Here is a 57,671-nt window from a genome sequence, read left to right on the forward strand (position 1 = left end):
AACACCAAGCCATCGGCCGACAAACCCCAGCCAACCGCCTAAACAACCTGCTTGGGACTTACACCTAGCCGACTCCGCGCGCCCGCAGGCGCGCTATCGCGGTGAGTTCGCCGATGTCCGCGAGATCCTTCTCGCGACCGGCGGCGCGCTTCATCGCGAGCAGGTCGTCGATCGACGCCACCAGCACCGCGAACGCCCCGAGGTCAAAACGCTCAGCGTTGCGACGCAGGCGTTCGTAGGGCGGCGCGCCGTCCGGGCTGGCGAGGATGTCGAAGTCGCCGGCGATGGTGACCATCGTCAGCGATTGGATCCGCTTCAACGTGGCGGCGTCCGGCACGAACGGCACGTCGTCTTCGACTCTGCGCAGTCTCGCCTTCAGCTCGATCAGCGCACGTCCCAGCATCGTCAGGTTCGCCTCGTCGCGGGCGAAGCAGATATCGAGGTCCTGCGTGTTGCGCGGTGAGCCGTGCAGTACCGCAGCGACCCCGCCGATCACGACGAAGTCGACCCCATGGGCCGTCAACAGACCGAGGATGAAGGTCGGTCTGAAATCAGAGGAGATCATCGCGAGGCACCCGTCTTGCGGAAGCGATCAGTGCGGCCACGTTTTTATGCGAGACCTCGAACGACCGCAGCCGCTCGGCAGGGGACATGCGCAGCCGCTCAGCGATCTGCGTCTCGTCGACCTGCTCGATCGGCCGGCGCGTCGCACGCAGCTCGACCTGGCAGCCGGCGGCCGCGAGCGCGCGGTCGATCGTCTCGAACGTCGGATTCGAGTCGCCGCGCTCCAAGCGGGCGATCACGGGTTGGGTGGTGCCGAGGCGCTCCGCGAGCTGGGCCTGGGTCAGGCCGGCGCTGCGGCGGGCGTCGCGCACGAGGGTGGACGGGCTCATGGAGAAATGTTCGGCTCTGTCGCTCATCGTGTCTACAGCATATGCCTTAGAAGCAATACCGCTATGGCAGAACGGTACAACCGCCGCGCCGCGCGCGGCTCATCCGCGCCGCCGCAATACACTTCCGGCACACATGTCTGAGCTGGAGACCAAGACCCGTTACGACGCCGCCGAGGCCGAGCCGCGCATCCTGCGCCGCTGGCTGGAATCGGGGCTGTTCCACCCGGAGCCGGAGGGGACCGCGGACGAGAACTACTCGATCGCCGTGCCGCCGCCGAACGTCACCGGGGCGCTGCACATGGGGCACGCGCTCAACGGGTCGATCCAGGACGCGCTGATCCGCCACCAGCGCGCGCGCGGCAAGCGCGCGAAGTGGATCCTCGGCACCGACCACGCCGGGATCGCGACGCAGAAGCAGGTCGAGAGACAGCTCAGAGGGGAGGGCACGACGCGCGAAGCGGTCGGGCGCGAGGCCTTCACCGAGCGCGTCTGGCGGTGGCGCGAGCAGTACGGCAGCACGATCATCGGCCAGTTCCAGCGGCTCGGCGCCTCGCTCGACTACGAGGACGAGCGCTTCACGCTCGACGAGGGCTACGCCGAGGCGGTCCTGAAGGTCTTCGTCGACCTGTACGAGAAGGGCCTGATCTACCGCGACAACTACATGGTCAACTGGGATCCCGGCTCCAGATCGGCGATCTCTGACCTCGAGGTCGAGGACCGCGACGTCGTCGACACGCTCTTCTACGTCGACTACCCGCTCGCCTCCGGCAACGGCTCGATCACGGTCGCGACGGTGCGCCCGGAGACGATGCTGGCCGACACCGCGATCGCGGTCAACCCCGACGACGAGCGCTACGCCCGCCTGATCGGCGAGCACGCGATCCTGCCGCTCGTCGGCCGCCGCCTGCGGATCATCGCCGACGACTACGTCAAGCCGGAGTTCGGCACCGGCGCGCTGAAGATCACGCCCGGCCACGACCCCAACGACTTCGAGATCGGCCGCCGCCACGGGCTCGACGAGCTGACCGTGATCGGCGAGGACGGCCGCATGACGGAGGCCGCCGGCGAGGAGTACGCCGGCCTCACCGTCAAGGAGGCGCAGGTCAAGGTCGTCGAGGCGCTGCGCGAGCAGGGCCTGCTGGTGCGCGAGGAGGAGTACCCGCACGTGGTGCCGTTCTCGCACCGCTCCGGCGAGCGGATCGAGCCGCTGATCTCGCTGCAGTGGTTCATGCGGATGGACGAGCTGGCGCAGCCCGCGATCGACGCGGTCAAGGACGGCCGCGTCAGAATCCACCCTGAGCGCTGGACGCGCGTCTACCTCGACTGGATGGAGAACATCCGCCCGTGGTGCATCTCGCGCCAGCTGTGGTGGGGCCACCAGATCCCGGTCTGGTATCGGGGCGGCGAGACGTACGTCGGCACGACGCCGCCCGAGGGCGACGGCTGGGAGCGCGACCCCGACGTGCTCGACACCTGGTTCTCCTCGGCGCTGTGGCCGTTCGCGACGCTCGGCTGGCCGCAGGAGACGCCGGAGCTGAAGGCGTTCTACCCGACCGACGTGCTCTCGACCGCGCGCGACATCCTGTTCCTGTGGGTCGCCCGCATGATCATGATGGGGATCGAGTTCGCGGGCGAGGTCCCGTTCAGAGACATCTACATCCACTCCGTCATCCAGGCGCCCGACGGCCGCCGCATGAGCAAGTCGCTCGGCACCGGCATCGACCCGCTCGACGAGATCGAGCAACACGGCGCCGACGGCGTTCGCTTCGGCCTGCTGGCGATGTCGTCCTCGCAGGACGTGCGCTACTCGGCCGAGAAGGTCCAGCAGGGCCAGCAGCTCGCGAACAAGCTGTGGAACGCCAGCCGGCTCGTGCTGACGCGCGTGGACCCGGCGACCCGCGCCGCCGCGCGCCCGAGCACGGTCGAGGATCGTTGGATCCTTTCGCGCCTCGCGCACACGCAGGCCGAGGTCGAGGAGCGGATCGAGGCGTTCGACTTCTCGCACGCCGTCCTGGGCCTCTACGACTTCGTCTATGGCGAGCTGTGCGACTGGTACCTGGAGCTGATCAAGCCGCGCCTGTACGAGGCGGAAGGCCAAGCGCGCGAGGACCTCAGCGCGACGCTGCTGCACGTGCTGACCGAGACGCTGCAGCTGGCGCACCCGGTGATCCCGTACGTGACCGAGGAGATCTGGTCGCACGTGCCCGGCAGCGACGGCCTGCTGGCCGCGCGCCGCAGCACGCCGGTCGACGAGGCGGTGCTCGACGCCGAGGCCGAGCGCGCGATCGCCGCGGCGATCGAGGCCGTGCAGGCACTGCGCGGCTGGCGCGACTCCGTCGGCGCCCCCGCCGGCGCGCGGATCCCGGCCCGGATCGACGCCGACGGCTACGCCGAGACGGCCGCGCACGTCGCGCGGCTGGCACGGCTGGAGCTGAGCGACCCGTCCGAATACGGCGACGAGGCGCCAGTCGCGCAGGTCTCGATCCCCGGCGGAGCGGCCTCGATCTTCGCCAGCGACGCGGTCGACCTCGGCGCGGCCGAGAGAAAGCTGGCCGAGCGCCGCAAGACGCTCGAGGCCGAGATCAAGCGCTGCGCGGGCAAGCTCGCCAACGCCGGCTTCGTCGCGAAGGCGCCGGAGGCGGTCGTCGCGGCCGAGCGCGAGAAGCTCGCCGCGCTGCAGGAGGAGCTGGCGGCACTGTGAGCGGTGGGAGTTGGACACTGGAGGACGCCGAGCGCTACCTGCTCGGCTTGGAGCTGTTCGGCATGCGCTTCGGGCTCGACCGGATGCGCCGCCTGATGACGACGCTGGACCAGCCCGAGCGCAGGTTCGACACGGTCCACGTCGTCGGCACCAACGGCAAGTCGTCGACCGTGCGGATGATCGCCGCGATCCTGGAGCGCCATGGCATGCGCGCCGGCGCGTACCTGTCGCCGCACCTCGTCTCGTTCACGGAGCGGATCCGGATCGACGACCGCGACACGGACCAGAAGGCGTTCGCGCGCGCCGTCCAGCGCGCCGCCCACGCCGCTGCGCTCGTCGACCGCTCGGCATCGGACGAGGACACCGTCACGCAGTTCGAGGCGCTGACGGCCGCCGCCTTCAGCGAGCTGGCCGCGCGCGAGGTCGACGTCGCGGTGATCGAGGCCGGCCTCGGCGGCCGCTACGACGCCACCAACGTGCTGCCGAGCCCCGCCGGCTCGAGCCCTCGCGGGGCGCCGAGCGCGACGGCCGCAGCCGCGAGCCCCGCCGGCTCGAGCCCTCGCGTGACGCCGAGCGCGACGGCCGCAGCCGCGAGCAGAGTCCAGGTGCTGACGAACGTCGGCCTGGAGCACACGCGCTGGCTCGGGCCGACCGTGCGCGACATCGCGCGCGAGAAGCTCGCCGTCGTGCGCGACGGCGCGACGCTCGTCGTCGGCAACGACCTGCATCCAGACGCGATGGAGGAGGCGGGCCTGGCCGCCGAGCGCCACGGCGCGCGGCTGATCCAGGCGCCGGCCGAGCCGGGCGTCGAGGTCGCCGCCCCGGGGACCTTCCAGCGGCGCAACTTCGCGCTCGCACGCGCCGCCGCGGCCGCCTATCTGGAGACGCTCGGCCGCGAGCTCGACGTCGCCGCCGTGCGCGCGGCCGCCAGCGCCGTGCTGGTGCCCGGCCGCATGCAGGTGATCGGTCATGAGCCGCTGACGCTCGTCGACGGCGCGCACAACCCGGCCGGAGTCGCCGCGATCGCGGAGTCGCTGCCGCAGCTGACGGCAGGGCGCCAACTCGTCGCGCTCGTGTCGGTGCTCGACGACAAGGACGCCACCGAGATGCTGCGCGCGCTGCTGCCCCACTGCGAGCGGGTCGTCTTCACCAGAAACCACAGCCCGCGTGCGCTACCACCGGCGACGCTCGCGTCGCTGGCCCAGCAGATCGGCGGACCGCCGAGCGAGCTGGTGCAGGATCCCCGGCGCGCGCTCGCGCGAGCGCGCGAGCTTGCCGGCGCCAACGGCGTCGTGCTCGCGACCGGTTCGATCTATCTTGTCGCCGACCTGCTGCGGCCCGCCGGCCAGCGCAACGCCTCGATCCTGTGAGCACACCGGAAGATCGTCCACCGCCGAAGTTCCTGCCGATGATGGGCCTCGTCGCGCTCATCGTCGCGATCGTGATCCTCGTCTTCTTCGGGATCGGCTACCTCTTCGGGCGCCAGTTCCTGTGAGCGGGCCGGCGCGTAGCGTCTGTTGCTTTGCAGGAGGTTCGCGGCAGCCAGCGAATCGTCTGGTTGCGCCACCGTGGCGCCTCCGAATCCGGACCCAGGCTAAACTCAGCCCGCAATCATGACCCCGTTCGCAATCTTCGGCATCGAGAACAGCAGCCTCAACCTGGCCGTCAATCTCGTGCTGCTCTTCCTCATCGTCCTCTGGATCGCGCTCCTCTACTGGACGTTCGCGGATGCGCGACGCCGGATCGAGGATCCGATGCTGATCGGATGCGCGACGGCGGCCTCGCTGTTCCCGCTCGTCGGGACGCTCGTCTACATGATCGTGCGGCCGCCCGAGTTCCTCGACGACGTGCGCGAGCGTGAGCTCGAGATGCAGTCGGCCGAGGCGCGCCTGGCGCAGCTCGGCTACCACCTCTGCCCGCACTGCGACTTCGAGGTGGAGAAGGACTTCCTGCGCTGCCCGAACTGCATGCGCAAGTTGAAGGACCCCTGCCGCAACTGCGGCAAGCCGCTCGACCCGATGTGGAAGGTCTGCCCGTATTGCGAGACCGAGGTCGAAGCGACCGCTTCTGCCGCCGCTCCGCGGCGTACGCGACGCCGGCGCGTCGAAGATGTCGCCGAGCCGACGCAGTAGCGCACGCAGCACCCCTCTCGAACTGAACCTGAAGGAGCCCCGATGAGCCGGACCCTGATCCTGGTCAAGCCGGATGCCTTTGCCCGCGGCCTGACCGGCGAGATCCTCGCCCGCTTCGAGCGCAAGGGCCTCGCGGTCGTCGCGCTGGAGAAGCAGACGCTGACGGTGGAGATCGCCGAGACGCACTACGCGGAGCACAAGGAGCGCCCGTTCTTCGGCGAGCTCGTCGAGTTCATCACGTCGGGCCCGCTCGTCGCCGCCGTGCTGGAGGGCCACGAGGCCGTCAAGGCGGCCCGCCAGGTGATCGGCGCGACGAACCCGATCGAGGCCGCGACCGGCTCGATCCGCGGCGACTTCGCGACCGAGGTCGGCAAGAACCTCGTCCACGGCTCCGACTCCGACGAGTCGGCCGCGCGCGAGGCCGCGATCTTCTTCCCGAACCTGGGCTGATCGCCCTCCTGCTCGCATCGCGCTCGCCGCAGCGGCGGGCGATCCTGACGCAGCTGGGCATTCCGTTCGAGGTCTGCCCGGCTGACGTCGAGGAGCTGAGCGCCGGCGAGCCGGCGCGGGTGGCGGTCGAGAACGCGCGCCGCAAGGCGCTCGCGCTGGCCGGCAGCGACGCCGCCGCCGGCCGCACGATCCTCGGCGTCGACACGATCGTCGTGCTCGACGGCGACGCGATCCACGGCAAGCCCGCCGACGCCGCGGCGGCACGCACGACGCTCGCCGCGCTGGGCGGCCGCGAGCACCTCGTGCTGAGCGGGATCGCGGTATTGGACGCGCCGGTCGCTCGCGCAGCCGTGCCCAGCGCGGCGGCGGACGCCGCCTCCGCCGACGCCCCGCAGCAGCCCCGCACGGCGCTCGCGACGACCCGCGTGCGGTTTCGTCACCTCGACGACGCGACGCTCGACTGGTACGTCGCGACCGGCGAGTGGGAGGGGCGCGCGGGGGGCTACGCGATCCAGGGCCGCGGGGCGGCGCTGGTGGCCGCGATCGACGGCGATTACCTCAACGTCGTCGGGCTTCCCGTCGCGGCGCTGCTGGACCTCCTGCCAGGGATCGTGCAGGAAGTTCCTTGAAGCTGCGATTTGCAGCGTCTTCGCGCCAATGCAGGCTTGCTTGCAGCTCTGAGGGCCAATCTGCGTCCGCTACACTCCGGCCGGGAACGGGGCCTCCGCGCAACGACGCCATCCGGCGTCACACAGGGGCCTCTTCTTACATCCCCCTCATATACGCATGGGCTTCTTCAGCTACTTGACCGGGTTCGGCGGCCGCGACATGGCCGTCGACCTCGGCACGGCCAATACGTTGGTCTACGTCCGCGGTCGCGGGATCGTGCTCTCCGAGCCGTCGGTCGTCGCGGTCGATTCGCGCTCCGGCGAGGTCCATGCGGTCGGGATCGAGGCGAAACGGATGCTCGGCCGGACGCCCGGCACGATCTCCGCGATCCGCCCGCTGAAGGACGGCGTGATCGCCGACTTCGAGGTGACGGAGGAGATGCTGCGGCATTTCATCCAGAAGGTGCACCAGAACCGGTGGGCGCACCCAAGGGTCGTCGTCTGCGTGCCCTCGGGCGTGACAGGTGTCGAGAAGCGGGCGGTCGAGGAAGCGTGCCTGTCGGCCGGCGCACGCCAGGCGTACCTGATCGAGGAGCCGATGGCGGCCGCGATCGGCGCGGGTCTGCCGGTCGGCGAGCCGACCGGCTCGATGGTCGTCGACATCGGCGGCGGCACCTCCGAGGTCGCCGTCATCTCGCTCGGCGGGATCGTCGTCTCGCAGTCGATCCGCGTCGGCGGCGACGAGCTGGACGAGGCGATCATCAACTACGTCAAGCGTGAGTACAAGCTCCTGATCGGCCAGCAGACGGCCGAGGAGGTCAAGCTCGAGATCGGCTCCGCCTTCGAGATGGAGGAGGAGGTGCAGGCTGAGATCCGCGGGCGCGACATGGTCTCCGGGCTGCCCAAGACGGTCGTGCTGACGAGCGAGGAGATCCGCGCGGCGCTCGAGGAGCCGATCTCGCAGATCATCGACGCGGTCAAGGAGACGCTCGACCGCACGCCGCCGGAGCTGGCGTCCGACATCATGGATCGTGGCATCATGCTGGCAGGCGGCGGTGCGTTGCTGCAGGGCCTCGACGAGCGGCTGCGTCACGAGACGCAGATGCCCGCGCACCTGGCCGAATCTCCCCTGACGTGCGTGGCGGTCGGATCGGGCCGCTCGCTCGAGGAGTTCGAGGCCATCCACCGGTCCCATAAGAATTCGAAGAACAACCGGCGCCGGCGCTACTAGCGAGCGGCCGCGCAGGAGCACTACCCCCTTGGAGCCACGCGACCCGTGTATGACAGACAAGTTCGCCGCCGACGAGTCACGCTCATCGTGCTCGTCGTGGTCTCCCTGGTTCTGCTGACCGCCTATTTCGGTGAGGACGAGGGAAGCCCGCTCCACTCGGTGCAGCGTGGGGTGATGGCGGTGCTGTCACCGATACAGGAGGGCGCCAGCCGCGCGCTCAAGCCCGCCCGTGACCTGTTCGGCTGGTTCGGCGACACGCTCGACGCCAAGAAGGAGCGCGACCAGCTCAGAGCGCAGCGCGACGACCTGCTCAGAAACCAGATCGACTACCAGGTCGCGGTCGAGCAGAACGCGCAGCTGCAGAGACTGCTCGCGATGCGCAGAAGCTACGGTCTCGACGAATACACGCCCGTGACCGCGCGGATCATCGCGCGCTCCCTCACCAACCTCTACCGCGACACGATCCAGGTCGACGCGGGCACCGGCGCAGGCGTGCGCGTCGGCGACGCCGTCATCTCCGGCGACGGCCTCGTCGGACAGGTCACGACGGCCGCCGGCAACGCGGCGATCGTGACGCTCATCACCGACCAGAGATCGATCGTCAGCGGCAAGGTGCTGGGCGCCGGCGACCTCGGGCTCGTGAAGCCGTCGCTCGGCGACCCGCTCGACCTGCTGATGGAGCAGCTCGACCGCAGAGCGCGCGTCAGAGTCGGCGACAACGTCGTGACGGCCGGTTCGATCTCCTCCAGACTCGAATCGCCCTATCCGCCGAACATCCCGATCGGGCGCGTGACGAGAGCCGACCCCGAGGAGCTGGACTCCTCCAACCGGATTCACCTGGCGCCGTTCGCCGACCTGCGCCACCTCGACTTCGTCGACGTGCTGACCGGCAACGGACCGGACGGCGGGGAGCGGGCACAGGCCCCATGAGCGCGGCCGAGACCAACTGGCAGCTGCCGCTGCGCCTGGCCGCCCTGGGCTTCCTGTCGGTGATCGTCCAGATCGCCGCGATCTCGCAGATCACGGTCTTCGGCGTCAGCATCGACCTGGCGCCGCTCGTCGTCGCGTCCGTCGGGCTGCTGGCCGGCTCGCTGCCGGGCGCTGTCTTCGGCTTCGGCGTCGGCCTCTTCGTCGACCTCGCGCTCGTGCAGACGCTCGGCGTCACGTCGCTGCTGTACATCGCGATCGGCTACGGCGCCGGCCGCCTGCGCGAGTTGCGCGATCCCGCGCACGGGCTCGTGCCGGTCTTCGTCGGCGCCGCCGCGACGGCGATCTCGACGATCGGCTTCGCGCTGATGCAGTTCCTGCTCGGCACGCAGGCGCCGGTCAGCTGGCTGCTGCTGCGCCTGGTCGTCGTGACGATCCTGCTGGGCGCGCTGTTCGCGCTGCCCGTCTACGCGCTCGTCAGACGGATCGTCCAGGGCTCGCTGCCCGACGACCCGCGCCGTCGCCGCCGCCGCGCGTACACGACCGGCGGCCTCTCGCCGCTCTCCCGACCGTCCCAGAGCCGCTGATGTGCTTCGCACTGGAAGTTCCACGCCAGCCAGCTGAGTCACGACACGCATGCGGGAACTTCCGGATGATGGACGTCTGATGGAATCGCCTGAGGACCGCCGTACGCAACTGTCGCCGCAGCTCGCGATGCGGGTCGCGATCCTCGGCGGCGTCGCGCTCGCGATCTTCGCGATCATCTTCTTCCGGCTCTGGTTCCTGCAGGTGCTGTCGGGCGATCAGTACCTCGCCGAGGCGTCGAGCAACCGGGTGCGCGACGTGACGATCCAGGCGCCGCGCGGCAAGATGCTGGACCGCAACGGCAACGTGCTGGTGGAGAACCGCAACGCGGTCGCGGTGCTGGTGTCGCCCGCGAACCTGCCCGAGGACGAGGCTGCGAGAACGAGGCTGCTCGTCAGACTCAGCAGAGTGCTCGGCAGATCGACCAGGCCCGAGAGATGCGTGCTCGGCAGAAGAACGTTCCGGAGAATGCCGTTGGAGTGCACGATCGACGAGCAGACGGCGGTCACGCCGTATGCCGACGTGGTCGTCGAGCCGGACGCGTCGCGGCCGGTCTACTCCTACCTGGCGGAGCGTTCGGACCAGTTCCCCGGCGTCTCGATCGAGAACGCGTGGCTGCGCGACTATCCGTACAAGACGGTCGGCGCGCACCTCTTCGGGACGGTCGGCCAGATCGACGCGGACGGCCTCAGAGATCCCAACTTCAGAGGCGTGAAGGGCGGCTCGATCGTCGGCAAGTCGGGCCTGGAGTACACCTACGACAAGTACCTGCGCGGGACCAACGGCCGGCAGCGGATCGAGGTCGACGCGCAGGGCCGGCCGAAGAGACGGCTCAGAAACATCGACGCGGTCAAGGGCAGCAACGTGCAACTGTCGATCGACGCCGCGCTGCAGAGAGTGGGCCAGGAAGCGCTGGAGACCGGCATCAGCATGGGGCGGGCGAACGGCAATCCGGCCGATGGCGGCGCGTTCGTGGCGCTCGATCCGCGCAGCGGCGAGGTGCTGGCGATGGGCTCCAACCCGACGTTTGACCCGAACGTCTTCACGAGACCGATCTCCGACAGGGTCTTCAGAGCGAAGTACGGCGAAGAGATGAACGACCCGCTCTTCAACCGCGCGATCCAGGGCGGCTTCGCGATCGGCTCGACGTTCAAGATCGTCACCGCCTCCGCCGGCCTCGACGCGGGCGTGATCACGCCCAACACGTTCTACAACGACACCGGCACGTGGACGAGCGCCGACGGCGGGCAGAGACGCAGAAACGCCGGCGGGGCGGTCTTCGGCTCGGTCGACCTGAGGCAGGCGATCGCGGTCTCCGTCGACACGTTCTTCTACGACCTCGGCGCGAAGCTGAACTCGACCGATCCGCACGGCGGCGAGCTGCAGAGATGGGCGCGCGCGTTCGGCTTCGGCGAGCGCAGCGGGATCGACCTCGGCGGCGAGATGAGAGGCACGGTGCCGGATCCGGCCTGGCGCAGGGGCCGCTGGAAGGCGGAGCTGCAGTGCCGCAGAAGAGAGCACCGCGACAACTGCTACATCGCCGACGGCCGTCCGTGGTCCTCGGGCGACAACGTCTCGCTGGCGATCGGCCAGGGCGACTTCCTCGCCTCGCCGCTGCAGCTCGCGACGGCGTACGCGGCGATCGAGAACGACGGCACGATCGTGCGCCCGCACATCGGGATGGCGATCGTCAGAGACGACGGCAGCCTGCTGCAGCGGATCTCGCCCAAGCCGGTGCGCCACATCGACATCCCGGACATCCAGTCGATACGGAACGGCCTGCTCGACTCCACGACGCTGGCCAACGGCACCTCTGCGGACGTCTTCGCGGGCTTCGGCAAGCCGGTCTACGGCAAGACCGGCACCGCGCAGATGACGGGCAGACCGGACCAGTCGTGGTACGTCGCCTACGTGCCCGATCCGAGACGGCCGATCGTCGTCGCCGCGGTGATCGAGAACGGCGGCTTCGGCGCGCAGGCAGCCGCCCCGGCCGTGCGGCAGATCCTCTCGCAGTGGTTCTACGGGAACCCCGGCAGAGCGGTCGCGGGTAGATCGGCGTCGTATTGAGCGCGACACCGATACGGCGCAGCGTCGAGGGCGCGACGCGCTCCTCCTCACGTCCGCGGCTGCTGTTCGACCCGCTGCTGCTGCTGGCCGCCTTCGGGCTGGTCGCCTGCTCGGTGATCGCGATCGGCGGCTCGACGCGCAACGACATTCCGGGCGCGCCGAACTTCTTCGCTCACCGACAGCTGATGTACGCCGTGATCGGCACGCTGCTGATGTTCGCGATCAGCCGCTTCGACTACTCGCGCCTGCGCGAGTTCAAGATCGGCATCTACGGCCTGATGATCGCGCTCAACATCCTGCCGCTGCTGCTCGCCGCCGCGACCCGCGGAGCGCGCAGCTGGATCGAGCTGCCGTTCTTCAGATTCCAGCCGTCGGAGCTGGGCAAGGTGCTGCTGATCGTGGCGCTGGCCGGCTTCATCGTCGATCGCACGCGCCGGCTCGGCGAGCGGCAGACGACGGCGCGGCTGATGCTGCTCGCGCTCGGGCCGGCGGCGCTGGTGATGGTCCAGCCGGACCTCGGCTCCGCCAGCGTCTACGTCGTGACGGCGCTCGTGATGCTGTTCATCGCGGGCAGCCCGGGCCGGCACATCGCCGGCCTGATAGCGCTGTTCGCGACCGCGCTCGTGCTGGTGCTGGCGGTCGCGCCGGCGGTCGGCGTCGACGTGCTCAAGCCGTACCAGGTCGACCGCCTCACCGGGTTCCTCAACCCGAACGAGAGCAACGCCGAGTCGACCTACCAGCTCAACCAGTCGAAGATCGCGATCGGCTCCGGCGAGAAGACGGGGCGGGGGCTGGAGAGATCCACCCAGACCGGCCTCAACTTCCTGCCCGAGCACCACACCGACTTCATCTTCTCGGTCGTGGGCGAACGCTGGGGCTTCGCCGGCGCGGCGTTGGTGCTGTCGTTGTTCGCCCTCTTGATCTGGCGCACGTTGCGCCTGCTGACGATGGCGAAAAACCTCTTCGGCACCCTCATCGCGGCAGGAATCCTGGCGATGTTGATGTACCAACTCCTGGTGAACGTCGGAATGACCATCGGCATCATGCCGATCACTGGCGTCACATTGCCGCTCATGAGCTACGGCGGCGCCTCCTACTTGACAACATTCATCGCCTTAGGCCTTCTCCAGTCGATCCACATCCAAGCGCGGATCGCACAGGGATCGAAGGGCCGAGGGCTCGTCCTTTCGTAAGGAAAACCACACTGTGAAGAAGCAAGTGCTTGTCAGCGTGGACCGGGGAGAAACCCGCGTCGCGCTGCTCGAAGCGACAGGTGATGTCGCTCCCCAGGCCAGAAGCAGCGGCCGTCGCCGCAAGAAGCCGGCCAACCCGGCCGCCGGCTACCGCGTCGCCGAGCTGTATCTCGAGCGCCGCGGCAACCGCTCGATCGTCGGCAACATCTACAAGGGCAAGGTCGACAACGTGCTCGCCGGCCTGGAGGCCGCGTTCGTCGACATCGGGCTGGAGAAGAACGGCTTCCTGCACGTCGACGAGATCGTGATCCCCGGCGTCGAGACGCCCAGACGCGGGCGCGGCCAGGGCAAGGACGGCCTGAAGATCCACGACCTCCTCAGACCCGGCCAGGAGGTCGTCGTCCAGGTCGTGAAGGATCCGCTCAAGACGAAGGGCGCCCGCCTCTCGATGGAGCTGACGATCCCGGGCCGCTACATGGTCTACACCCCGCAGGGCGAGGGCGTCGGCGTCTCGAGGCGGCTCCCGGACAAGGAGCGCGACCGCCTCCGCAAGGAGGCCGCCAGACTCGACCTGCAGGGCGGCGGCGCGATCATCCGCACGGCCGCCTTCGGCGCCGGGCGCGAGGACTTCGAGCGGGAGATGCAGTACCTCTTCAAGCTCAACGACGTGCTGCGCAACCGCGTCGAGGAGACGCAGGCGCCGGATCTCGTCTTCCAGGAAGCCGACCTCTCGATCCGCGTCGTGCGCGACGTCTTCTCCGACCACTTCGAGCGCGCGGTCGTCGACGACCAGAAGCAGTACCAGCGGCTCGTCTCGTTCTTCACGCGCACCGCGCCGGAGCTGGTCGACCGCGTCGAGCTGTGGGAGGAGGACGAGCCCCTGTTCGAGCGCTTCGGCGTCGAGAGAGAGATCCAGGGGACGCTCACCAGCCGCGTCGACCTGCCCAGCGGCGGCTACCTGATCGTCGACTACACCGAGGCGCTGACGGTCATCGACGTCAACACCGGTTCGTTCATCGGCCGCGGCAGAGGCGCGCGGCTGGAGGACACGATCACGAGAACGAACCTGGAGGCGGCCGAGGAGGCCGTGCGCCAGCTGCGCCTGCGCGACATCGGCGGCATCATCGTGATCGACTTCATCGACATGGCCCGCGCGCGCAACCGCGACGCCGTCCTGAAGACGCTGCGCAGATCGCTGGACGAGGACCGCACGAAGACGTTCGTCGTCGAGATCTCGCCGCTCGGCCTCGTCGAGATGACACGCCAGAACGTCACCGAGGGCGTGCGCGAGATCATGACCCGCCACTGCCCGACCTGCGGCGGCGAGGGCGTGATCCGCTCCGAGGAGACGATCGCGATCGACTTCGAGCGCAGACTGCGCGACCTCGCCAAGGAGCACGAGGCCGAGGCGCTGCTGCTGCAGATAAACCCGCGCGTCGGCGCGGTCTTCACCGGCAACGGCGCGCGGATCCTGCGCCAGCTGGAGGAGGAGACCGGCAAGTGGTTCCACTTCGAGGGCTCCGAGGGGCTCCCGCTGGACCACTTCGCGATCACCTACGAGGGCTCGCGCGAGGACGTCGCCGAGCGCGCGCTGCCGTTCCGCGAGGGCGACGAGGTGCTCGTCTCGATCGTCGAGCCGCACATGTACAACGTCGACGACGCGGTCGCGAAGATCGACGGCTACATCGTCTCCGTCACCGGCGGCGGGCGCCACGTGGGCGAGAAGCGACTCGTGCGGATCGACGAGGTCGGCCGCACCGCGGCGACCGCGACGATGGTCGTCGATGGCGCGCCGAAGGGGGAGACCGACGGCGATTCCTCAGATGACGTAGAATCCTCTGCTCGGCGCCGCGGCCGCAGAGGCGGACGGCGCCGTTCCCGTGCAACGGCGGACTCTTCCGCCGCGACGAGCGAGTGACCAGAGAAACCATGTACGCGATCGTGAAGACCGGCGGTAAGCAATACCGCGTCGAAGAAGGCCAGCATCTGCTGGTCGAGAAGCTTGCCGCCGACGAGGGTGCCACCGTGCCGCTCCAGCCGCTGCTCTACCGCGGCGACGACGAGCTGCTCGACGGTGATGACCTCGCGAAGGTCACGGTCGAGGCCAAGGTCGTCGCGCACGAGCGTGGGCCGAAGCTGCGCGTCGCGAAGTTCAAGCCCAAGCGCGGCTACAAGCGCCGCAACGGTCATCGTCAGGATCTCACCAGAATCGAGATCACGACGATCACGGCCGGCGCTGCCGCCGCCAGAAAGACCGAGGAGGCTGCGTAATGGCGCATAAGAAGGGGCTCGGCTCCTCGCGCAACGGCCGTGACTCGAACGCCAAGCGCCTCGGCGTGAAGGTGTTCGCCGGCGAGACCGTCTACGGCGGCGAGATCATCGTCCGTCAGCGCGGTACGAGATTCAAGCCGGGCAACGGCACCGGCATCGGCAAGGACGACACGATCTTCGCGAAGTCCGCCGGCAAGGTCGACTTCAGAACCGGCCGCTTCGGCCGCGTGATCTCGATCCTCCCGGCCGAGGTCGCTGCCGCACCGACCGAGTAGCACCCACCGCACCAGACTTCTGCTGTGAGAAGACCACGCCCGGCCCCGGCCGGGCGTTCGTCGTTCTGGGGCGTGATGTTCCAACGATGCGAGAACTTCTTTGGACTTGTTCCAATCTAAGAGCGAGTCAGGTATGGTCGCTGGCGTATGGACGCGTTCGCTGTCCGACCACGACGAGAGGAAGCGCATCGATGAGCGATGACCGCAGAGTCCTGACCGATCGCCAGGGCCACCCGATCGCCGACAACCAGAACCAGCGCACGATCGGTTCACGGGGTCCGGCGACGCTCGAGAACTACCACTTCATGGAGAAGCTCGCGCACTTCGACCGCGAGCGGGTTCCGGAGCGGGTCGTGCACGCGCGCGGCGCCACCGCGTTCGGCGAGTTCGAGGCGTACGGCACGGTCGGCGACGAGCCGATCGCGAAGTTCACGCGCGCCAAGCTGTTCCAGCAGAAGGGCAAGAAGACCGACGTGGCGCTGCGCTTCTCGACGGTCGCCGGCGGTCGCGACTCCTCGGAGGCGATCCGCGACCCACGCGGCTTCGCGGTCAAGTTCTACACCGAGGACGGCAACTGGGACCTCGTCGGCAACAACCTCGCGGTCTTCTTCATCCGCGACGCGATCAAGTTCCCCGACTTCATCCACTCGCAGAAGCCGGACCCGGTCACGTTCGAGCGTCAGGTCGCCAATCGCGTCTTCGACTTCTGGTCGCAGTCGCCCGAGGCGCTGCACATGGTCACGCTCGTGCTCGGCCCGCGCGGCGTGCCGACCAGCTACCGCCACATGCAGGGCTTCGGCGTCAACACCTACAAGTGGGTCAACGCCGCCGGCGAGACGAAGCTCGTCAAGTACCACTGGCTGCCGAGACAGCCGGTGCAGTCGTGGACGGAGGCCGACGCCGCCGTCGCGCAGGGCCAGGAGCTCGGCGTCCACACGAGAGATCTCTACGGCGCGATCGCCGCCGGCGACCACCCGCAGTGGGAGCTGAACGTCCAGCTGATGGACGACCACGACCACCCGGAGCTGAACTTCGACCCGCTCGACGACACGAAGGTGTGGCCGGAGAACGAGTTCCCGCTGCTGCCGGTCGGGCTGATGACGCTCAACCGCGCGCCCGAGAACTTCTTCGCCGAGAGCGAGCAGATCGCCTTCGGCACCGGCGTGCTGGTCGACGGCCTCGACTTCTCCGACGACAAGATGCTCGTCGGCCGCACGTTCTCCTACTCCGACACGCAGCGTCACCGCGTCGGCCCCAACTACCAGCAGCTGCCGGTCAACGCAGCCAGAAGCGCCGCGCACGGGGTCAACACGAACCTGCGCGACGGCGCGATGGCCTACCACGTCGACGACTCCGGCAGCGAGCCGTCGATCAACTACGAGCCGTCGCTGCGCGCCGGGCTGCGCGAGGCCGACAAGCCGGCGCATGCGGAGCAGGGCCCGGTCATCGAGGGGCGCCTCACGCGTGCGCGGATCGAGCGCACCAACGACTACCAGCAGCCCGGCGAGCGCTACCTGCTGTCGGAGCAGTGGGAGAAGGACGAGCTGGTCGCCAACCTCGTCGGCAACCTGAAGCAGTGCGATCGTGAGATCCAGGAGCGGATGGTCTGGCACTTCTTCCTCTGCGAGGACGAGCTGGGGCAGCGCGTCGGCGACGCGCTGGGCATCTCCGCCGAGGACGTCAAGCACCTGCAGCCGGTCCCGACGCAGGGCTGGGGTCCGGCCGAGCAGGCGCGCCTGGACAGGCTCGGCAGAAACGGCCCGCGCGACGTGAGCGGCCTGGTGATGACGCACTGCGTGCCGAATCAGCGCGTTGCCCTCGCTGACGAGGCGGAGCCGGTCACGGCCTAGACGCCGGGCGATTGCGAGTTCCACGGCGTCGCGCTGACACCGCGCGGCGCCGGTGGGAACTCGCGGGCGTGGCGCAGCCACTTCTGCCACGATGGAGGGGATGCTCTCCGATCGTGCACGAATCCACGTCCAGGCCGGGCGCGGCGGGGACGGCTGCATGTCGTTCCGCCGCGAAGCGGGGGTCCCGATGGGTGGCCCCGACGGCGGTGACGGCGGCCGCGGCGGCGACGTCATCCTGCTGTGCGACGACTCGCTGCGCGACCTGCAGTTCTTCCGCCGCTCCGCTCGCTTCAAGGCGAGAAAGGGCGGCAACGGCGAGGGCAAGCAGCGCCACGGCGCCGACGGCGAAGATCTGATCATCAGAGTCCCGCCGGGCACGGTCGTCGAGCTGGAGGACGGCACGCGGCACGATCTCGTCGTCCCGGGCCAGCGCGCGATCCTCGCCAAGGGCGGCGGCGGCGCGCGCGGCAACAAGCACTTCGCGACGCCGACGCGGCAGGCGCCGCGCTTCGCCGAGAAGGCCCTGCCCGGCCACGAGGGCTGGGTCGAGCTGCACCTCAAGCTGCTCGCCGACGTCGGCCTCGTCGGGCTGCCGAACGCGGGCAAGTCGTCGCTGCTGAGCCGCATCACGGCAGCGCAGCCGAAGATCGCCGGCTATCCCTTCACGACGCTGACGCCGGTGCTCGGCACGATCCAGAGCGACGACCGTCAGCTCGTGATCGCCGACATCCCGGGCCTGATCGAGGGCGCCAGCGACGGCGCCGGCCTCGGTCACGACTTCCTCGCGCACGTGGAGCGCACGCGCCTGCTCGTGCACGTCCTCGACCTCGCGCCGCTGGACGGCTCCGACCCGTTCGACAACCACGCGACGATCGAGCAGGAGCTGGCCTCGCACGACGCGCGCCTGGCCGGGCTGCCGCGGATCCTCGCGTTGTCGAAGTCCGACCTCGTGACGGAGGAGGACGCCGACGCCGCCGAGGAGCTGTGGCGCGAGCAGCTCGGCCCCGACGTGCCGATCGTGCGCACCTCCAGCGCCACGGGCAACGGCCTCGACGACTTGAAGAAGGCGCTGCTGCAGCACGTCCCGGTGACGCCGCCGGTCGAGATCGCCGACATCGACGACCTTGCGGAGCACCGTGTCTTCAGACCGGCCAGACCGCGCGGCTTCGTCGTCGAGGCGATCGACGAGGGCGTCTTCAAGGTGATCGGCGAGGGCGTCGACCGCCTCGTCGCGCGCTACGACGTCGAGAACGAGGAGGCGATGGCCTTCCTCGAGACGCGGCTGCGCTCGATCGGCGTGATCAGAGCGCTCGACGAAGCCGGCTTCGAGTCCGGCGACGACGTCGAGATCGGCGGGATCGTGTTCGAGCTGGATGCGTCGTGACCGGTAGTCCGCTCGGTTGTCGCAGCGGGGCGGCCGCAGTGGTGCGGCGGTCATGAGCTGGACCCTCCTCGGCGCGCCGCTGGATTCGGCGGGGGCCGGGGAGGGGGAAGAGCGCGCGCCGGCGGCGCTGCGGGCGGCGGGGATCGCGGACGCGGTCGGCGGCGCGCACGACCTCGGCGACGTGACGAGCCTGCTGCGCCCCGCCGAGCGCGATCCCGTCACCGGCGTGATCGCCTACGCGGCGGTGCTGGAGGCGTCGCGCGCGCTGCGCGACGCGGTCGCGGGCGTGCTGCGCGACGGGCGCCGTCCGCTCGTGCTCGGCGGCGACTGCGCGCTGCTGCCCGGCGTCATCGCCGGCTGTCGCGTCGCCGGCGTGGAGCCGGGGCTGTGGATGGTCGACGGGCATCCGGACGCGATGGACGGTGTCACGTCACCGACCGGCGAGGTCGCCGACATGGACTTCGCGATCGTCTGCGGCCGCGGGCCGACCGCGCTGGTCGAGCTGGCGGACCCGCTCCCGCCGCCGCTGCTGGCGCCCGCGCGGGCGGTCGTGCTGGGGCTGCGGCCGTGGGGCATGGATCCCGGCAACGACGACGACCTCGCGCTGATGGACGAGACGGTCTGGTGGCGCGACGCGCCCGCGATCCTCGCCTCCGGGCCGCACGCGGTCGGGCAGGAGGCGGTCGCGCGGCTGGCCTTCCCGGCGACCCATCTCGGCGAGGTCGCCGAGGAGGTCGCGCCCGCCGCGGCCTGGCTGCACCTCGACCTCGACGTGCTCGACGCGTCGGTGATGCCGGCGGTCTCCTACCCGCAGCCGCAGGGCCTGACGTGGGAGGCGTTGGAGCAGCTGCTCGCCCCGCTCGCGGCCTCCCCGGCGCTGTTCGGCGTCTCCGTCAGCGACCTCCAGGCCGACGCCGACCCCGACGGCGTCTTCGCCCGCCGCGTCGTCGCGCTGCTGGGGCGGGTCCTGCCGCGCGCGTAGGCCCTAATCTCCCGGGTCGCATGGGACCTGTCGTGATCAAGCTGGGCTCGAGCATCGTCTGCGACGACGCCGGCCATCCGCGCTCCGACGTGCTGGCGCACGTCTGCGACGAGGCCGCGACGCTGCACGCCGACGGGCGCGACGTCGTGATCGTCACCAGCGGCGCGATCGCCCGCGGGATGGGCGTGCTCGGGCTGCGGATGCGCCCGCGCGCGATTGACGAGCTGCAGGCGGCGAGCGCGGTCGGCCAGGGGCAGCTCTACCAGGTCTACGACGAGCTGCTGACCGTGCGCGGCGTCGCCACCGCGCAGGTGCTGCTGACGTTCTTCGACATCAGCGCGCGCACGCACTACCTCAACGCGCGCCAGACGCTGCAGCGGCTGCTCGACTGGCGCGTCGTGCCGGTCATCAACGAGAACGACACGACGACGACCGACGAGATCTCCTTCGGCGACAACGACTTCCTCGCCGCACAGGTCGCGATCCTGCTGGGCGCCGAGATGCTCGTGCTGCTGACCTCGACCGACGGCCTCTTCACCGCCGATCCGCGCCTCGATCCGAGCGCGAGACTCGTGCCGCTGGTGGAGGACTTCGAGGCGCTCGGCGCGCTCGACATCAGACAGACGACCTCGACGCTCGGCTCGGGCGGGATGCGCTCGAAGGTGGTCGCCGCGGAGATGGCGACCGCTGCCGGCATCCCCGCGGTCGTCGCCAACGGCCGCACCAGCGGCGTCATAGCCGCCGCCGTCGCGGGCGAGCGGGTCGGCACCCGCTTCCCGGCGCGCGAGGCCGCCTACTCCAGCTTCAAGCTGTGGCTGAAGTACGCCAAGCCCGCGCACGGCACGATCACCGTCGACGCCGGCGCCGCCCGCGCCCTGCGCGACGGCGGCACCTCGCTGCTGCCGGTCGGCATCACCGCCGTCGGCGGCGGCTTCGACGCCGGCGACGCGGTCGACGTCGTCCACGGCGACGAGGTCGTCGGCAAGGGCATCAGCAACTACGCCGAGGCTGAGCTGAGACGCGTCCTCGGCCTCAAGTCGCGCCAGGCGCGCGACCTGCTTCCGCGCGCCAGCGAAGAAGCGATTCACCGCGATTACTTCGTGCTCGCCTAGCGCCTGCCGCGTCGCTCACGCGAGCGAGCGGGTGGCGTTTGAGGGCTGCATGCGGCATCATTTCTCACCGTGACGCAGCAGCACGCACACGCCGACCGACTTACGAGCGCGATTTGCGCTCGCGTCGGCGTACGCGTAGCCGGCTGAGCTGAGCCTCCGAGCCAGCTCGCCGCACTCGTCACGTCGCACCCCGCCGCGCGATCGCCGCGTGCGGATCTCGTCTCGCCCTCCCAGCGAACTCAAGGAGCACCGAATGCGTCTCTGCGCCCTCGTCGTACTCATCCCCGTCCTCACGAACTCCGCTCATGAAGGGAGCCCGCGATGCGCGGCGCCGACGCCCTGACGAAGGCGCTCGAACGCGAGGGCGTGCGGACCGTCTTCGGGATTCCCGGCGGGGCGAACCTGCCGCTCTACGACGCGCTCGTCGACTCGCCGATACGGCACGTGCTGATGCGCCACGAGGCCGGCGCGGGGCACGCCGCGCAGGGCTACGCGCGTGCGACCGGGCGCGTCGGGGTGGCGTTCGCGACCTCGGGGCCCGGCGCGACGAACCTGCTGACGCCGATCTGCGACGCCTACATGGACTCGACGCCGACGGTCTTCGTGACCGGCCAGGTGCGCAGCGACCTGCTCGGGACCAACGCCTTCCAGGAGGCGGACGTGATCGGGATGACGGCGCCGATGGTCAAGCACGCGATCGCGGTCGAGTCGGCCGACGAGCTGCAGCAGGCGATCCACGACGCCTTCCACATCGCGCGCAGCGGGCGGCCCGGCCCGGTGCTCGTCGACGTGCCGTCCGACATCGCTCGCGCACCCGCGCGCGACCGCGATCCGCACCCGCCGAACACGCCCGGCTATGCGCCGCGCACGAAGCCCAACGGCCGCCAGGTGAGGCTGGCGGCGCAGGCGATCGCGGCGGCGCAGCGGCCGGTCCTGTACGCCGGCGGCGGCGTCGTCCACGCCGAGGCGGCGGACGAGTTGACCGCGCTCGCGCGCGCGGCCGACCTGCCCGTGACGACGACGCTTATGGCGCTCGGCGCGTTCCCCGCGTCGGACCGCCGCTTCCTCGGCATGCTCGGGATGCACGGCACCAAGACGGCCAACTGGGCGGTCGACGAGTCGGACCTGCTGATCTGCGTCGGCGCCCGCTTCGACGACCGCGTGACCGGTGCGCTGGACCACTTCGCACCGCGCGCAAAGGTGATCCACCTCGACGTCGACCCGAGCGAGATCGGCAAGCTGCGTGCCGTCCACGTGCCGATCGTGGCGGATGCGCGGCTGGGACTGGCGGCGATTCGGGAAGCGTATGAGGGGTTGGCGGCCGAGCCGGGGCGAGTCTCCTCCTGGTGGCGCCGGATCGACGCGTGGCGCGCCGACGAGCCGTTCGACGTGCCCGCTCCGGGCTGGTCCGGTGGGAGCGGGACCGGCGACGGCGTCGATCCGCATGGGCTGCTCGACGCAGTCCAGCGCGCGAGCGGCGGGGAGGCGATCGTCGCGACCGACGTGGGTCAGCACCAGATGTGGGCCGCCAACCGGCTGCGCTTCGAGCGGCCGCGGCGGTGGCTCACGTCGGGCGGGCACGGCACGATGGGCTACGGGCTGCCGGCGGCGTTGGGCGCGCAGGCCGCGGATCCCGCTGCCACGGTGGTCTGCGTCAGCGGCGAGGGATCGCTGCTGATGAACGTGCAGGAGTTGGCGACCGCGGTCGAGGAGCGGCTGCCGGTGAAGATCGTGCTGATGCACAACGGCACGCTCGGGATGGTCCGCCAGCAGCAGGACATGTTCTGGGACGGCCGGCGCCACTCGGTCGACCTCGGCGCCTCGCCCGACTGGACGATGCTCGCCCGCGCGTTCGGGATCGAGGCGCGGCGCGTGACCGAACCGGACGCGGTCGACGTCGCGGTCGCCGCGACGCTCGCCGCCGACGGCCCGGCCCTGCTGGAGGTCCGCATCGCCCCGCAAGCCGACTGCCTGCCGATGTTCCTGCCCGGCGGTCCCGCGCGCGAGATGATCGGCTGACTGAACAGGACAGGTTTGCCGGCCGGCTCTGCGCGCGGCGGCCGGGGTCGCTCGCGCCGAGGTCAGCGCGATCGTCCCCGCGACGCGCAGATGCGGGCGGGAGGCGATCCACGTCCCTCCGCGGACGCGCGAACCGCAACGAAGTGCGTCGGCCGTGGCGCGCGGGGCGGACGGACGGCGCAGGGTTGGCGCGTCGCCAGTCCTGCGGCGGTTGGACGGAGGTCGATACCCTGTTGCGATGGCCATCAGCACGCCCGTCACCTCCGTCGCCGACGTCTGCCTCGCCGCGAAGGCCGCCGCCGGCCCGCTCTCCGCGCTCGGCTCCGACGTCAAGGACCGGGCGCTGCTCGCGATCGCCGACGCGCTGATCGAGCGCACGCCGGAGATCCTCGCGGCGAACGCGAGGGACATCGAGGCCGGTCGTGTCAACGAGATCGGCGACGCGCTGCTGGACCGGCTCGCGCTCGACCCCAAGCGGATCGCGGCGATCGCCCAGGGCGCGCGCGACATCGCCGCGCTGCCGGATCCCGTCGGCGAGACGATCGACGGCCACCGGCTGCCCAACGGCGTCGACGTGCGCCGCGTGCGGGTCCCGTTCGGCGTCGTCGCCGTCGTCTACGAGGCGCGCCCGAACGTCACGATCGACGCGGCCGCGCTGTGCCTCAAGTCCGGCAACGCGATCGTGCTGCGCGGCTCCTCCAGCGCGATCCACTCCAACCGCGTGCTGGCCGAGATCGCCTCGCAGGCGGCGGCCGAGGCGGGCGTGCCCGAGGGCGCGATCTCGCTCGTCTCCGGCGGCGGGCGCGAGGAGCTGGCCGAGCTGGCGACGCAGGACGGCGTCGTCGACCTGATCTTCCCGCGCGGGGGCGAGGGCCTCAAGAACGCGCTCAAAGCCGTCGCGACCGTGCCGGTGATCTACGCCGCGTCGGGCAACTGCCACGTCTTCGTCGACGCCTCGGCGGACCTCGACGCCGCCCAGGCGATCGCGCTCAACGCGAAGGTCCAGCGGCCGTCGGCCTGCAACGCGGCCGAGACGCTGCTCGTGCACGCCGACGTCGCCGCAGACTTCCTCCCGCGCGTGGCGAGCGCACTCGTCGCCGAGGGCGTCGAGCTGCGCGGCGACGAGCGCGCACGCGCGCTCGTCGGCCCCGGCGTCCCGATCGGCCTCGCGACCGAGGAGGACTGGGCGACCGAGTACCTCGCGCTGACGCTCGCGGTCAAGGTCGTCGACTCGCTGGAGGAGGCGATCACGCATGTCGGCCAGTACGGAAGCGGCCACTCGGAGGCGATCGTGACCGAGGTGACCGCCTCCGCGCGCGCCTTCCAGTTGCGCGTCGACGCCGCCTGCGTCTACGTCAACGTCTCGACCCGCTTCACCGACGGCGGCGAGTTCGGGATGGGCGCCGAGATCGGCAACTCGACCCAGAAGCTGCACGCGCGCGGCCCGATCGGCCTGCGCGAGCTGACGACCTTCAAATACCTGATCGAAGGCACCGGTCAGGTGCGCGTCTGACGTCGCGGCGCTGCTGCGAATGCGCGTCGGCATCCTCGGCGGGACCTTCAACCCGCCGCATCTCGCACACCTCGTCTGCGCGCAGGAGGCTCATGCGCAGCTCGGGCTGGACCGTGTCGTGCTGATGCCGGCCGGCGAGCCGCCGCACAAGCAGCTCGCGCCGGGCGACCCCTCGCCGGAGGCGCGCTACGAGCTGTGCCTGGCTGCCGTCGCGGGCGACGATCGCTTCGTCGTCTCGCGCGCGGAGCTGGACCGCGGCGGGCGCTCCTACACCGCCGACACGCTGCGGCTGCTGCGCGAGCAGCGCCCCGACGACGAGCTGACCTTCATCGTCGGCGGCGACATGGCCGCGAGCCTGCCGAGCTGGCGCGAGCCGGAGGCGGTGCTGTCGCTCGCGACGCTCGCGGTCGCCGAGCGCGTCGGCGCCAAGCGCGAGGCGATCGAGCGCGCGCTCGCGCCGCTGGCCGGCGCCGAGCGCGTCGAGTTCTTCGCGATGCCGCGGATCGACGTCTCCTCGTCGATCGTGCGCGCGCGCGTGGCGGCCGGCGCGCCGATCCGCTATCTGGTCCCGGACGCGGTCGCGGAAGCGATCGACCGCGCCGGGCTGTACCGTGACGAACGGGGGGAGGTGACTACATGACAAACAACGAGAACGACGAGATGACGGGCGCCGAGATGGCTGCCGCGATCGCCGGCTTCGCGGATGACAGAAAGGCGATCGACATCGTCGAGCTGGACCTGCGCGGAGTCCTGGGCTACGCCGACTACTTCGTGATCGCGACCGGCAACACCGATCGCCAGGTGAAGGCGATCCACGACGGGATCCACTTCGAGATGAAGGATCGGTTCGGGCTGCTGCCGCGCCGCGTCGAAGGACTGCCGCAGGCGAACTGGGTGCTGATGGACTACCTCGACGTGGTGGTGCACATCTTCACGCCGGAGACGCGCGAGTTCTACCGCCTCGAGCAGCTTTGGGGCGAGGCGCCGTCGCGCCCCGTGCCGTCGGTCGCCGAGGCGCAGTAGGCCGCAGCGGGAAGCATCCACGGAGCGGCGCCTGCGGCTCACGCCGCAGGTAGGCTCGCCGCAGGGAGAGCGAACGATCTGAGGAGCTGCGATGACCGTGCAAGGGAGCCTGGCGAATCTGCTGATCGAGACGGCGGAGCGCCATGGCGACCGCATCGCGGTCAAGCTCGACGACGTCGAGCTGAACTACGCCGTCGTGGCGGAGGGCAGCGCGCGCGTCGCCGGGATGCTCAGAGCGAAGGGCTTCGAGCCCGGCGATCGCGTCGGGCTGATGCTGCCCAACGTCCCGTTCTTCCCGCCGATCTACTACGCGATCCTGCGCGCCGGCGGCGTCGTCGTGCCGATGAACGTGCTGCTGAAGGAGCGCGAGGTGAAGCACTACCTCGAGGACTCCGGCGCCAAGCTGCTGTTCGCCTGGCACGACTTCGCCGGCGAGGCCGCGCCCGGCGCGCAGGCGGCCGGTACGGAGCTGATATCGGTCGGGCTCGACTTCGCGCAGCAGGCGTTCGGCCACGATCCCGTCCACGAGGTTGCCGCCGTCGCCGCCGACGACACCGCGGTGCTGCTCTACACGTCCGGCACGACCGGGCTGCCGAAGGGCGCCGAGCTGTCGCACGCGAACCTGCTCGCGAACGTCGACACGACGCTGCGGACGCTGATCCAGGTCGACGAGAGCGACGTGATCCTCGGCGCGCTGCCGCTGTTTCACTCCTTCGGCCAGACCTGCGCGCTGAACGTCGCGACCGCGGCCGGCGCGACGCTGACGCTGCTGCCGCGCTTCGACCCGGTCAAGGCGCTGGAGATCGTCGAGCGCGACAGCGTCACCGTCTTCGAAGGCGTGCCGACGATGTACAACGCGCTGATCTCGGTCCCCGAGGAGGTGCGCGCGCAGTACGACCTGTCGTCGCTGAGGCTGTGCGTCTCGGGCGGCTCGGCGCTGCCCGGCGAGGTGCTGAAGCAGTTCGACGAGGCGTTCGGCGCGAAGGTGCTGGAGGGCTACGGGCTGAGCGAGACCTCGCCGGTCGCCTCGTTCAACCATCCCGACAGACCGCGCAAGGTCGGCTCGATCGGGACGCCGATCGAGGGCGTCGAGATGAAGGTCTTCGACGACGACGGCAACGAGCTGCCGACCGGCGAGATGGGCGAGATCGTGATCCGCGGCCACAACGTGATGAAGGGCTACTGGCGCAGACCGGACGCGACCGCGGCCGCGATCAGAGCTGGCTGGTTTCACAGCGGCGACCTCGCGAAGGTCGACGAGGACGGCTACTTCTTCATCCTCGACCGCAAGAAGGACATGATCATCCGCGGCGGCTACAACGTCTACCCGCGCGAGATCGAGGAGGTGCTGTACGAGCACCCCGCGGTGGCGGAAGCGGCCGTTGTCGGGGTGCCGGACGGCGAGTGGGGCGAGGAGGTCGGCGCCGCCGTCGCGCTGAAGGCGGGCGAGCAGGTCGACCCCGCCGAGCTGCGCGAGTACGTCAAGGAGCGCGTCGCCGCGTACAAGTACCCGCGCCACGTGTGGCTCGTCGACGCGCTGCCGAAGGGCCCGACGGGCAAGATCCTCAAGCGTGCGATCGAGGCGCCCGACGCTGACCGTGCGGAGGGCTGAGGGCGAGCCGTTGCGAGCGTTCGGGAGGGTTTGCGCGGCGCGTGAAGATGCGTCACACGGCGTGAGCGAGAAGTAGCAGAGCCGTAACGGCACGGTCACGGGATCGTGCCGTCCCGACGCTGGGATGGGCGGCGTTGTTCCCAACCACGTTGGAGGATCCCTCGATGAAGTCCCCCTCGCTGTGGCGGCGCGCTCGCGCCGCCACGCGCGTCGCCGTTCCGGCGCTGCTGGCCGTGACGGCCTTCGGCACCGTCGGCGCGACCGTCGCCTCGGCCGACGAGCATGACGCCGAGATCGCGTACATCCGCGGCCTGATCGGTCAGCTCAGACCGTGGGCGCAGCAGCCCGCCTGCAACCTGCCGCAGCGCACTGCGCTGTGGGAGCACGCCGACCCGGCTGACCAGGGCCAGCCGCGCCCGTTCATCTCCGCGCACCGTGGCGCCGTCACGTTTGCGCCGGAGAACACGCTCGACTCCTACGAGGCGGCGCTCGCCTACGGCGTCGACACGATCGAGGTCGACGTGCGCCTGACGAAGGACAGAGTGCTCGTCGGCCTCCACGACGAGACCGTCGACCGCACGACCGACGGCAGCGGCGCGATCGGGACCTTCACGCTGGCGGAGTTGGAGCGACTCAACGCGGCCGACTACGAGCCGTGGAGAGGTGGGCCGTTCGACGGCACGCACATCGCGACGTTCGAGCAGATCCTCGCGCTCGCGCGCCAGGCCGGCGCCGGGATCGAGGCCGACATCAAGGGCGGCCCGGACCACGGCGAGGTCGCGCGCCTGATCGACCAGTACGGCCTGACGAGCACGTCGATCTTCAACAGCGGCGACGTGAAGGTGTTCCAGAACGCCTCCGGGGCGAGATTCATCTACAACCGCAATGCCTGGGAGACGCCGGCCTTCCTCAACGAGATCGCCAGAGTCTCGCGCGTGTTCGGCTCGACGCTGGCCGAGTTCACGCCCGAGTCGATCGTCGCGATCCACGACGGCTGCGGCATCGCGATGCCGCACGCGTACGACCAGGGCCCCGAGCAGGAGGGCCAGCAGTACCTGCTCGCCCGCGCGATGGGCGCCGACGGGGTGCAGACCAACCAGCCCGACGTGATCGTCGCCGCGACCGGCAACCCGATTCCGACGCAGCTGAAGGTCAAGCGCTCCGGCGGTGCGGCGACGAGAGTCTGCCTCGTCAACCGCAGAAACGGGATGGGCTTCTACGCCAAGCAGGTCGTCTTCACGGCCGCCGACGGCAGCGCGGTCGGCGCTGGCACGACGGTCCAGCACGGCTGCGTGACGCTGGCGTCGGTCGACGCCGCGCGCCAGGACTGGAGCGGCGTGGAGGCGCGCTTCGCGGGTGACGACGCGGTCTCCGCGACGCGCACGCGGATCGGTACCGACGAGCCGGTGCTCGACGCCGCCGTCGCGCCGTTCGGCGAGCAGGGCCTCGGCACGCTCAGCGCGCCGCAGTCGGTCGTCGTCGCCAACCACGGCGGCCGCGCGCTGGAGATCTCGCGCGTGCGCGTGACGGGCGCCGACGGCGCCGTCTCCGAGAGCGCCTTCGCGCTCGCCGGCGACACCTGCACGGACGAGTTCGTGCCGGCCGGCGGCAGCTGCACGGTCTCGGTCCGCTTCGCGCCGCAGACGCTCGGCGCGGCCGCCGGCCGCCTCGTGCTCGACACCGACACGGGCGACGGCACGCACGTCTTCGCGCTCAGCGGCACGGGCGTCGCGCTGCCCGTCGGCGAGCCGGGTCCGGCCGGACCGGCCGGCGAGCGCGGCACCGTGGGTCCCGTCGGACCGGCCGGCGAGACCGGCGAGCAGGGTCCGCAGGGCGATCCCGGCGCGATCCCGTCGGTGAAGCTGATCTGCTCCTTCGCGAACGCCAGAACGGGCGTCACGTGCAAGCTGAGCGTCTCGCTGGAGGACGACGGCGACGAGGACGCCAGAGCGAGAGGGGCGAGAGCGAGAAACGCCAGAGCGAGACGCGCAAGAGCCGCCAAGCGCATCCGCATCGTCGGCAGCGCGCGTCTGCTCGGCCAGAGAGGCCGCGGAAGCGTCGCGAACCGCACGGGCCGCGGCGCGGTGAAGCTGTCGCTGCGCTCCAAGCACACGCTGCCCAAGCGTCAGCGCGTGCGCGTCAACGTCAGAGTCGGCGCGCAGCGCGCGACGTTCGTCGTGCTGCCGGGCCAGAAGCCGCAGCGCACGTCGCTGCTGCCGCTGGGCTGAGCGGGGGCCGACGTGGGCCGGCGGCGCGTGGCATGACGCGCCGCCGGTCCGGGCTCGACGGTTTGCGGCGCGCGCTCCTCGGGGCGCGCGCCGCCTGTCTACGGTCTGACCGCAATCGCCGGCGGCGCGCCGTTGCGGAACAGCGTCGAGAGCAGGATCTCGATCTCGGCTCTGCCCTGGTTCGCGGCGTGGTGGATCGTGCCGGGCGGCTCGACCATCCACTCGCCGGTCTGCACGCGCGTACGCTCGCCGGCCTTGACCTTGCGCACGAGTCTGTCGCCGCGATGGACCTCCACGGGACCGCCTCTGACGACCCAGTAGGTCAGCGTGCCGCGGGCGATCGTCGCGATCTGCGTGCCGGGGTGACGGTGCAGCGCCAGTTCGGCGCCGGGGTCGACCGTCACGCGCGAGAGCGCGAGCGTGCGACCGGGCGCCCCGGCTGGGTTCTCGTCCTCCGCCAGCACCGTTCGCACGACGGGCTGATCCTCTGCCGCGCCCGCACGCAGCGTGGTGGTCGCGTAGGCGGTGGCGCCGGCGGTCAGCACCATCGCGACGACGAGCAGCAGGATGGTGCGCAAACGGACTGACACGGTGGGACGCTCTCCTCGGTGGGGTGGTGAAGCGAAGCTTTCTGCCTTCATCGGCAGATCGGGGCTCGGAGTGGAGCCCGGCCGCCGGGCGCGCTACCGTCCTCGGACGATGGCATCCGCTCGCTCGCATCCGCTCACGCTCATGCTCCCGCTTCGCCGCGCCGGCGCAGCCGTCCTGCTCGCGCTCGTCGCGCTGCTGCTGCGCACCTCGTTCGCGCATGCCGCGGCCGGCGGCGGCTCGTCCAGCTTCGGCGGTGGCGGGGGAGGCGGCGGTGGCGGCGGCTTCGGGGGCGGAGGCGGCTTCGGCGGCGGGACCACCACCGGCGGCGGCAGTCCCGTGCTGCTGCTGGTGATCTTCGCGATCGTCGGCATCGTCGTCGTGATCAGCGTCATCAAGGGCGCGATGGCCGTGCGCAAGTACCGCAAGCGGCGTGAGCAGCACGCGCGCAGAGTCGAGCTGGCGGCGGCCGTCGCCGCCGACGACGACCCGATGTTCGAGCCCGACGCCGTGCGCGCCGCGGCCGAGCAGATGTTCCGCGACGCCCAGACGGCGTGGGACGAACGCGACTACGCGCGGCTGGAGGAGCTGCTCGTGCCAGAGCTCAACGTCGAGTGGAGACGGCGGTTGCAGGACTTCAAGCGCAAGGGCTGGCACAACCGCGTCGAGGTGCTCGAGCTGTCGTCGATCGAGTACCTGGGCCTGACCAACCGCGAGGGCCATCGCGAGGATCGCGTGACGGTGCGGATCTGCGCGCGGCTCAGAGACTACGTCGTGATGCGCAACGGCCAGATCCTCCAGCGCAACGAGGAGAACGACGACACGACCGACCTGACCGAGTTCTGGACGCTCGCCAAGCGCCCCGACGGCTCGGGCTGGATCATCGCCTCGATCGAGAGCGACGCGGAGGGCCGGCACGTGCTCGACGCGGAGCTGGTCGCCTCGCCGATGTACGACGATCAGCGCATGAGCGACGCCTCGCTGCTGGAGGTCGCCGCGCTCGACAAGCTGCCCGAGGGCGTCTCGACCGCCGAGGTCGCCGACCTCGACTACGCCGGTGAGGCGCGCAACGCCGCGCTCGACCTCTCGCTCGTGGACGGGCGCTGGGCGCCCGACGTGCTGGAGGCCGCGGTCCGCCGCGCCGTCGCCGCGTGGGCGGAGGCCGTCGACGGTGCCGACGCCGACCTGCTCGACGTCGCGAGTCCCGCCGCCGCGCAGGCGCTGCTGCACCCGGGCGACACGTCCGGCCGCACGCGCCTGGTGATCCGCGGGCCGCGCGTGGAGCACCTCGAGATCTCGTCGCTGAACCCGGCGGCCGAGCCGCCGACGATGACCGTCGCGGTGGAGGTCAACGGCCGTCGCTACATCGAGGATCGCGACACCGCCGCGGTCCTCGCCGGCAGCAAGCAGTCCGCGACGACCGCGATCGAGCGCTGGACGCTCGCGCTGGCCGGGCCCGACGAGCGCCCGTGGCAGGTCGTCGACGCGGCCGCCGGCAACGTCGCCGCGTAGCCGTATTTGTCATCAGCTTGTCATTTGACGGACAATTGATGGTGACCGGCGCGGCTGTCGGCGTCGTTCGTGTGATAACGGCGTGATCAGCCGATTGCGTCGGTTTGCAGGCAAAGGGCGCATTTCTACCCGCTGAAGAGTTCGTCAAACCTCCTCGTGTCAGTATAAATTTAAAGTCTGATTCACCTTTAACTGGGGCGGATGACTCACCGTAAAGTGCCGCGCCATGCACATCGGAATCTCACGCATCCCAGGGCGCAAGGCAGCGCTTGCCCTGGTCGCGCTCGGAGCGCTGGCGCTGGGCGCGCCGGCAGCGCTCGCGAGCGGCGGCGGCACGCTCACGCTCGGCCCGCAGAAGGACGTCGGCAAGAAGCCCGCGATCGTCAACGGCACGCCGATCTCGATCACCTCCACGCCTTGGCAGGTGTTCGTCCAGGCTGAGGACACGGTCAACAGATTCGTCTACAACTGCGGCGGATCGATCTACGACGCGACGACGATCATCACGGCCGGCCACTGCGTCTACAACGTCAGAACGGGGCTCCCGTTCACCCCGGTCGACATGACCGTCGTGGCCGGGATCTCGAACACCGATCCAGCGACGCCGAGAGGTGCCGACCAGGATCCGCAGGTCGGCGTGGTCTCGGGCATCCGGATCCATCCCGGCTACAGCTACACCGCCGAGAACGGCGGCGTCGCCCCAGACGACATCGCGGTCCTGACGCTCGCGACCCCGCTCGATCTGTCGACTCCGACCGCGAAGGCGATCCCGCTCGCGGCGGCCGGTCCCAACCCGGTCCTGGGCACGTCGGCGAACATCACCGGCTACGGCCTGCAGGCCGCGGGCGGCACGCCCGACGGGAGACTGTACGGCGTCGGCACGACGATCGGAGACCCGCTCGTCTGCGGCGGCGAGGCGAACGCGGTCGTGCTCTGCATCACCAGCCAGGTCGGCTCCGCCTGCGAGGGCGACAGCGGCGGACCGCTCACGATCGGCGCGCTGCTGAGCGGCGTGGCCAGCTTCGTCTCGACCAACGGTCCCACCGGCGAGTGCGGGGTCGGCTCGGTCAACGGCTACACGAACCTCGCCGCGCCGGAGATCCAGGAGTTCGTGCAGGGCAACAACGCGCCGCCGATCGCCCCGCGCGGCGGCGGTGACGTGAGCGCAACCGGCGTCTTCCAGGCCGGCAACTCGATGACGTGCTCGGCCGGCACCTGGAGCGGCGCCCCGACCTACGCGTACGCGTTCGTCGACACGCGCAACGGCCAGGTGCTGCAGGTCGGGCCGAGCCCGACGTACGCGTTCACCGACGGCGACGTCGGCCGCACGGTCGCGTGCGAGGCGAGCGCCACGAACGCCGGCGGCACCGGCATCACGCGCACGCAGGCTTCGCCCGCGATCGCCGCGCGACCGGCTCCGCCGGCGCCGACGCCGCCTGCGCCCACCCCGACGAGACCGACTCCGAGAAGACCGACCCCGAGAGCGCCGGCCGCCAAGCCGTCGCTGAGCGTCGGCGTCACGGCGGCGAGCACGAACGTCGTGCGCGGTCGCACGGTCGCCTACTCGATCCGCGTCGTCAACCGCGGTCGTGCGGCGGCGAAGGGCGTCGTCGTCTGCGACGCGCCCGGTCGCGGCCTCTCGTTCGGCACGCTGCCGAGAGGGGCGAAGAAGTCCCGCGGCCGCGCCTGCTGGTCGCTCGGGACCGTCAAGGCCAGAAGCTCGCGCACGCTGCGCGTGACGCTGCGGGTTGCCGGTTCGACGAAGCCGGGCCTCGTCACCAACGCGGTCTCGCTGCGCTCCAGCAACGGCGGCAACCGCGCCGACACGGTGCGCGTGCGCGTGCGCGCGGCGCAGCAGAGAGGCACCACCCGTCCGCCGGCGGTGACCGGCTGATGGTGTGTCAGGTGACCGTTGCCTGACGCGCCACGGGTGCGGATCGCAGGCATCGCCGCCGCATGTGCGGCGGCGGTGCTGGCGCTCCTTCCAGCCGGGGCGACGGCGGCCACGCCGAACCTCGCGCGGATCCTGTTCGCGACGAAGGCGACCGCGGCGCCCGGCGGTGGCAGACTGCTCGCGCGACTGGAGCCGTTCGCACCGCTCGGCCGCGGCGAGGCGCAGTACGCGGTGACGGCGCGGCGCGTCGTCGGCGGGAGGCTGTTCGTGCGCGTCCTGCTGGCGCGGCGGCCAAACGGGAGCGCCGGTTGGGTTCCCGGCGACGACGTCGCGCTGGAGCACACGAGCTGGCGCGTCGGCATCGACCTGCGCGCCCGGCGCGTCACCGTGGTCGAGGGAAATCGCGTCGTCAACGTCTTCCCAGCGGTCGTCGGGAGGGACTCGAGCCCGACCCCGCGCGGGCAGTTCGCGATCTCGGAGCTGCTGCCGCAGCGGCCCGCGACGGGCTTCTTCGGCGGCTGGGTCTTTCCGCTGACCGCCTTCTCGGACACCTACACCGAGTTCCAGGGTGGTCCGGGACGTGTTGCGATCCACGGCCGCGGCGGCGCATCACTGCTCGATCCACTCGGCACGGCTTCTTCACACGGTTGCATCCGGATCGCGAACACGGACGCGAATTGGCTCGCGAACCACCTCGAGGCGGGTGTGCCCGTGACGATCCGCTGAGCGACGCGCGGTTAGTCTCCGCTCCATGCACAGGGAACCGTCACGGACCTCACCTCGCACGCTTGCCGGCGTGCTGATCGCGAGCGTCGCGCTGGCACTGACCGGCGTCGGCGCGTTCGTCACCTCCAGCGCTGCCGCGGACGTGTCTGCCGCGACCGTCACGCTCGGCCCGGAGACGACGGACCTCGTGAAGAAGCCGGCGATCGTCGGCGGCGCGCCGACGGCGATCTCGCAGGTGCCGTGGCAGGTGTTCGTGCAGGCGGACGACACGGTCAACAGATTCGTCTACAACTGCGGCGGATCGATCTACGACGCGACGACGATCATCACGGCCGGCCACTGCGTCTTCGACCCCAGCACGGCCGCGCAGTTCTCGGCCGCTGACATGACCGTCGTGGCGGGCGTCTCCAACCACGATCCCGCGACGCCCAGCGGTCCCGATCAGGATCCCCAGCCGAAGGCCGTCGCCAGCATCCAGGTTCATCCCGGCTACAGCTACACGCTGGTCAATCACGGCGTCGCGCCCGACGACATCGCGGTGCTGAAGCTGTCCACGGCGCTGACGCTGAACGCGACCGCGCGGCCGATCCCGCTCGTCGCCGCCGGCCTCGGACCCGTCGCGGGGACCGCCGCCGGCATCAGCGGCTTCGGCCGCCAGGTCGCCGGTGGCACGCCCGACGGCCGGCTCTACGGTGTCACCACGACGATCGGCGACCCGCTCGCCTGCGGCGGCGATGCGAACGCGGTCGTGCTGTGCGTCGCCAGTCCTGTCGGATCGGCCTGCGAGGGCGACAGCGGCGGGCCGCTGACGGTCGGCGCTTCGCTGAGCGGTGTCGCCAGCTTCGTGGTGACGACGGGCCCGACGGGCGAGTGCGGGGTCGGCTCGGTCAACGGCTACGCGAACCTCGCCGCTCCCGAGATCCAGGAGTTCGTGAGCGGCAACCCGACGCCGCCGCAGGCGCCACGCGGCGGTCGCGACGTGACGGCGCAGGGGATCTTCCGCGCCGGCGACGCGATGAGCTGCTCGGCCGGGACCTGGAGCGGAAGCCCGGTGCTCGGCTTCGCGTTCCTCGACACGCGCACCGGCCAGGTCCTGCAGGCGGGCGCGAGCCCGACGTACGCGTTCACCGCCGCCGACACCGGCCGCACCGTCGCCTGCCAGGCGAGCGCGACCAACGCGGGCGGGACCGGGATCACGCGCACGCTGCCGTCCCCGCCGATCGCGCCGGCGCCGGCGCCCGCGGTCCCGGACGCCCCCGCGGCGCCGGCAAGGAGATCGGCGGCGCGGCAGCCGTCGCTGCGGCTCAGCATCGCCGCGTCGAGCGCGCGCGTCGTCGCGGGTCGCACGGTCGCCTACACGATCCGCGTCGCCAATCGCGGTTCGGCGGCCGCGCACCGCGTCGTCGTCTGCGACGCCCCGGCGCGCGGACTGTCGTTCGGCAGACTGCCGCGCGGCGTGAGAAAGGCGCGTGGGAGAGCGTGCTGGAGAGTCGGCACCGTCGAAGCAGGCACCACGCGGATGCTGAGACTGACGCTGCGCGTCGCGCGCACGGTGAAGGCGGGCCTGCTCGCGAACGCCGTCACGCTGCAGTCGACCGACGGCGGCAGACGCTCCGCCGCGGTGAACGTGAGAGTACGGCGGGGCGGTAGACGGTGAAGCGCTGCCGGGGCCGCCCAGCCCCGGCAGCGTTCGCTCACCACCCCCCGGCGGTTGGAACCCGAGCTGATCCAGGTCCCCGAGCGCGCGGATTGCCACGCGAGAGTTAGGGTAGCCTAACTCGCGGTTTGCCGCACTCTCGCATGGTCCCTGACGAGGGGATCGAAGGATTGCTGCTCCTCTACGGCAGCAATCCTTCGGTGGTGGAGATCAGACAGGCGAACACCGGCTCAGCCCTTCACGCGCACCGTCACCCGCACCAGTCTCGATCTCGCGCCGCCGCTGCCGGTCGCGCGCGCTCGCACGCGCAGGACGATCTTCGGCCGCTTGCCGGCGCGCACCGCTCTGCGCAACGCGGCTCTCGCGCGTCTGGAGAGTCGCACGGCGATCCGCACGCGGGCGCCCGCTCTGGCGGTCCGCGCGACGCTGCGCAGCTCGAATCTTCTGCGGCCGATCGTCAGCGTGCCGCCGCTCGACACCCGGCAGGCGCGCGTGCAGCGCGCGTACAGCACGACCGCGCCGTGCAGCAGCACGCGCTGCGCGCGCGGGGCGCTGGTGCGCAGGCCGGGTCTGGTCGCGGAGCCGGATCTGCCGCTGCTCCCGCAGCCGGCGCAGCCGCCCGCTCCGCTGCCGCCCGCGCCCGGTCTGCACGTGGCGCAGGGGGCAGCGGGTCTGTCGCCGCTGCCGGCGGACGGCGTCGGGATCGTGCCGGGATCGACCGCCGCGGCCGGTGCACACGGGATCCGCGCGTCGGTCTCGACGAGGCGGTAGACGCTGCCTCTGTCGGTCTTCGAGGCGGCGTAGACGCAGCCGCCCGCGTCCTCGCCGAACGACGACAGGCTCGGCACCGAGACGCCGACGACCGCGTCGGTCGCACCGGCGTTCGACGGCACGGCGCTGCGCAATGCCGGCACGAAGTAGTCGCCGTAGACGAGGCGGCCGAACAGCGACGGCAGCGTCGGGTCGCGCACGACGTAGCCGGGGATGATCGAGTGGAAGCCCTCGTCGGCGAACCGGTCGATGATCGGCAGGATCGTGCCGGGGCGCGTGCACGGTCTGGTCTTGCTGCCCTGCACGAAGCTGCCCTCGCAGTCGGCCCAGCCGAAGTCGCCGCCGCGCGCCGCGCCTGCGGACGCCGGCACCCAGTCGATCTCCTCCGTCGTGCCCTGGCCGACGTCGCCGAGCACGAGGTCGCCGGTCGAGCGGTCGAAGGAGAAGCGGAACGGGTTGCGCAGCCCTCTGGCCCAGATCTCGCCGCGCGCGCCGGCCTGGCCGGCGAACGGGTTGTCGGCGGGCACGGTGTAGGACCCGGCGACGCCGCCGCGTGGATCGATCCGCAGGACCTTGCCGAGCAAGCTGTCGAGGTTCTGCGCGGTCTCGTTGCCTCTGGCGCCGTCGCCGGGCGCGAGGTAGAGGTAGCCGTCGGGGCCGAACTGCAGCTGGCCGCCGTTGTGGTTGCCGGCGACGGGGTGGGGGATCGGCAGCACGAGCCGGCGCGAGGCGGGATCGGCCGCGTCGCCGGTCGGCGCGCGCAGCTCGTCGACCTCGTTGTCGCCGGCTCTGTTCGTGTAATAGACGTAGAACAGCCGGCTGGTCTGGAAGTCGGGCGGGAACGCGATCGACAACAGCCCCTGCTCGTTGTCGAACAGCACCTGGCTGGTGAGGTCGACGAAGACGGTCGCGCTGCCGCCGCGCACGACCTTCACGACGCCGCCCTGCTCGACGACGTAGAGCCGCTCTCCGTCGCCGGGCGCGCCGGCTATGTGGACCGGGTTGTCGAAGACCGGGCCGACGTTCTGCAGTCTGACCTCGGCGCGCGCGCTCGCGGCGCACGCGAGCGACAGCAGTAGCGCCGCCAGCGGCGCAAGGAGCTTCAGGTGGCGTCTCACCAGCCCGATCTAGCCACAGCGGGCGGATGGCAAACGCGGCGCGGACGAAGGTACGGGCGCGCGCGAGGGTGGGCACGCCGCGTGCGGACGCCGGCGACCGGTCAGCCGCCGCACCCCATAAGCTCCGGCGCATGAGCCTGAGCGGAGAGCACACCGTCGAGATCGCGGCGCCGCTGGAGCGTTGCTACGCGATCGCCGCAGACCTCGAGCGAGCGCCGGAGTGGCAGACGTCGCTCGTCTCCGTCGAGGTGCTGGAGCGCGACGGGGAGGGGCGCCCGACGCTGGTCGAGACGGTCTCCGACGCGAAGGTCAAGACGGTCAAGTCGCGGCTGCGCTTCACGTACCACCCGCCGACGCGGATCGACACGATGCAGGAGAAGGGCGACATCAAGGACCTGACCGGTCGGTGGACGTTCGCCGATCTCGGCGACGGCCGCACCCGCGCGACCTATGCGCTGGAGGTCGATCCCGGCCGCATGCTCGGCATGCTGCTGCGCGGTCCGGCGGTTGACCGCGTGCGCGGGATCTTGGTCGATCAGGCGGCGGAGGAACTGAAGACCCGCGCGGAGTCGGCCGCGTGAGCGGCCCGCTCACACGACCGACGAGCCCGCGCGTGCGAAACGCTCCGCGAGCTGCGCGAAGACGTCGCGCAATTCCTCCGGCTCCCGCACCTCGAACTCGACGCCGAGCATCACGATCCGGATCGCGACCCAGTCGAGTTCGTCGGCGCTGGTGAGGTAGTCGCAGCGCTGCTCGTCGACCGGCTCGAAGCTGCCCCAGACGGTCGGGAAGCGGCGTCTCATCTCGGCCGCGGACTGCTTCAGCGTCACGCGCGCCTGCCAGCGCTGCTGCGTCGCGGCGAAGCGCTGCGCGGCGGAGAAGCCCTGCGTCACGTAGGCCGCCGGGTCGCCGCCGGGCAGTTCGCGCGGCGCGAAGCGCGTGCCGGCGGGGGAGGGGCGCTGCAGGCGGTCCAGCCGGAAGCTGCGCCAGTCGCGGCGGTCGCAGTCCCACGCGACGAGATACCAGCGGCGGCCGAGGTTGACGAGGCTGTGCGGCTCGACGCGGCGGCTGCTGTCGGCGCCGTCGCGGCTGCGGTAGGCGAAGCGCAGCCGCTCCCGGTCGCGGCAGGCGGCGGCGAGGATCGTGAGGTGCTCGGGCGAGACCGTCGGCCCGGTCGCCGGCAGCGTCGCGGTCGCCGAGCGCAGCGTGTTGACGCGCCGGCGCAGGTGCGAGGGCAGCACCTGCTCCAGCTTCAGCAGGGCGCGCACGGAGGTCTCCTCGATGCCGGTCACCGACGTGCTCGCGGCGCTGCTGAGGCCGACCGCGACCGCGACGGTCTCGTCGTCGTCCAGCAGCAGCGGCGGCATCGCGGTCCCCGCGCGCAGGCGGTAGCCTCCGGAGGGTCCGGTCAATGCGTCGACCGGATAGCCGAGTTCGCGCAGCCGCTCGACGTCGCGGCGGATCGTGCGACAGGAGACCTCGAGCCGGTCGGCCAGCTCCTGTCCCGCCCAGTCGCGCCGTGCCTGCAGCAGCGCGAGCAGCTTCAGCAGTCGTCCGGAGGTCTCCGTCATGTCCCTCGCACGATGTCAGGTATTGCGGCCAGTAGCTGGCCTAAACCGTCCGTAGGGTGCCTCGCATGCCTTCGAATGCGCAGGACCAAGTGATGGAGGTAGCACCCGTGCCGGCCCGCACGGGAGAGTCGGCGATCAGCGTGAGAGGGCTGGTCAAGGCGTTCGGGGACGTGCGCGCGGTGGACGGCGTCGACCTCGAGGTGGAGCAGGGAACCGTGCTCGGTCTGCTCGGCCCCAACGGGGCCGGCAAGACGACCGTGGTCCGGATGCTGACGACGCTGTTGAAGCCCGACGCGGGCGAGATGCGCGTGGCCGGACTCGACGCGGTCAAGGACGCGGCGACGCTGCGCACCAAGATCGGCCTCGCCGGTCAGTACGCGGCGGTCGACGAGAACCTGACCGGCGCCGAGAACCTGACGATGGTCGGGCGGCTCTACGGGATGACGCGCGGGAAGGCGAAGGAGCGCGCCGCGCAGCTGCTGGAGCGCTTCGACCTGACCGACGCGGCCAAGCGCCCGGCGAGAACGTACTCCGGCGGCATGCGCCGGCGGCTGGACCTCGCGGCCGCGCTCGTCGCGAGACCGCCGGTCGTCTTCCTCGACGAGCCGACGACGGGACTCGATCCGCGCAGCCGGCTGAGCCTGTGGAAGACGATCGAGGAGCTGGTCGCGGACGGCACGACCGTGCTGCTGACGACGCAGTACCTCGACGAGGCCGACCGGCTCGCCGACAAGATCGCCGTGATCGACCGCGGCAAGGTGATCGCCCAGGGCACCTCCGACGAGCTGAAGGACAAGGTCGGCGGCGAGCGCCTGGAGGTCACGCTCGACGACAGAGACCAGGCCGAGGCCGCGGTCGAGGCGCTCGCGTCGCTGTCGGACGAGCGGCCGGTCGTGGAGGCCGGCGTGGTGAAGCTGACGGTGCGCGAGCGGCGCGGCGCGATCGTCCAGGCGGTCGACCGGCTGAAGGCGGCCGGCATCGGCGTCGACGACCTCGGCCTGCGCCGCCCGACGCTCGACGACGTGTTCCTGACATTGACCGGCCACGCGGCCGAGGCGGACGAAGCTGAGGAGAAGAACGCATGAGGCGCCTGGTGTCCGACACGCTCGTGATCGCGGAGCGCAACCTGATCCGGCTCCCGCGCGCGCCCGACCTGCTGCTTGCGTTCACCGTCCAGCCGGTCATGTTCGTGCTGCTGTTCGTCTACGTCTTCGGCGGCGCGATCAGCACGCCCGGCTACGACTACGTCGACTTCCTGATCCCGGGCATCATCGTGCAGAACATCGCGTTCGGCGGCTTCGTGACGGCGCTCGGCCTGTCCGAGGACCTCAACAAGGGCCTGATCGACCGCTTCCGCTCGCTGCCGATGGCGCGCCCGGCGGTGCTCGCCGGCCGCACGCTGGCGGACGTCGTGACGAACTCGCTGTCGGTCGTCGTGCTCGTCGTGACGGGCCTGATCATCGGCTTCTCGTTCCACGCGAGCGTCGGCGACGTGCTGCTCGGCTTCCTGCTGCTGCTGTGCTTCGGCTACGCGTTCTCGTGGCTGTTCGCGCTGCTGGGGCTGGTCGTCTCCTCGCCGGAGGCGGCCAACTCGCTCGGCTTCATCGCGGTCTTCCCGCTGACGTTCATCTCGTCGGCGTTCGTCCCGGTCGACACGATGCCGGACGCGCTGAAGTGGTTCGCGGACGTGAACCCGTTCACGGTCGTGGTCGACGCGATGCGCTCGCTGTGGCTCGGCGCACCGGCCGGCAACAGCGTCTGGGGCGCGTTCGTCTGGTCCGCCGTGATCATCGCGATCTTCGCGCCGCTCGCGGTCGCGAAGTACCGCCGCACTGCCAGCGGTCGGTAGATCGAAACCCGCCGTCACGTCCAGACTCGCTAGTTCGCTTTGTCACAAGTGGACTGGCGGCTGGCCGTGCGGCCAGGGTACGTTCGCACGATGCCCCGATCGGTCGCCTTCACCGCCGCGCTCTGCGCCGCCGCCCTCGCAGCACTGCCCGCGGCCGCTTCCGCGACCGACTACGCCGGCCAGGCGCTGAACATCATCCCGTCCGGCCAATGGGGCGGGATCGGCGCGCCGGACGCGGCCAGCGACCAGGCGCGCATGTACGACGGCCTGACGCCGCTGTTCGACCAGGTCACGCCGAACGACCTGACGACCTACTTCAAGCCGGAGACGTTCGGCACCGCCGGGCAGTGCCCGTGCACGGCCGAGAAGGTCCCGCGCAGAGGCGTGAGCATCGTCCGCGACCGCCAGAACGTGCCGCACATCACCGGGCGCAACCGGCTCGACCTCGACTGGGCGGCCGGCTGGGTGCTCGCACAGGACCGCGCGCTGCTGCTGTCCGCCGGCCGCTACCCGGCCCGCTTCGCGGCGCTCGACGCGCCCGGCGTCGACGCCTTCTCGCTCGTCACCTCGCTGTCGAGCGTCACCGTCACGAGACAGGCCGACCGCCTGATCGACAGAGCGCAGACGGACGCGCTGCTGGCACAGGGCGCCGAGGGCCGCGCGCTGCTGAGAGACATCGACGAATACGTCAAGGGCATCAACGCGCGCTTCGCGTTCGACAGATCGTCGCAGGCGCCGTTCACGCGCGTGGACGTGTACGCGATCAACGCGCTCGCCGGGCAGATCTTCGGGCAGGGCGGCGGCGACGAGACGCGCCGCTCGATGTTGCTCGACGGCCTGCGCAGACAGCTCGGCGAGACCGACGGCACGCGCGTCTGGAACGACCTCGCCGAGCACCTCGACGACGACACGCCGGTGACGATCTCCAAGCGCTTCCCGTACGAGCAGGTGCCGGCGAGAGCGAGCGGCAACGCCGTCGTCGACAACGGCTCGATGACCGCCGCCGGCCTGCGCGCCACGGCGACCGCGGCGAAGGCGCACAGAAACATGTCGAACTTCCTGATCCTCTCCGGCAGACGCTCGACCAACGGCCATCCGCTGTTCGTCGCCGGCCCGCAGATCGGCTACTACTACCCGGGTCTGACGCTGGAGATGGACCTCAGAGCGCCCGGGATCCAGGCGCGCGGCGCGGCGATGCCGGGCGGCGCGGGCAACCTGCTGATCGGCCGCGGGCCGGACTTCGCGTGGTCGCTGACGTCGGCGGGCTCCGACACCAACGACCAGTTCGTCGAGACGCTCTGCGGCGGCTCGCAGACGAAGTACCTGTTCAAGGGCAGATGCCGCGCGATGGGCTCCGTCGACGCCGGCTCGATCCTCGGCAGAGGCAGAGTCGCCTACCGCACGACCGTCCACGGCCCGGTGCTCGGCTACGCGACCGTCGGCGGCAGACGCGTCGCGATCTCCTTCCAGCGCTCCAGCCATGGCAAGGACGTGCTGTGGCAGATCGCCTTCAAGCGCTTCACCGACGGCAAGGTGACGGGCGTCAGATCGTTCTACGACGCTGCCGCGACGTCGCCGTTCACGTTCAACGTCGGCTACGCGGACGACCGCGACATCGCGATGTACTCGACCGGCGCTCTGCCGCTGCGCGACCCGCGCGTCGACCCGCGCCTGCCGACGAAGGGCACGGGCCAGTATGAGTGGAGAGGCTGGCTGAAGCCGATGGACCACCCGCACGTCGCCAACCCGGCGTCGGGTGAATTGATCAACTGGAACAACAAGCCGGCGGCGGGCTTCGGCTCCTCCGACGCGGAGTGGTCGCAGGGCTCGACGCAGCGTGTGACGATGCTGCGCGCCGGGATCGCCAAGAGAAGCAAGCACGACCTGGCAAGCGTGACCTCCGCCATGAACGCGGCGGCGACGCAGGACCTGCGCGTGCAGGGACCGCTGTTGGACGGCCTGCACGCGCTGCTGGTCGGCACGCCCGCGCCGAGCCCGCGCGCGCAGCAGCTGCTCGACCTGCTGCGCGGCTGGCGCGCGAGCGGCTCCAGCCGGCTGGACCGCACGCTCGACGGCCTGATGGACGCCGGCGCGGCGCCGGTGATCATGGACACGCTCTACCCGCGCCTCGCCGACGCGGTCCTGACGCCGGTGCTCGGCGCAGACCTGAACGCGCAGCTCGCGTCGATCGAGGGCACGACGAACGCGCCGTCGAGCGGCTTCACGGGCGGCCGGCTCGCCTACCTCGACAAGGACCTGCGCACGCTCACGGGCACGAGATTCCGCTCCCCGTTCGCGACCCGCTTCTGCGGCAGAGGCGACCTCGCGGCCTGCCGCGCGGCGGTCTGGGCGGCGATCGACCAGACCGGTGCGGTGCTGGCGGCCGCGAGAGGCAGCGAGGACCCGGCGGCATGGACCTCCGACGCGAACGCCGAGCGGATCAGCTTCGCCCCCGGCATCTTCCCGACGACGATCCGCTACACCAACCGCCCGAGCGGGATCCAGCAGGTGATCACGTTCAGAGGGCATCGCAAGGAGCGCCGCTAGCCGGGGGCGCACGACGGCCGGGTCCTGACCGCTCGCGCGCGACTCGAACCGTGCGCGATACTCCTGCGATGGCGTTCGTTCCGCCCGCCCGCCATCTGCTGCGCGCCAAGGACCTTGCCGACGCGCGCTACTTCGAGTCGCTCAGAGTCGAGGATCTGGCGCGCGCCGCGGGGCTGTCGCGGGCGCACTTCAGCGAGCAGTTCCGGCGCGCGTTCGGCGAGTCTCCGCACGCGTACCTGCTGACGCGGCGGCTGGAACGTGCCGCGGCGCTGCTGCGCACGACGGACCGCTCGGTCGCGGACGTCTGTCTGTCGGTCGGGCTGCGCAGCGTCGGCTCGTTCACGACCAGCTTCACGCGCACGTACGGTGTCTCGCCGACCGCCTATCGCGCGAACTTTCCACCCGCCGCCCAGTTCGCGCGCGTGCCCGGCTGCGTCGTGCGCGCCCACGGTCGTCCGCAACGCCGGACGTTTCGAGAAGACAGCAGACCGTTGCAGGGTTAGCGTGACGTTCGACCAGTCGAGCCGCCGCCGCCCGCGCCGCCGCGTCGCTCAGTCGTCCAGCACCGTCAGGTCCAGCTCGCGCAGGCGCGCCGGATCGGCGAGCAGGTCCAGCTGGACGATCCGGCCGCGCGCGACGGTGAAGCCCGCAACGGCCAGCGGTCCCGCGGGGCCCGCGACGACGAAGCCGGCGGTGCCGTTGACGACCACCGGCTTCGCGAGCCGCGCAAGGCGCGCGAACGTCAGCGCGCGCGCCGCGACGGCGGCGGCGCCGTGCACCTCGCGCCCGCCGGCGGCCGGCAGCGCGCCGCGGTCGACGCGCAGCACGACGTCGGGGTCGAGCACCTCCACCAGCGCCTGCATGTCGCCGCCTCGCGCAGCGGCGAGGAACGCGTCGACCAGCTCGCGCTGAGCGGCGAGGTCGACGTCGGGCGCCGGCGCGCCGCCGCTCACGCGCCGCCGGGCGCGGCTGGCGAGCTGGCGCGCGGCGGCCGGCGAGCGCCCGACGATCGGCGCGATCTCCTCGAACGGCACGCCGAACATGTCGTGCAGCACGAACGCGAGCCGCTCCGGCGGCGCGAGCGTCTCCAGCACGATCAGCAGCGCCAGCCCGACCGAGTCGGCCAGCAGCGCCTCGTGCTCGGGGTCGACGCCGTCGGCGCGGCTGACGATCGGCTCCGGCACGTGCGGACCGAGCCGCTCCTCGCGTCGTGCTCTGCGTGAGCGCAGCATGTCGAGGCAGACGCGCGCGACGACCGTCGTCAGCCACGCCGGCAGGTTCTCGACGCTGCCGGCGTCGGCGCGGTTGAGCCGCAGCCACGCCTCCTGCACGGCGTCGTCCGCCTCGCTGACGGAGCCGAGCATGCGAAACGCGACCGCCCGCAGGTGGGCGCGGCTCGTCTCGAAACGGTCCGCCAGGAATTCGCGCTCGTCCATCTGTCACATCCCTTCGTCGCGGTGCGTCAAAGGGGTGACGGATGCAACGCAGGCGATGTGACAAGGAGCTCGACTTCTGATGGAACGCAAGTGGTGGACCCTGATCGCGGTGTCGGTGGCGACGTTCATGCTGCTGCTCGACATCACGGTCGTCAACGTGGCGCTGCCGTCGATCCGCGACGACCTCGGCGCCAGCTTCGAGGACCTGCAGTGGGTGATCGACGCGTACGCGCTGACGCTCGCCGCGCTGGTGCTGACGGCGGGATCGCTCGCGGACCGGCTCGGGCGCCGCAGGATCTTCGTCGCGGGCCTGGCGATCTTCACGGGCGCGTCGCTGTGCTGCGCGCTGGCGCCGGACCCGACCGTGCTGAACGTCGCCCGCGCGCTGCAGGGCGTCGGCGGCGCGGCGATGTTCGCCGTCTCGCTCGCGCTGATCGCGCAGGAGTTCGCGCCCGGCCGCGAGCGCGGGACGGCGATGGGCGCCTACGGCGCGACGATCGGCGTGGCGGTCGCGATCGGCCCGTTGCTGGGCGGCGCGCTGACCGATTCGCTCGGCTGGGAGGCGATCTTCTACTTGAACGTCCCGATCGGCCTCGCCGCGATCGCGATCACGTACGCGAAGCTGCGCGAGAGCCGCGACCCGCACGCGACGCGTGTCGACTGGGCCGGCACGGCGACCTTCAGCGCGTCGCTCGTACTGCTCGTGCTGGCGCTCGTGCGCGGCAACGCGGAGGGGTGGGGGAGTGGGCTGATCGTCTCGCTGCTGGTCGGCGCGGCGGTGCTGTTCGGTGCGTTCGTGGCGATCGAGCGGCGTGTCGCGGAGCCGATGCTCCCGCTCGGTCTGTTCCGCCGCGCCTCGTTCACCGGTGTGCAGATCGCGGCGTTCGCGATCTCCGGCTCGATGTTCGCGCTGTTCCTGTACCTGACGCTGTACCTGCAGAGCTATCTCGGCCTGTCGCCGTTCCAGGCCGGCCTGCGCTACCTGCCGATCACGGTCGCGAGCTTTGTCGCCGCGCCGATCGCGGGGGCGCTGCTGTCGCGCGTGCCGGCGCGGCTGCTGATGAGCACGGGGCTGGGGATGGCCGGCGTCGGCCTGCTGCTGATGTCCGGCGTCGCGGTCGACTCGGAGTGGACGACGCTGCTCGGCGGCTTCATCGTCGCGGGCGCGGGCGTTGGGCTGATCAACCCCGTCATCGGCGACGTCGCGATCAGCGTCGTGCCGAAGGAGCAGAGCGGGATGGCGGCCGGCATCAACGACACCTTCCGCCAGGTCGGCGTCGCCGTCGGGATCGCCGTCTGGGGCGCGATCTTCGTCGGCCGCGGAGCCGACCGCGTGCGCGAGTTGCTGGCCGGCACGCCGTCGGCGACGGGCGAGCGGCCGCGCCAACTGGTCGAGGCGGCCTCCTCCGGCAACCTCGACCAGGCGCTCGCGACGGTGCCGGCGGGCTCGCGCGGCGCCGCCGGCGACGCCGCGCGCGAGGGCTTCCTCGCCGGCCTCAACGACGTCCTCACGCTCGGCGCGCTGCTCTGCTTCGCCGGCGCGGCGCTGACGCTGTGGTTGGTGCGCGAGCGCGAGATCGAGCGGGACGCGGTGGTGGAGGTGGAGGATCCTGCGACTCCGGTCGTGGCATAGAGTCCAGCGATGCAGGTCTGGCTCCACGCCTTCTCGTTCCCCCATCGCACCGCCGCCCTCGCGCGGCAGGCGGAGGCGTGGGGGTTCACGGGGCTGTTCGTCGCCGACAGCCAGAACCTCAACGCCGACGTCTGGATCGAGCTGGCGCTCGCCGCCGCGGCGACGCGGCAGCTCCAGCTCGGGCCGGGCGTGACCAACCCCGCCACGCGACATCCGGCGGTGACGGCCTCGGCGGCGGCGACGCTGCAGGAGGAGAGCGGCGGGCGCGTCGTGCTGGGGCTCGGACGCGGCGACTCGGCGTTGTCGCAGATCGGCCTGGCGCCGGTCCACGTCGCCGGGTTCGAGCGCGCGCTCGCGGAGCTGCAGGGCTTCCTGCGCGGTGAGGAGGTCGTGCTCGACGACGACGTGCGCAGCTCGATCGGCTGGATCGCGGCGTCGCAGCAGCCGAAGGTCCCGGTCGCGGTCGCCGCGACCGGTCCGCACGTGATCGCTGCCGCGGCCCGCCACGCGGAGATGCTCGACTTCACGGTGGGTGCGGAGCGCGAGCGGTTGGCATGGGCGATCGAGGCGGCGAGGGCGGCGGGCGAGGCGGCTCGCGCGGGCGCGCTCCCCGACGGCGCAGGTCGCTCGCCGGGCGCCGCCCTCTCGCTCGGCGCGTTCGTCAACGTCGCGGTCGATCCGGATCGCGCCGCCGCGCGCGATCTCGTGCGTGGCAGCACCGCGATCCTCGCGCGCTTTGGCACGGAGGGCGCGCCCGCCGATGGCCTTTCCGAGGTCACGAAGGCCGGCATCGCGCAGCTCGGCGCGGAGTACGAGGAGGCGCGCCATGGGCAGTCGAGCGCGCCGGCCGCGCGCCGGTTGGAAGACGACTTCATCGACCGCTTCGCCGTCTGCGGGCCGGCCGGCGAGGTGCTCGAACGGCTGCTCGCCTTGCGCGACCTCGGGCTCGAGCGGATCGTCGTCGTGCCCGGCTCTCTCGACGCCGATGCAGCCGCGGTCGAGGCGTCGAACGAGCGTTTCGCGGCGGACGTGCTGCCGGGGCTGCTGGCGGCGTGACCGCACGATCTTACATTTAGCGGTCTCACACCGTGGGAGCTGAGGTCCGTCGATTCCCGTCGTCGCGCGGTCGCACCGCTCGCCACATCGTCGCGCTCGCATCCCCCGCGGCGATCAGCAGCGCGACGTTGCGCAGCACGAGCGTCGTCGGGTTGACGTCGCTCAGCTCCAGCGCGGGCGCCCCGGGATAGAGGCCGACGGTCATCACGACCGCGGCGGCGACGATCCAGGCAGGCCGCGCGAGCCGCGTCTCGCGTGAGCACAGCACGACCGCGACGAGCCCCACGAGCCAGATCATGAACTGCGGGCTCAGCACGCGGCTGACGACGATCGACAGCAGCACGACGGTGAAGACCGCGTCGCGACCGGCGGCGAGGCTGGTGAGATAGCGGGCGGCGTCGTCGTGGAAGCCGTCGTCGGCGGCTGACTCGTCGCCGTTGGCGCCGCCGGCGCTGTCGCGCTCGCAGCCGCAGACGCTGCCCCGCCGCACGATTCGCTCCCGCATGATCCACCACCCCGCCGCCGCCAGCCCGAGCAGCAGCATCAGCCACCCCAACCCGTCCGCGAGCGTGGCGGCGAGCGGGGCGCTCAGTTCGTTGGTGCCGTTGCGGAAGACCGTCGCGACCGGCTCGCCGCTGACGACGCGCGCGACGTGCCACGGCGTCGCGCCGATCGCCTCGACCTGCAGCCCGCGCTGCTGCTGGTGGTCGAGGAAGCCGCTCTGGTCGCCGAACGCGAGCGCCGCGGACGCGAACACCGCGACCGCGGCGACGGCGACGCCCGCGGCCGCGCGCAGCAGTCGCCGCCGATCGCGCTCAGCCAGCAGCACCGCGAGCGGCCACAGCTTCAGCATCGCGCCGGCACCCAGCAACGCCCCGAGCCAGAACGCGCGCATGCGGATCGCGACGAGCCCGCCGACGGCGATCACGGTCGGGACGAGGTCGAAGCGCAGCAGAGGGATCGCGCCCATGCACGGCATCAGCAGCAGCCACGCCCACACGCCGGCGTCGCGCCGCTCGCGCCGGGCGAGCGTCGCCACGAGCACGAGCCCGAGCAGGTCGACCAGCAGCATCAGCCCGACGAACGCCTCGCCGAACGGCGCGTCGAAGACGCGCGGGAGCAGCAGCAGGAAGGCGACCAGCGGCGGGTACTGCCAGTTGTCGCTCCGCGGCAGCGCGTGCGTGCCCGCGAGCTGATCCGACCACGCGTGGAACAGGTAGACGTCCTGCAGCTGCCCGCCGTCCACGTCGTTGAAGAACCCCGCCTGCACGACCATGAACGCGCGCGTCAGCAACCACGCTGCCGCCCAGGCGAGGTAGGTGCGCTGCGCGGCGGACATGAGCGGAGGCGAGCGCAGAGGCGACGGTCGCGCTCGTCGGTCGCAGCGTACGCGATGGCGACCGCGCACCCCAGGCCGCCGGCCGATAATTCACACGACCGTCACAGGTTGGAGGATCGCGACGCGAAGGCACGGCGTACGCGAATGTGCGTACGTCGCGCGACCAGGCGGTTTGAAGGCTGCGATCCGCTGTTAAGTTCCGCTGCATGCGCGTGCGATGGCGGTACCTCGGGGTCGTGGGCGCGTGCGCCGCGACCGTGCTGATCGGCGCCGGCGGCGCGTCGGCGGACTGGAGCGCGGTCACCCCGCTGCCGGTCGGGACGACCTCGATCGGCGACCAGATCCTCAGCTCCCCGACGGGGGAGCTGCTGCGCTACGGGGTCCAGGACGGCTACCCGGCGGTGACGCCGCTCGGGCCCGGCGGCCTCGGAAGCGCGACGAGAATTCCCGGCGCGCCGAGAGACGCGGTGCCCGGCGCCGTCGCCTTCCTGCCCGACGGCAGCGCGGTGATGTCGTACTACAGATTCAACAGCGGGCCGCTGCAGCTGATCGTCCGCTTCGCCGACGGTAGCTTCGGCCCGGCCTACAACGCCGGCTCCGCGACGGAGGGCTTCGCCGCGCGCGCCGGCGAGGTGCTGACGATCGGCGAGACGTTCTTCAACGTGCCGCAGGTCTCGGTCGCGTCGCTGTCGCTGGCGCCGAACGGGACGATGGCGCCGGTCGGCTCTGCGGTCCCGATCTACATCGCGCCCGGTTCCGGCGTCGACAGATACGGGACGCAGATCGCGCCGTCGAGCGTCGCGCTCGACGCCGACGGGCAGGCCGAGGCGGTGCTCAGCATCGACCACATCGAGACGAGCGGCAACGAGGTGCTGGCAGTCCACCGCGACGCCGGCGGCACGTGGGACGCGCCGAGCAGCATCTCGGCCGGTCTGCCCGGCGCCTACTTCGCCGGCGCCGCGAAGACGGCGGTCGCGCCCGGCGGTCGCATGCTGGTCGCGTTCACGACCGGCGACGGCACGCTGCTGACGTCGTCGCTGTGGACCTCGCTGCGCGAGCCGGGGAGACGGATCCCGCTGCCGTCGAACGTGAACAGCCTCGCCGGGGCCGGCGGCGCGGGCAACTTCCCGACGCTCCTCGCGGCGGGCGGCGACGGGACCGTCGCGCTCGCCACCAACACGGCGAGATGCACGAGCACGAGCATCAACGAGGTGACGCAGCGGACGATCGACGTGCGCGCCGCCGCGCCCGGCGAGCCGCTGAGCAGCTACTCGATCGGGATCTCCAACAGCGAGATGGCGAAGAGCCGCCTGATCTCGCTCGGCGCCGGCGGCGGCGGCGCTGCGATCGTCGGCGTCAACGACCAGCAGATCACCTCCGGCGTCTCCGACAACACCTGCACGACCGGGAACCTGATCAACAACGCCGGAACGGTCAGCGACCGCGTCACGCTCGTGAGCCCGTACGACGGCACCACGCGCACGTTCGGGACAGGCAGCTTCGTCGGCGGCAGCAACGGCAGCGTCAGACTCGCCGCCGACGCCGTCGGGATCGACGACGACGGCAACGCCGGCGTCAGCGGGCGGCTGGCGGTCTCGGGCGTGCCCGCGTTCGCGTGGTACACCGGGCCGGGACGGCCGGGCGGTGGCAGAAGAGACGGCGGGGATCCGAATCCCGGCGGCGGGCCGGGGCCGGGCGGCGATCCGGGGCCGGGGCCGGGCGACGGCGGGCCCTCCGCGCCCGCCGCGCCGACGCCGCCCGGCAGAATCACGACGCCGATCGTGAACCCGCCGAGCGGCAACCGAGCGCCGACCGCGACCGCGAGACCGACGGCGCTGTCAGCCGACGGCAGAGTCACGGTGACGCTCACCGGCCCGACGCTGAGCGATCCCGGCGCGGTGCTCGGCCAGCAGCTCGCGCTGCAGGTCTTCGCCGGGCCCGGCGCCACGCGCGCCAGCGCGGCGGCGAAGGCGAGGGCGAGAGGGAAGGCGAGAGGCAGAAGAGGCCGCAAGCCGGCGAAGCCGACCCTGATCGGCAGCGTCAGCAAGAGCGTGCGGCTGAGATCGAGACAGCGGCTCGTCGTCAGACTGCAGCTGTCGCCGAAGCTGACGCGCTACGTCAGATCGCACGCGAAGGCGACCGTCAAGCTGACGCTGACCTCGACGCTGAGAGGTCACGCCAAGACGGTCACCACGCGCACGATCAAGCGCGGCGGGCACTGACACACCGAGGCGCCGAGCGGACGGCTCCGGTCGTGCTCGACCGGAGCCGCCGCAGACCTACAGCTGCCGGTACTGCACGTTCACGCTGACGCTGCTGTACGGCGTCGCGGCGCAGGCGAGGAAGGGGAGCGTGCGCGTCAGGCTCGGCTGCGCGGCGCCCCACAGAGTCGACATCTGCGTGCTTGTCATCGACGTGCCGGGCGCGAGGTAGGTGGTCGCGCTCGCGTCGCCGCACTGCTCGGTCGAGTGGCCGGGCTTGACGAAGAACAGCGGCGGGCCGCCGGCCGGGTTCGTCACTCTCGTCAGGACGGCGTTGAAGCCGGCGCCGCCGCCGTACTGGCCGAGGAACGGGACGTAGCCCTGGATCACTTGCTGCGCGTTCATCCGCACGGACGCGTCATGGATCGACCCCGGGGCGTTCTGGTTGGCGGCTCTCTGCACGTCCTTCAGCCACATCAGGTTGATGCCGAACGAGCGCTCGCCGTAGACGACGTAGTCGTTGGCGACGGTGTTGAAGAGGCTCGCCGCGCTGTCGTCTCTACGCGTGTTGACCTTCCACTGGAAGGAGGGCGATCTCGACCACTGCAGGTTGATGCCGAAGGTCTCGTGGCCGTAGACGAGGTACTGGTTACGGGCGCTGTTGAAGATCGCGACGTTCGCCGTCGGGTCGATCGCGTATCTGCGGTGGTCGCGCACGTTCGGCGCCGGCGGCTTCGGGATGAACTGCCACTGCGTCGAGTAGGAGCGCCAGACGAGGTCGACGCCGAACGTCCGGCTGCCGTAGCCGACGTAGCTCTTGTTGACCATGTTCTTGAGGAAGTACGGGCTGTTGTACGACGGCGCGTAATTGCCGACGTTCCACTGCTGCGGGTCGGTCGGCGAGACGGCTGAGGCGCTCGCCGGGATCGCGATCAGCGTCAGCAGCGCGATCAGCAGGGCGGCGGGGCGGGCGAGACGGTGGATGCGCATGGCGGTCTCCTCGGAGCGGTGGGCCTGTGGACTGCGATCCACTCTCCTCTGGGACGTCCCCGCTGTCCGTCGACCGCGTGACGGGCGTTGTGTCAAGTGCGCGACAGAGGCTCGGCGGTCCGCGCCCGCGGCGGCGCCCTGCGCGCGATCCGCGCGGCGATCGACTCTGAGCTGACCGTCGAGGGCTGACGGGCGCCCGAGCCCGTCAGCTCCTCGACGACCTCAGCTCAGCGCTTCGGGCAGGTGAGCGTGACCGGCTCGCCGTCGGCCTCGGGGGTGCTGACGATCAGGCGCGTGAAGATCTCGCGCTGCAGCGCCGGGCAGGCGCGCAGGCGCCAGACGCGGACGGTCACTCTCGAGCGCACGAATCTGCCGCCGGCGCAGTTGGGATCGCAGTCGTTGACGACCCACGTGCCCTTGGCGACGCCCTCGCTCGCGTTCCACTTGCTCCATCTGAGGCCGGTCAGCGACTCGTTCGCGTCGGCGCAGGTGATCACGAATCTCGACGGCTTGACGACGCCTCTGCCGGCGCAGGTCGGCAGCACCGGGTGCGACGGTCTGGCCGCGACCGCGCTGGAGCCGGCGGCGGCGACGCCGAGCACGGCGACCGCGGCAGCGGCAAGGGCGGGCGCGCGGAGCGCGCGAAGGGCGCGAAGGGGGGAGACGGACATACGGGGACCTCCTGGTTGCGATGACGCCATGGCGTCATCGATGACGACTCGCTCCTGTCTATCGGCGCGAGTGGCGCCCGGCTGTATCCCCTTGAAGGTCGGGCGCCGAACCAACCCACTCGTGGACGCGAACGCTGCCCGACCGCCGGCGGAAGAGCCCGCTTCGACGGCCGCTTCCACATCGTCGCGGTGCACCCGGCGGCAAGCTCTCGTCGCCGATGCGCCGCTACCTGCGGGTACTCGCCCCGCGCCGAGACGCGACTTTCAAGGTAGTTGGCGCGCTGCCGATCACTGTGGTGTGATCGATTGCACCGTCCACGGCGAGGATGCGCGCCGGGCGTACGAGCGCGATGAGTACCAGACCTACCTGGAAAAGGTGCGCGAACGAACGCAGGCGTTGGTGCTCGAGGCGGTGCGCAAGACCTATTCGCCGCAGCAGGCGTCGGTCACGGCACGCGTCAAGGCACCAGGATCGTTCGAGACCAAAGCGGCGAAGTCACGCGTTGGCGACCCGCACGAGCCGAAGTACATGCGGCCGCTGTCGGCGATCCACGATCAGGTCGCGGTGCGCGTCGTGGTGCTCCACAGCGGCTTTCTCAGCCACGCACGAGATCTGATCCAGGCACATCCCGAGCTGATCGTCGAGGAGCGCGAGGACAAGGCGATCGCACACTGGGCGAACCGCTCCTTCGGCTATCACGGGATCCATCTCTCGATTCGACCGGTCGGCGTCAGCATCCCGCCACCGGCCGAGTCGATGCTGGGATGTCTTGACCGCGTCGAGATCCAGGTGCGAACCCACGCACAGCACGCCTGGGCCGAGGTGGAGCACGGCCTTCGATACAAGAGCGAAGTCGACGATGACACTTCGCGCATGCTCGATCGAGTGGCTGCGCTGCTCGAGACGGCGGACGGCCTGCTCGAGACGATCGACGTGCGCGCGTCCGCAGCAGAGGACCGAACCAGCGCCGAGCCGGCTGCGGTGGCGACGCTGCCGGAGGTGCTCGAACGACATTTCCCTGGTGGGCGGCAGCCGAGACCGGCCTCGCTGAGATGGATCACCCGCTGCGCCAGAACGCTGGGCCTCGACGACCCGGCCGCAATCGATGCCGCTCTGCAGCACGTTCCGTTCGATCACATCGAGGCGGTCTTCAGCAGAGCGGGCCATTCGCCGCGCAGCCAACTCCGACAGCTCGACGACGCGCTCTTGTGGATCGGGCGCGAGGACTACGTGCACGCCGCGGAGGCGGGGGTGGAGGGAACCTCGGATCGCTACGCCCGAGGCCGCGTCGGCATCCTGCGCTGGCGACTCTCGCGCTTGCTCGAGGCCGACGCCGCCGCCGCGTGACCTGAGTCGACGCGGCGGCGGGTCAGTCAGCCAGTCACGCCAGGTCGAAGCGGTCCAGCTCCATGACCTTGACCCACGCCGCCACGAAGTCCTGCACGAACTTCGCCGACGCGTCGTCGGAGCCGTAGACCTCGGCGAGCGCGCGCAGCTCGGAGTTGGAGCCGAAGACGAGGTCGACGCGGGTGCCGGTCCAGCGCACCTCGCCGGTCGCGCGGCTGCGACCCTCGAACACGTCCTCGCTCTCCGACGTCGGCTTCCACTCGGTCGAGACGTCGAGCAGGTTGACGAAGAAGTCGGTGCTCAGCGTCTCGGGCCGGTCGGTGAAGACGCCGTGCGCGGACTGGCCGGTGTTCGCGTTCAGCACGCGCAGGCCGCCGAGCAGCGCCGTCATCTCGGGCGCCGACAGCTTCAGCATGAACGCCTTGTCCAGCAGCAGGTGCTCGGCGGGGATGCCGGCGCCGGGCTGCAGGTAGTTGCGGAAGCCGTCCGCTCTCGGCTCCAGCACGGCGAACGAATCGACGTCGGTCTGCTCGGTCGTGGCGTCGGTGCGCCCGGGGGAGAACGGCACCGTCACCTCGTGACCGCCCTTCTGCGCCGCCGCCTCCACGGCCGCGCCGCCGCCCAGCACGATCAGGTCAGCGAGCGAGACGCGCTTGCTGCCCGTCTGCGCGCCGTTGAACGCCTGCTGGATCTTCACGAGCGCGTCCAGCACCGGCGCGACGCCCGCGTTCACCGCCCAGCCGGCCTGCGGCTCCAGGCGGATCCGCGCGCCGTTCGCTCCGCCGCGCTTGTCGGTGTCGCGGTAGGTCGAGGCCGACGCCCAGGCCGTCGCGACCAGCTGCGACAGCGACGGGCCGGCGTCGAGGATCTGGGCCTTGAGCGTCGCGACGTCGGCGGCGTCGATCAGCTCGTGGTCGACGGCCGGGACCGGGTCCTGCCACAGCAGCTCCTCGGACGGAGCCGACGGGCCGAGGTAGCGGGAGGAGGGACCCATGTCACGGTGCAGCAGCTTGAACCACGCGCGCGCGAACGCGTCGGCGAGCTGGTCCGGGTTCTCGTGGAAGCGCTTGGAGATCTCCAGGTAGACGGGATCTCTGATCAGCGCGATGTCGGTCGTCGCCATCATCGGCGCGGTCCGCTTCGACGCGTCGTGCGCGACCGGGACGGCCTGCTGCGCCTCGGGGTTGGTCGGACGCCACTGGAACGCACCGGCGGGGCTTCTGGTCAGCTCCCAGTCGTAGCCGAAGAGGTTGTCGTAGAAGCCGTTGTCCCACGTGACCGGGTCGTTGGTCCAGGCGCCCTCGAGGCCGGAGGAGATCGTGTCGTCGCCCTTGCCGGAGCCGAATCTGCTGATCCAGCCGAAGCCCTGCTCGGCGAGCGGGGCGCCCTCCGGCTCGGCGCCGACGTTGGCGTCGGGGTCACCCGCGCCGTGCGTCTTGCCGAAGGTGTGGCCGCCGGCGATCAGCGCGACGGTCTCCTCGTCGTTCATCGCCATGCGGGAGAACGTCTCGCGGATGTCGCGCGCGGCGGCGAGCGGGTCGGGCTTGCCGTTGGGGCCCTCCGGGTTGACGTAGATGAGACCCATCTGGACGGCAGCGAGCGGGTTCTCCAGCTCGCGGTCGCCGCTGTAGCGCTCGTCGTCGAGCCAGCCGTGCTCCGGGCCCCAGTAGACGTCCTCCTCGGGCGCCCAGATGTCCGGGCGGCCGAAGGCGAAGCCGAACGTTCTGAAGCCCATCGTCTCCAGTGCCCGGTTGCCGGCGAGCACGAGCAGGTCGGCCCACGAGATCTGCTGGCCGTACTTCTGCTTGACCGGCCACAGCAGGCGGCGCGCCTTGTCGAGGTTGACGTTGTCGGGCCAGCTGTTGAGCGGGGCGAAGCGCTGCGCGCCGCTGCCGCCGCCCCCGCGGCCGTCGTAGGTGCGGTACGTGCCCGCGGCGTGCCAGCTCATGCGGATGAAGAGCGGGCCGTAGTGGCCGTAGTCGGCCGGCCACCACTCCTGCGACTGCGTCATCAGCGCGTCCACGTCGGCGACGAGCGCGTCGACGTCGAGGTCCTTGAACGCCTCGGCGTAGTCGAAGGCGGCGTCGAGCGGGTCGGCCTGGGGGTTGTTCTGGCGCAGGATCCGCAGGTTCAGCTGGTTCGGCCACCAGAACTGGTTGGCGGTTACGCCGACGTCTTGATGCTTCGCGTGCACGGGACAGCCCATCTGTCTGTGCACATCGCTCGTCGTGACGTCGCCGTGCTCGTCGGTGGCGCTCATCGTTCTCCTCGTACGTGGGTTGGGTGACTTCGGTGTTTCAGTGGTGGCTCGCCGCGCGCGTTCAGTCGGCGGCGGCTGCGGTTCGACAGTCGGAGCAACGGCCCCAGTACACGACCTCTGCCTCGTCGATCTCGTAGCCGTGGTCGTCGGAGGGGTGCATGCACGGCATCCGCCCGACGGCGCAGTCGACGTCGACGATGCTGCCGCAGTCGCGACAGATCAGGTGGTGATGGTTGTCGTCGACGCGCGCCTCGTAGCGGGCCGGCGACTGCGACGGCTGGATGCGCCGCACGAGCCCGACCTCGACGAGGGCGCCGAGCACGTCGTAGACGGCCTGACGCGAGATCGTCCCGATCTCCGCTCTGACGGTGGTGGCGACGTCCTCCGCCGTGCTGTGCGCGCGATCTGAGACCGCCCGCAAGACGGCGACGCGCTGCGCGGTGACCTTGAGACCCTGCTGGCGCAGGAGGTCGGCGGAGGCGACAGGCGGCTGAGCGGGCACGTGCGCATCATCGGCGCTGCTCTGGACTGTGTCAAGTCTCTGAGGGATACAAGCTGCCGTGTGGCGTCCGCGCACCGATCCGTCGACCATATGTCCACCCAGAGCTGCTCGCGGCGACTGCCGGGAACTCCTCAATTCACTCGCTCTCCCGTTCAGGGAACAACGGAGGTTCCAACTCATGCAACGCTTCTCCCGCTCGGCCGCGGGTCTGTCCGTCGCCGTGCTCGCGACCGCGAGCATCGCGCCTCAGGCCGTCGCCGCGGCCCAGGCCCCGCCCGCCGTTCACTCCAGCAGCGTCGTCGACGACCTCTTGGGCTTGGACCTCGGCGGGGTGCTCGCCGGACTGCTCGGCGGGACTCAGCAGGACCAGCTGTCGCAGCTGCGTGATCTGCTCCAGAGCGGCACCGACCCCACGGGCGCCGACCTCGCGCCGCTCAGCGACGTCCTCACCCAGCTCGGCGGCACCTCGGGCCTGCCGGTGGACGTGCAGGCGCTGCTGCAGCGGATCGTCGGGCTGCTCGACGCCGGCGGCACGACGCCGTTGGATCCCGGCCTGCTGGCACCCGTTGGGGCATTGCTGCAGCAGTTGGCGCTGACCGACGGTCTGCCGGCCCCGGTCGCGCAGCTGCTCGACCAGCTCGGCGACGCGCTGGTCGGAGACGGCACGGCCGGCCTCCCGATCGCGGGCGCGCTGGCGCTGCCGCCGGCCGTGGTCCAGGCGCTCGACGAGGTGCTGCAGTCGCTTGAGAGCGGTGGGGAGCCCACCGGTGCGCTGCTGCAGCCGTTGATCCCGCTGCTGCAGGAGATTGCGGGTGCGCCGGGGCTGCCGCCCGCGCTGTCGGACCTGATCAACGAGCTGATCGACACGCTGCAGGAAACGACAGGTGCGCTCAATCCGCTGGCGACGCGTCAGCTCTCCAGCGTGCTCGACCTCGTCGGCAACACC

General features: G+C 71.1%; 49 protein-coding genes (1 of these 49 running past the window's edge). 38 read left to right on the forward strand and 11 right to left on the reverse strand.

The features are described 5' to 3' along the window. Positions 1-64 precede the first annotated feature (64 nt). The gene (locus Q7L65_RS26070; RefSeq protein WP_304726179.1) at positions 65-565 is read right to left on the reverse strand and encodes a hypothetical protein; all 501 of its coding nucleotides are present in this window, start codon (positions 563-565) and stop codon (positions 65-67) included. Beyond that, complete coding sequence (locus Q7L65_RS26075) at positions 552-920, reverse strand: helix-turn-helix transcriptional regulator (RefSeq protein WP_304726181.1); 369 nt, start codon at positions 918-920, stop codon at positions 552-554. Before Q7L65_RS26075 ends, Q7L65_RS26070 begins: the two co-directional genes overlap by 14 nt. A 106-nt stretch (positions 921-1,026) precedes the next feature. Here Q7L65_RS26075 and Q7L65_RS26080 point away from each other — a divergent pair, with 106 nt between their 5' ends. From Q7L65_RS26080 to Q7L65_RS26195, 24 genes are all read left to right on the forward strand, one after another. Further along, on the forward strand, positions 1,027-3,594 hold the full coding sequence (locus Q7L65_RS26080) for a valine--tRNA ligase (RefSeq protein ID WP_304726184.1): 2,568 nt from the start codon (positions 1,027-1,029) through the stop codon (positions 3,592-3,594). Beyond that, the gene (locus Q7L65_RS26085; protein WP_304726185.1) at positions 3,591-4,964 is read left to right on the forward strand and encodes a folylpolyglutamate synthase/dihydrofolate synthase family protein; all 1,374 of its coding nucleotides are present in this window, start codon (positions 3,591-3,593) and stop codon (positions 4,962-4,964) included. The genes Q7L65_RS26080 and Q7L65_RS26085 overlap by 4 nt, the downstream gene beginning before the upstream one ends. Continuing rightward, positions 4,961-5,089 carry a hypothetical protein gene (locus tag Q7L65_RS26090; RefSeq protein WP_304726187.1) on the forward strand — a complete coding sequence of 43 codons (129 nt, stop codon included), beginning with the start codon at positions 4,961-4,963 and terminating at the stop codon, positions 5,087-5,089. The genes Q7L65_RS26085 and Q7L65_RS26090 overlap by 4 nt, the downstream gene beginning before the upstream one ends. A gap of 118 nt (positions 5,090-5,207) precedes the next feature. Further along, positions 5,208-5,726: a zinc ribbon domain-containing protein gene (locus Q7L65_RS26095; protein WP_304726189.1), complete on the forward strand. Its 519-nt coding sequence runs from the start codon at positions 5,208-5,210 to the stop codon at positions 5,724-5,726. Between the two features lie 42 nt (positions 5,727-5,768). Then, positions 5,769-6,176, forward strand: coding sequence for a nucleoside-diphosphate kinase (gene ndk, locus Q7L65_RS26100; RefSeq protein ID WP_304726191.1), 408 nt, complete (start codon positions 5,769-5,771; stop codon positions 6,174-6,176). 8 nt (positions 6,177-6,184) lie between these two features. Further along, positions 6,185-6,805 carry a nucleoside triphosphate pyrophosphatase gene (locus tag Q7L65_RS26105; protein WP_304726317.1) on the forward strand — a complete coding sequence of 207 codons (621 nt, stop codon included), beginning with the start codon at positions 6,185-6,187 and terminating at the stop codon, positions 6,803-6,805. A gap of 157 nt (positions 6,806-6,962) precedes the next feature. Next, a complete protein-coding gene (locus tag Q7L65_RS26110; RefSeq protein WP_012934128.1) occupies positions 6,963-8,015 on the forward strand; it encodes a rod shape-determining protein in 1,053 nt (350 codons plus the stop codon). Between the two features lie 96 nt (positions 8,016-8,111). Then, the gene (mreC, locus tag Q7L65_RS26115; RefSeq protein WP_304726195.1) at positions 8,112-8,945 is read left to right on the forward strand and encodes a rod shape-determining protein MreC; all 834 of its coding nucleotides are present in this window, start codon (positions 8,112-8,114) and stop codon (positions 8,943-8,945) included. Then, positions 8,942-9,529 (forward strand): hypothetical protein, encoded by a 588-nt coding sequence (locus Q7L65_RS26120; RefSeq protein WP_304726197.1) that lies wholly within the window; start codon positions 8,942-8,944, stop codon positions 9,527-9,529. Before mreC ends, Q7L65_RS26120 begins: the two co-directional genes overlap by 4 nt. A gap of 79 nt (positions 9,530-9,608) precedes the next feature. Continuing rightward, positions 9,609-11,594 (forward strand): penicillin-binding protein 2, encoded by a 1,986-nt coding sequence (mrdA, locus tag Q7L65_RS26125; RefSeq protein WP_304726199.1) that lies wholly within the window; start codon positions 9,609-9,611, stop codon positions 11,592-11,594. Beyond that, positions 11,591-12,787 carry a rod shape-determining protein RodA gene (rodA, locus tag Q7L65_RS26130; RefSeq protein WP_304726200.1) on the forward strand — a complete coding sequence of 399 codons (1,197 nt, stop codon included), beginning with the start codon at positions 11,591-11,593 and terminating at the stop codon, positions 12,785-12,787. The genes mrdA and rodA overlap by 4 nt, the downstream gene beginning before the upstream one ends. A 37-nt stretch (positions 12,788-12,824) precedes the next feature. Then, positions 12,825-14,705: an Rne/Rng family ribonuclease gene (locus Q7L65_RS26135; protein ID WP_304726201.1), complete on the forward strand. Its 1,881-nt coding sequence runs from the start codon at positions 12,825-12,827 to the stop codon at positions 14,703-14,705. Positions 14,706-14,716: 11 nt separating this feature from the next. Beyond that, positions 14,717-15,058: a 50S ribosomal protein L21 gene (rplU, locus tag Q7L65_RS26140; protein ID WP_370552634.1), complete on the forward strand. Its 342-nt coding sequence runs from the start codon at positions 14,717-14,719 to the stop codon at positions 15,056-15,058. After that, complete coding sequence (rpmA, locus tag Q7L65_RS26145) at positions 15,058-15,333, forward strand: 50S ribosomal protein L27 (protein ID WP_304726203.1); 276 nt, start codon at positions 15,058-15,060, stop codon at positions 15,331-15,333. The genes rplU and rpmA overlap by 1 nt, the downstream gene beginning before the upstream one ends. A 191-nt stretch (positions 15,334-15,524) precedes the next feature. Beyond that, positions 15,525-17,183 (forward strand): catalase, encoded by a 1,659-nt coding sequence (locus tag Q7L65_RS26150; protein ID WP_304726204.1) that lies wholly within the window; start codon positions 15,525-15,527, stop codon positions 17,181-17,183. Positions 17,184-17,283: 100 nt separating this feature from the next. Beyond that, positions 17,284-18,567 (forward strand): GTPase ObgE, encoded by a 1,284-nt coding sequence (obgE, locus tag Q7L65_RS26155; RefSeq protein WP_304726206.1) that lies wholly within the window; start codon positions 17,284-17,286, stop codon positions 18,565-18,567. 52 nt (positions 18,568-18,619) lie between these two features. After that, positions 18,620-19,549: an arginase family protein gene (locus Q7L65_RS26160; protein ID WP_304726208.1), complete on the forward strand. Its 930-nt coding sequence runs from the start codon at positions 18,620-18,622 to the stop codon at positions 19,547-19,549. Positions 19,550-19,569: 20 nt separating this feature from the next. Continuing rightward, positions 19,570-20,661, forward strand: a complete 1,092-nt coding sequence (proB, locus tag Q7L65_RS26165) for a glutamate 5-kinase (RefSeq protein ID WP_304726209.1) — start codon at positions 19,570-19,572, stop codon at positions 20,659-20,661. Between the two features lie 321 nt (positions 20,662-20,982). Continuing rightward, the gene (ilvB, locus tag Q7L65_RS26170; protein ID WP_304726211.1) at positions 20,983-22,680 is read left to right on the forward strand and encodes a biosynthetic-type acetolactate synthase large subunit; all 1,698 of its coding nucleotides are present in this window, start codon (positions 20,983-20,985) and stop codon (positions 22,678-22,680) included. Between the two features lie 238 nt (positions 22,681-22,918). Next, a complete protein-coding gene (locus Q7L65_RS26175) occupies positions 22,919-24,193 on the forward strand; it encodes a glutamate-5-semialdehyde dehydrogenase (protein WP_304726214.1) in 1,275 nt (424 codons plus the stop codon). Between the two features lie 19 nt (positions 24,194-24,212). After that, positions 24,213-24,833, forward strand: coding sequence for a nicotinate-nucleotide adenylyltransferase (gene nadD, locus Q7L65_RS26180; RefSeq protein WP_304726216.1), 621 nt, complete (start codon positions 24,213-24,215; stop codon positions 24,831-24,833). Beyond that, positions 24,830-25,216: a ribosome silencing factor gene (gene rsfS, locus Q7L65_RS26185; RefSeq protein ID WP_304726217.1), complete on the forward strand. Its 387-nt coding sequence runs from the start codon at positions 24,830-24,832 to the stop codon at positions 25,214-25,216. Before nadD ends, rsfS begins: the two co-directional genes overlap by 4 nt. A 91-nt stretch (positions 25,217-25,307) precedes the next feature. Next, on the forward strand, positions 25,308-26,828 hold the full coding sequence (locus Q7L65_RS26190; RefSeq protein WP_304726218.1) for a long-chain fatty acid--CoA ligase: 1,521 nt from the start codon (positions 25,308-25,310) through the stop codon (positions 26,826-26,828). A gap of 164 nt (positions 26,829-26,992) precedes the next feature. Then, entirely contained in the window at positions 26,993-29,056 is a 2,064-nt protein-coding gene (locus Q7L65_RS26195) for a glycerophosphodiester phosphodiesterase family protein (protein ID WP_304726220.1), read from the forward strand. A 98-nt stretch (positions 29,057-29,154) separates the two neighbouring features. Here Q7L65_RS26195 and Q7L65_RS26200 read toward each other — a convergent pair whose 3' ends face one another. Further along, on the reverse strand, positions 29,155-29,646 hold the full coding sequence (locus Q7L65_RS26200; protein WP_304726222.1) for a cupin domain-containing protein: 492 nt from the start codon (positions 29,644-29,646) through the stop codon (positions 29,155-29,157). A 142-nt stretch (positions 29,647-29,788) separates the two neighbouring features. Between Q7L65_RS26200 and Q7L65_RS26205 the strand changes: the two genes are divergently transcribed. The 4 genes from Q7L65_RS26205 (at position 29,789) to Q7L65_RS26220 (ending at position 35,433) form a co-directional block, all read left to right on the forward strand. Continuing rightward, positions 29,789-31,156, forward strand: a complete 1,368-nt coding sequence (locus Q7L65_RS26205) for a Tim44-like domain-containing protein (RefSeq protein WP_304726224.1) — start codon at positions 29,789-29,791, stop codon at positions 31,154-31,156. 226 nt (positions 31,157-31,382) lie between these two features. Continuing rightward, positions 31,383-33,050: a trypsin-like serine protease gene (locus tag Q7L65_RS26210; protein ID WP_304726225.1), complete on the forward strand. Its 1,668-nt coding sequence runs from the start codon at positions 31,383-31,385 to the stop codon at positions 33,048-33,050. Between the two features lie 18 nt (positions 33,051-33,068). Then, a complete protein-coding gene (locus Q7L65_RS26215; protein ID WP_304726227.1) occupies positions 33,069-33,776 on the forward strand; it encodes a L,D-transpeptidase in 708 nt (235 codons plus the stop codon). Positions 33,777-33,846: 70 nt separating this feature from the next. Next, complete coding sequence (locus Q7L65_RS26220) at positions 33,847-35,433, forward strand: trypsin-like serine protease (RefSeq protein ID WP_304726228.1); 1,587 nt, start codon at positions 33,847-33,849, stop codon at positions 35,431-35,433. 230 nt (positions 35,434-35,663) lie between these two features. Here the strand turns inward: Q7L65_RS26220 and Q7L65_RS26225 are convergent, their stop codons facing one another. Further along, on the reverse strand, positions 35,664-37,322 hold the full coding sequence (locus tag Q7L65_RS26225) for a sorbosone dehydrogenase family protein (protein WP_304726229.1): 1,659 nt from the start codon (positions 37,320-37,322) through the stop codon (positions 35,664-35,666). A gap of 131 nt (positions 37,323-37,453) precedes the next feature. Here Q7L65_RS26225 and Q7L65_RS26230 point away from each other — a divergent pair, with 131 nt between their 5' ends. After that, positions 37,454-37,903 carry a type II toxin-antitoxin system RatA family toxin gene (locus Q7L65_RS26230; RefSeq protein WP_304726230.1) on the forward strand — a complete coding sequence of 150 codons (450 nt, stop codon included), beginning with the start codon at positions 37,454-37,456 and terminating at the stop codon, positions 37,901-37,903. A 9-nt stretch (positions 37,904-37,912) separates the two neighbouring features. On the opposite strand, the gene Q7L65_RS26235 is transcribed toward Q7L65_RS26230, so the two are convergent. Then, positions 37,913-38,893, reverse strand: coding sequence for a YafY family protein (locus tag Q7L65_RS26235; protein ID WP_304726231.1), 981 nt, complete (start codon positions 38,891-38,893; stop codon positions 37,913-37,915). Positions 38,894-38,985: 92 nt separating this feature from the next. Between Q7L65_RS26235 and Q7L65_RS26240 the strand changes: the two genes are divergently transcribed. The 4 genes from Q7L65_RS26240 (at position 38,986) to Q7L65_RS26255 (ending at position 43,792) form a co-directional block, all read left to right on the forward strand. Beyond that, on the forward strand, positions 38,986-39,978 hold the full coding sequence (locus Q7L65_RS26240) for an ATP-binding cassette domain-containing protein (protein ID WP_304726233.1): 993 nt from the start codon (positions 38,986-38,988) through the stop codon (positions 39,976-39,978). Further along, entirely contained in the window at positions 39,975-40,742 is a 768-nt protein-coding gene (locus tag Q7L65_RS26245) for an ABC transporter permease (RefSeq protein ID WP_304726235.1), read from the forward strand. The genes Q7L65_RS26240 and Q7L65_RS26245 overlap by 4 nt, the downstream gene beginning before the upstream one ends. 90 nt (positions 40,743-40,832) lie before the next feature. Next, positions 40,833-43,289: a penicillin acylase family protein gene (locus tag Q7L65_RS26250; protein WP_304726237.1), complete on the forward strand. Its 2,457-nt coding sequence runs from the start codon at positions 40,833-40,835 to the stop codon at positions 43,287-43,289. Positions 43,290-43,357: 68 nt separating this feature from the next. Continuing rightward, on the forward strand, positions 43,358-43,792 hold the full coding sequence (locus tag Q7L65_RS26255; protein WP_304726239.1) for a helix-turn-helix transcriptional regulator: 435 nt from the start codon (positions 43,358-43,360) through the stop codon (positions 43,790-43,792). A 48-nt stretch (positions 43,793-43,840) separates the two neighbouring features. Here Q7L65_RS26255 and sigJ read toward each other — a convergent pair whose 3' ends face one another. Continuing rightward, a complete protein-coding gene (gene sigJ / locus Q7L65_RS26260; RefSeq protein ID WP_304726240.1) occupies positions 43,841-44,725 on the reverse strand; it encodes an RNA polymerase sigma factor SigJ in 885 nt (294 codons plus the stop codon). A 79-nt stretch (positions 44,726-44,804) separates the two neighbouring features. Here sigJ and Q7L65_RS26265 point away from each other — a divergent pair, with 79 nt between their 5' ends. Both Q7L65_RS26265 and Q7L65_RS26270 read left to right on the forward strand, forming a co-directional pair. Next, positions 44,805-46,358: an MFS transporter gene (locus Q7L65_RS26265; RefSeq protein WP_304726242.1), complete on the forward strand. Its 1,554-nt coding sequence runs from the start codon at positions 44,805-44,807 to the stop codon at positions 46,356-46,358. 9 nt (positions 46,359-46,367) lie between these two features. Beyond that, a complete protein-coding gene (locus tag Q7L65_RS26270) occupies positions 46,368-47,414 on the forward strand; it encodes an LLM class flavin-dependent oxidoreductase (RefSeq protein WP_304726243.1) in 1,047 nt (348 codons plus the stop codon). A gap of 25 nt (positions 47,415-47,439) precedes the next feature. Here the strand turns inward: Q7L65_RS26270 and Q7L65_RS26275 are convergent, their stop codons facing one another. Beyond that, positions 47,440-48,753 carry a glycosyltransferase 87 family protein gene (locus tag Q7L65_RS26275; RefSeq protein WP_304726245.1) on the reverse strand — a complete coding sequence of 438 codons (1,314 nt, stop codon included), beginning with the start codon at positions 48,751-48,753 and terminating at the stop codon, positions 47,440-47,442. Between the two features lie 206 nt (positions 48,754-48,959). Between Q7L65_RS26275 and Q7L65_RS26280 the strand changes: the two genes are divergently transcribed. Further along, the gene (locus Q7L65_RS26280) at positions 48,960-50,975 is read left to right on the forward strand and encodes a hypothetical protein (protein WP_304726247.1); all 2,016 of its coding nucleotides are present in this window, start codon (positions 48,960-48,962) and stop codon (positions 50,973-50,975) included. A 57-nt stretch (positions 50,976-51,032) separates the two neighbouring features. Here the strand turns inward: Q7L65_RS26280 and Q7L65_RS26285 are convergent, their stop codons facing one another. Together Q7L65_RS26285 and Q7L65_RS26290 are read right to left on the reverse strand one after the other, a co-directional pair. Continuing rightward, positions 51,033-51,944, reverse strand: a complete 912-nt coding sequence (locus Q7L65_RS26285; RefSeq protein WP_304726250.1) for a hypothetical protein — start codon at positions 51,942-51,944, stop codon at positions 51,033-51,035. 227 nt (positions 51,945-52,171) lie between these two features. Next, positions 52,172-52,615: a hypothetical protein gene (locus Q7L65_RS26290; protein WP_304726252.1), complete on the reverse strand. Its 444-nt coding sequence runs from the start codon at positions 52,613-52,615 to the stop codon at positions 52,172-52,174. Positions 52,616-52,736: 121 nt separating this feature from the next. Between Q7L65_RS26290 and Q7L65_RS26295 the strand changes: the two genes are divergently transcribed. Continuing rightward, positions 52,737-53,963, forward strand: coding sequence for a GTP pyrophosphokinase family protein (locus tag Q7L65_RS26295; protein WP_304726254.1), 1,227 nt, complete (start codon positions 52,737-52,739; stop codon positions 53,961-53,963). A 34-nt stretch (positions 53,964-53,997) separates the two neighbouring features. Here the strand turns inward: Q7L65_RS26295 and katG are convergent, their stop codons facing one another. Then, positions 53,998-56,223 carry a catalase/peroxidase HPI gene (gene katG, locus Q7L65_RS26300; protein ID WP_304726256.1) on the reverse strand — a complete coding sequence of 742 codons (2,226 nt, stop codon included), beginning with the start codon at positions 56,221-56,223 and terminating at the stop codon, positions 53,998-54,000. A gap of 61 nt (positions 56,224-56,284) precedes the next feature. Beyond that, entirely contained in the window at positions 56,285-56,725 is a 441-nt protein-coding gene (locus Q7L65_RS26305) for a Fur family transcriptional regulator (RefSeq protein WP_304726258.1), read from the reverse strand. Between the two features lie 178 nt (positions 56,726-56,903). Here Q7L65_RS26305 and Q7L65_RS26310 point away from each other — a divergent pair, with 178 nt between their 5' ends. Continuing rightward, a protein-coding gene (locus Q7L65_RS26310; protein ID WP_304726259.1) for a hypothetical protein crosses the window boundary here: on the forward strand, positions 56,904-57,671 show its 5' portion. 534 nt of this gene lie beyond the right edge of the window; the window shows 768 of its 1,302 coding nt (coding positions 1-768); it begins with the start codon at positions 56,904-56,906; its stop codon lies off the right edge, out of view.

Source organism: Conexibacter sp. CPCC 206217, assembly GCF_030646165.1.
In the GTDB taxonomy this organism is placed as follows: Bacteria; Actinomycetota; Thermoleophilia; order Solirubrobacterales; family Solirubrobacteraceae; genus Conexibacter.

Excerpts from the sequence above, each read along its gene's own strand:
- obgE (WP_304726206.1), top strand. The coding sequence starts at position 17,284 with ATGCTCTCCGATCGTGCACGAATCCACGTCCAGGCCGGGCGCGGCGGG.
- Q7L65_RS26160 (WP_304726208.1), top strand. The coding sequence starts at position 18,620 with ATGAGCTGGACCCTCCTCGGCGCGCCGCTGGATTCGGCGGGGGCCGGG.
- Q7L65_RS26150 (WP_304726204.1), top strand. The coding sequence starts at position 15,525 with ATGAGCGATGACCGCAGAGTCCTGACCGATCGCCAGGGCCACCCGATC.
- ndk (WP_304726191.1), top strand. The coding sequence starts at position 5,769 with ATGAGCCGGACCCTGATCCTGGTCAAGCCGGATGCCTTTGCCCGCGGC.
- Q7L65_RS26285 (WP_304726250.1), bottom strand. The coding sequence starts at position 51,944 with ATGCGCATCCACCGTCTCGCCCGCCCCGCCGCCCTGCTGATCGCGCTG.
- Q7L65_RS26095 (WP_304726189.1), top strand. The coding sequence starts at position 5,208 with ATGACCCCGTTCGCAATCTTCGGCATCGAGAACAGCAGCCTCAACCTG.
- katG (WP_304726256.1), bottom strand. The coding sequence starts at position 56,223 with ATGAGCGCCACCGACGAGCACGGCGACGTCACGACGAGCGATGTGCAC.
- Q7L65_RS26230 (WP_304726230.1), top strand. The coding sequence starts at position 37,454 with ATGAGCCTGAGCGGAGAGCACACCGTCGAGATCGCGGCGCCGCTGGAG.
- Q7L65_RS26205 (WP_304726224.1), top strand. The coding sequence starts at position 29,789 with ATGCTCCCGCTTCGCCGCGCCGGCGCAGCCGTCCTGCTCGCGCTCGTC.
- Q7L65_RS26250 (WP_304726237.1), top strand. The coding sequence starts at position 40,833 with ATGCCCCGATCGGTCGCCTTCACCGCCGCGCTCTGCGCCGCCGCCCTC.
- sigJ (WP_304726240.1), bottom strand. The coding sequence starts at position 44,725 with ATGGACGAGCGCGAATTCCTGGCGGACCGTTTCGAGACGAGCCGCGCC.
- Q7L65_RS26265 (WP_304726242.1), top strand. The coding sequence starts at position 44,805 with ATGGAACGCAAGTGGTGGACCCTGATCGCGGTGTCGGTGGCGACGTTC.
- Q7L65_RS26275 (WP_304726245.1), bottom strand. The coding sequence starts at position 48,753 with ATGTCCGCCGCGCAGCGCACCTACCTCGCCTGGGCGGCAGCGTGGTTG.
- Q7L65_RS26240 (WP_304726233.1), top strand. The coding sequence starts at position 38,986 with ATGGAGGTAGCACCCGTGCCGGCCCGCACGGGAGAGTCGGCGATCAGC.
- Q7L65_RS26280 (WP_304726247.1), top strand. The coding sequence starts at position 48,960 with ATGCGCGTGCGATGGCGGTACCTCGGGGTCGTGGGCGCGTGCGCCGCG.
- Q7L65_RS26190 (WP_304726218.1), top strand. The coding sequence starts at position 25,308 with ATGACCGTGCAAGGGAGCCTGGCGAATCTGCTGATCGAGACGGCGGAG.
- Q7L65_RS26070 (WP_304726179.1), bottom strand. The coding sequence starts at position 565 with ATGATCTCCTCTGATTTCAGACCGACCTTCATCCTCGGTCTGTTGACG.
- Q7L65_RS26210 (WP_304726225.1), top strand. The coding sequence starts at position 31,383 with ATGCACATCGGAATCTCACGCATCCCAGGGCGCAAGGCAGCGCTTGCC.
- Q7L65_RS26195 (WP_304726220.1), top strand. The coding sequence starts at position 26,993 with ATGAAGTCCCCCTCGCTGTGGCGGCGCGCTCGCGCCGCCACGCGCGTC.
- Q7L65_RS26175 (WP_304726214.1), top strand. The coding sequence starts at position 22,919 with ATGGCCATCAGCACGCCCGTCACCTCCGTCGCCGACGTCTGCCTCGCC.
- ilvB (WP_304726211.1), top strand. The coding sequence starts at position 20,983 with ATGCGCGGCGCCGACGCCCTGACGAAGGCGCTCGAACGCGAGGGCGTG.
- Q7L65_RS26110 (WP_012934128.1), top strand. The coding sequence starts at position 6,963 with ATGGGCTTCTTCAGCTACTTGACCGGGTTCGGCGGCCGCGACATGGCC.
- Q7L65_RS26245 (WP_304726235.1), top strand. The coding sequence starts at position 39,975 with ATGAGGCGCCTGGTGTCCGACACGCTCGTGATCGCGGAGCGCAACCTG.
- proB (WP_304726209.1), top strand. The coding sequence starts at position 19,570 with ATGGGACCTGTCGTGATCAAGCTGGGCTCGAGCATCGTCTGCGACGAC.
- Q7L65_RS26255 (WP_304726239.1), top strand. The coding sequence starts at position 43,358 with ATGGCGTTCGTTCCGCCCGCCCGCCATCTGCTGCGCGCCAAGGACCTT.
- nadD (WP_304726216.1), top strand. The coding sequence starts at position 24,213 with ATGCGCGTCGGCATCCTCGGCGGGACCTTCAACCCGCCGCATCTCGCA.
- mrdA (WP_304726199.1), top strand. The coding sequence starts at position 9,609 with ATGGAATCGCCTGAGGACCGCCGTACGCAACTGTCGCCGCAGCTCGCG.
- rplU (WP_370552634.1), top strand. The coding sequence starts at position 14,717 with ATGTACGCGATCGTGAAGACCGGCGGTAAGCAATACCGCGTCGAAGAA.
- rpmA (WP_304726203.1), top strand. The coding sequence starts at position 15,058 with ATGGCGCATAAGAAGGGGCTCGGCTCCTCGCGCAACGGCCGTGACTCG.
- rsfS (WP_304726217.1), top strand. The coding sequence starts at position 24,830 with ATGACAAACAACGAGAACGACGAGATGACGGGCGCCGAGATGGCTGCC.
- Q7L65_RS26075 (WP_304726181.1), bottom strand. The coding sequence starts at position 920 with ATGAGCGACAGAGCCGAACATTTCTCCATGAGCCCGTCCACCCTCGTG.
- Q7L65_RS26270 (WP_304726243.1), top strand. The coding sequence starts at position 46,368 with ATGCAGGTCTGGCTCCACGCCTTCTCGTTCCCCCATCGCACCGCCGCC.
- Q7L65_RS26235 (WP_304726231.1), bottom strand. The coding sequence starts at position 38,893 with ATGACGGAGACCTCCGGACGACTGCTGAAGCTGCTCGCGCTGCTGCAG.
- Q7L65_RS26290 (WP_304726252.1), bottom strand. The coding sequence starts at position 52,615 with ATGTCCGTCTCCCCCCTTCGCGCCCTTCGCGCGCTCCGCGCGCCCGCC.
- Q7L65_RS26080 (WP_304726184.1), top strand. The coding sequence starts at position 1,027 with ATGTCTGAGCTGGAGACCAAGACCCGTTACGACGCCGCCGAGGCCGAG.
- Q7L65_RS26120 (WP_304726197.1), top strand. The coding sequence starts at position 8,942 with ATGAGCGCGGCCGAGACCAACTGGCAGCTGCCGCTGCGCCTGGCCGCC.